The organism is Streptococcus mitis, from assembly GCF_000722705.1.
In the GTDB taxonomy this organism is placed as follows: Bacteria; Bacillota; Bacilli; order Lactobacillales; family Streptococcaceae; genus Streptococcus; species Streptococcus mitis_P.
Genome location: NZ_JPFW01000008.1, coordinates 519,044 through 576,714, shown reverse-complemented (window position 1 = coordinate 576,714; position 57,671 = coordinate 519,044). Strand labels below are relative to the sequence as shown.

Genomic DNA, 57,671 nt, shown 5'->3' with positions numbered 1-57,671 from the left:
GAGCAGGTGGTTACAAATCATGATTTAGCTCAGATTATGGATACCAATGATGAGTGGATTTCAAGTCGAACGGGAATACGACAAAGGCATATTTCAAGAACAGAATCTACTAGTGATTTGGCTACAGAAGTTGCTAAGAAACTGATGACAAAAGCTGGAATCACAGGAGAGGAGTTGGATTTTATCATCCTAGCTACCATTACTCCAGATTCGATGATGCCCTCTACAGCTGCTCGAGTCCAAGCTAATATTGGTGCTAGTAAGGCCTTTGCTTTTGACCTAACAGCTGCTTGTAGTGGATTTGTATTTGCTCTTTCAACTGCTGAAAAGTTTATAGCTTCTGGTCGCTTTCAAAAAGGCTTGGTGATTGGTAGTGAAACCCTCTCTAAGGCAGTCGATTGGTCGGATCGATCAACAGCTGTGTTGTTTGGAGATGGTGCTGGTGGAGTCTTGCTAGAAGCTAGCGAGCAAGAGCATTTCTTGGCTGAGAGTCTCAATAGCGATGGAAGTCGCAGTGAGTGTCTGACTTATGGACATTCAGGCCTACATTCTCCATTTTCAGATCAAAAAAATACAGATTCATTTTTGAAGATGGATGGACGTGCAGTCTTTGATTTTGCTATTCGGGATGTAGCCAAGTCTATCAAACAGACTATTGATGAATCTCCTGTAGAGGCGACAGACTTGGATTATCTGCTACTTCATCAGGCTAATGACCGTATTTTGGATAAGATGGCTAGGAAAATTGGTGTCGACCGAGACAAACTTCCAGCCAATATGATGGAATATGGCAATACCAGTGCAGCAAGTATCCCGATTTTACTTTCAGAGTGTGTAGAACAAGGCCTCATCCATTTAGATGGTAGCCAGACTGTTCTTTTATCAGGCTTCGGTGGAGGCTTGACCTGGGGCACGCTCATTCTTACAATTTAGGTAATCATGTGGTGAACACATTGTTATAAAAAATTATTTATTTTAAAGGAGTCCTATCATGGCAGTATTTGAAAAAGTACAAGAAATTATCGTTGAAGAACTTGGAAAAGACGCATCAGAAGTAACACTTGAATCAACTTTTGATGACTTGGATGCAGATTCATTGGACTTGTTCCAAGTAATCTCAGAAATCGAAGATGCTTTTGATATCCAAATCGAAGCAGAAGATGACTTGAAAACAGTTGGTGACTTGGTTGCCTACGTTGAAGAGCAAACAAAATAATACTCAATGAAAATCAAAGAGCAAACTAGGAAGCTAGCCGCAGGCTGTACTTGAGTACGGCAAGGTGACGCTGACGTGGTTTGAAGAGATTTTTGAAGAGTATAAGCAGAATATAGATAGAAGGAGTAGGGAAACCCGCTCCCTCTTGTTTAGGCAATAGTTTGATTGTCAAATTATGACGATATCGAACTATTACGTAAGCAAGAAACGATGGAGGCACTATGAAAACGCGTATTACAGAATTATTGAACATTGATTATCCTATCTTTCAAGGAGGAATGGCCTGGGTTGCTGATGGTGATTTGGCAGGGGCTGTTTCCAAGGCTGGAGGGCTAGGGATTATCGGTGGGGGGAATGCCCCTAAAGAAGTTGTCAAGGCAAATATTGATAAAATCAAATCATTGACTGATAAACCCTTTGGGGTCAACATCATGCTCTTGTCTCCCTTTGTGGAAGATATTGTAGACCTCGTTATAGAGGAAGGTGTTAAGGTAGTGACAACAGGAGCAGGAAATCCAAGCAAGTACATGGAACGCTTCCATGCTGCTGGGATTACGGTTATTCCAGTTGTGCCTAGTGTTGCTTTAGCTAAACGCATGGAAAAAATCGGTGCGGACGCTGTTATTGCAGAAGGAATGGAAGCTGGGGGTCATATCGGTAAATTAACAACCATGACCTTGGTGCGTCAGGTAGCTGCAGCTGTATCTATTCCTGTTATTGCTGCAGGAGGGATTGCAGATGGTGAAGGTGCTGCGGCTGGCTTTATGCTAGGTGCAGAGGCTGTTCAGGTTGGAACTCGTTTTGTCGTTGCAAAAGAGTCTAATGCCCATCCAAATTATAAGGCGAAAATTTTAAAAGCTCGAGATATTGATACTACGATTTCAGCTCAACACTTTGGACATGCTGTTCGTGCTATTAAAAATCAGTTGACTCGTGATTTTGAACAGGCTGAAAAAGATGCCTTTAAACAAGAAAATCCAGATTTGGAAATTTTTGAGCAAATGGGAGCGGGTGCTCTAGCCAAAGCGGTTGTCCACGGAGATGTGGATGGCGGATCTGTTATGGCAGGTCAAATTGCAGGCCTTGTTTCCAAAGAAGAAACCGTTGAAGAAATCCTAAAAGATTTGTATTACGGAGCAGCTAAGAAAATTCAAGAAGAAGCCTCTCGTTGGGCAGGAGTTGTAAGAAATGACTAAAACAGCCTTTTTATTTGCTGGTCAAGGTGCCCAGTATCTAGGGATGGGACGGGATCTCTATGATCAGTATCCGATTGTCAAAGAAACAATTGATCAAGCGAGTCAGATACTCGGTTATGATTTGCGTCATCTCATCGATACGGAAGAAGACAAACTCAATCAGACTCGCTATACGCAACCAGCCATTTTAGCGACTTCAGTTGCTATTTACCGTTTATTGAAAGAAAAGGGTTATCAGCCTGATATGGTTGCTGGTTTGTCCCTCGGAGAATATTCTGCCTTGGTGGCCAGTGGCGCCTTGGATTTTGAAGATGCGGTATCCTTGGTAGCTAAGCGTGGAGCCTATATGGAAGAAGCAGCTCCTGCTGGTTCTGGCAAGATGGTGGCAGTTCTCAATACGCCAGTAGAGGTTATTGAGGAAGCCTGTCAAAAAGCTTCTGAACTTGGAGTCGTTACTCCAGCAAACTATAATACACCTGCACAAATCGTGATTGGTGGAGAAGTACTTGCGGTTGACCGAGCTGTCGAACTCTTGCAAGAAGCAGGTGCCAAACGCTTGATTCCTCTCAAAGTTTCAGGCCCCTTTCATACCGCTCTCCTTGAGCCTGCTAGCCAGAAACTAGCTGAAACTCTAGCTCAGGTAAGTTTTTCAGATTTCACTTGTCCCCTAGTCGGCAATACAGAAGCTGCTGTCATGCAAAAAGAAGACATTGCTCAACTTTTGACGCGTCAGGTCAAGGAACCAGTTCGTTTCTATGAAAGTATTGCAGTTATGCAAGAAGCAGGCGTAACCAACTTTATCGAGATTGGCCCAGGGAAAGTCTTGTCAGGCTTTGTTAAAAAGATTGATAAGACGGCTAAACTAGCCAATGTTGAAGATCAGGCTAGCCTGGAAGCTCTTCTAGGAAACTAGTAATCCATTCTCCCATAAATACAGGAGGAAACAGGAGAAAAGAATGCAACTAAAAAATAAAAATATCTTTGTTACAGGTTCAAGTCGTGGAATTGGTCTTGCCATCGCCCACAAGTTTGCTCAAGCTGGAGCTAATATCGTATTAAACAGTCGTGGGCCTATCTCTGAAGAATTACTCGCTGAGTTTGCAGACTACGGTGTCAAGGTGGTTCCTATTTCAGGAGACGTATCCGATTTTGCAGACGCTAAGCGTATGGTTGAGCAAGCTATTGCAGAGCTGGGTTCAGTAGATGTTTTGGTCAACAATGCAGGAATTACCCAAGACACCCTCATGCTCAAGATGACAGAAGCAGATTTTGAAAAAGTGCTCAAGGTTAACCTGACTGGTGCCTTTAACATGACACAATCAGTCTTGAAACCGATGATGAAAGACAGAGAAGGTGCTATCATTAATATGTCTAGTGTTGTTGGTTTGATGGGAAATATTGGTCAAGCTAACTATGCAGCTTCTAAGGCTGGTTTGATTGGTTTTACCAAGTCTGTGGCGCGTGAAGTAGCCAATCGCAATATCAGGGTTAATGCTATCGCACCTGGAATGATTGAGTCCGATATGACAGCAGTTCTATCGGACAAGGTAAAAGATGCCATGCTGGCGCAAATTCCTATGAAAGAATTTGGGCAGGCAGAGCAGGTTGCAGATTTGACAGTATTTTTAGCAGGCCAAGATTATCTAACTGGTCAAGTGGTTGCCATTGATGGTGGCTTAAGTATGTAGCAGAAGCTAGAGGTGAAAAAGATGAAACTAAATCGCGTAGTAGTAACAGGTTATGGAGTAACATCTCCAATCGGAAATACACCAGAAGAATTTTGGAATAGTTTGACAACTGGAAAAATCGGAATTGGTCCAATTACAAAATTTGATCACAGTGACTTTGATGTGCATAATGCGGCAGAAGTTCAAGATTTTCCTTTTGATAAATACTTTGTAAAGAAAGATACCAATCGTTTTGATAACTATTCTTTATATGCCTTGTATGCAGCCCAAGAAGCTGTTAATCATGCCAATTTGGATGTAGAGGCTCTTGATAAAGATCGTTTTGGTGTTATCGTTGCCTCTGGTATTGGTGGAATCAAAGAAATTGAAGATCAAGTGCTTCGCCTCCATGATAAAGGACCAAAACGTGTGAAACCATTGACCCTTCCAAAAGCCTTGCCAAATATGGCTTCAGGAAATGTTGCTATGCGTTTTGGAGCAAACGGTGTTTGTAAATCCATCAATACTGCCTGCGCTTCATCAAATGATGCGATTGGGGATGCCTTCCGCTCAATTAAGTTTGGTTTCCAAGATGTTATGTTGGTAGGTGGTTCAGAAGCCTCTATCACACCTTTTGCTATCGCTGGTTTCCAAGCCCTAACTGCTCTATCAACTACAGAGGATCCAAGTCGTGCTTCTATCCCATTTGATAAGGACCGCAATGGTTTTGTTATGGGGGAAGGTTCAGGGATGTTGGTTCTTGAAAGTCTTGAACACGCGGAAAAACGTGGGGCGACGATCCTTGCTGAAGTGGTTGGTTATGGACATACCTGTGATGCCTACCACATGACTTCACCACATCCAGAAGGTCAGGGAGCTATCAAGGCCATCAAATTAGCTTTGGAAGAAGCTGAGATTTCTCCAGAGCAAGTAGCCTATGTCAATGCTCACGGAACGTCAACTCCTGCTAATGAAAAAGGAGAAAGTGGTGCTATCGTAGCTGTTCTTGGTAAGGAAGTGCCCGTATCATCAACTAAGTCTTTCACAGGACATTTGCTGGGGGCTGCAGGTGCAGTAGAAGCTATCGTAACAATCGAGGCTATGCGTCATAACTTTGTTCCAATGACAGCTGGGACAAGTGAAGTATCAGATTATATCGAAGCCAATGTCGTTTATGGACAAGGCTTGGAGCAAGAAATTCCATACGCTATTTCAAATACTTTTGGTTTTGGTGGCCACAATGCAGTTCTTGCTTTCAAACGTTGGGAGAATAAGTAAGTATGAATTTAAACGATATTAAAGACTTGATGGCTCAATTTGACCAATCAAGTTTGAGAGAATTTTCCTATAAGAATGGGACGGATGAGTTGGAGTTTAGCAAGAATGAAGCGAGACTTGTATCTGAAGTTGCACCTCAAGTTGCTCCAGCACCAGTTCTAGCAACACCTAGTCCAGTAGTTCCTACATCTGCTCCAGCAGAGACTGTAGCAGAAGAAGTTTCAGCTCCAGCTGAAACAAGTGTGGCTGCTGAGGGAGATGTTGTAGAGAGCCCACTTGTTGGGGTGGCTTACTTGGCTGCTGGTCCAGATAAACCTGCCTTTGTAACAGTTGGTGATAGTGTTAAAAAAGGTCAAACATTGGTAATTATCGAAGCCATGAAAGTCATGAATGAAATCCCAGCTCCTAAGGATGGTGTGGTAACGGAAATTCTTGTTTCTAACGAAGAAATGGTTGAGTTTGGTAAAGGATTGGTACGTATCAAATGATCGATATTCAAGGAATCAAAGAAGCCCTTCCCCACCGTTATCCTATGCTCCTAGTAGATCGTGTGTTGGAAGTGAGCGAGGACACTATTGTTGCCATCAAAAATGTAACCATCAATGAGCCCTTCTTTAACGGTCATTTCCCTCAATATCCAGTTATGCCAGGTGTTCTGATCATGGAAGCCTTGGCGCAAACAGCTGGTGTCTTGGAGTTGTCTAAGCCTGAAAATAAAGGGAAACTAGTCTTCTACGCTGGTATGGACAAGGTTAAGTTCAAGAAGCAAGTTGTACCAGGCGACCAATTGGTTATGACAGCGACTTTTGTAAAACGTCGTGGCACTATTGCCGTGGTTGAAGCAAAGGCTGAAGTGGATGGCAAGCTTGCAGCCAGTGGTACTCTTACCTTTGCAATAGGGAACTAAGGAGGTTCTCCATGTTTCGAAAAATTTTAATTGCCAATCGCGGTGAAATTGCGGTTCGTATTATTCGTGCGGCGCGTGAATTGGGGATTGCGACGGTAGCGGTCTATTCAACTGCCGATAAGGAAGCCCTTCATACGCTTTTAGCAGATGAGGCGGTTTGTATTGGCCCTGGTAAGGCAACGGAGTCTTATCTTAACATTAATGCGGTTCTATCAGCTGCAGTCTTGACTGAGGCTGAAGCCATTCACCCAGGTTTTGGATTTCTCAGTGAAAATTCCAAATTTGCTACTATGTGTGAAGAAGTTGGTATCAAGTTTATCGGCCCATCTGGTCATGTCATGGATATGATGGGGGATAAGATCAATGCGCGCGCTCAGATGATCAAAGCAGGCGTGCCTGTCATTCCAGGTTCGGATGGAGAAGTGCATGACTCTGAGGAAGCATTGATTGTTGCTGAAAAAATTGGCTATCCTGTTATGCTCAAGGCTTCAGCAGGTGGAGGTGGCAAAGGGATTCGTAAGGTTGAAAAACCAGAAGATCTCGTTTCAGCCTTTGAAACTGCCTCTAGTGAAGCCAAGGCCAATTATGGCAATGGTGCCATGTACATAGAACGGGTCATCTATCCAGCTCGTCATATCGAGGTTCAAATCCTAGGAGATGAACACGGAAATGTGATTCACTTGGGGGAACGGGATTGTTCTCTTCAACGGAATAACCAAAAGGTTTTGGAAGAAAGCCCTTCGATTGCAATTGGAAAAACGCTTCGTCATGAAATTGGTTCAGCTGCTGTTCGAGCTGCAGAGTCTGTTGGCTATGAGAACGCAGGAACCATTGAGTTTCTTCTTGATGAAGCCAGTGGTAAATTCTATTTCATGGAAATGAATACACGTGTTCAGGTGGAACATCCTGTAACAGAGTTTGTTTCAGGTGTTGATATCGTTAAGGAACAGATTCGCATTGCGGCAGGTCAGCCTCTGTCTGTGAAGCAAGAAGATATTGTCCTACGTGGCCATGCTATTGAATGTCGTATCAATGCAGAAAATCCAGCTTTTAACTTTGCTCCAAGTCCAGGTAAGATTACCAATCTCTATCTTCCAAGTGGGGGAGTTGGCTTGCGCGTGGATTCAGCGGTTTATCCAGGTTATACTATTCCGCCTTATTATGATAGTATGATTGCCAAAGTCATCGTTCACGGCGAAAATCGTTTTGATGCCTTGATGAAAATGCAACGTGCCCTCTATGAACTAGAGATAGAGGGAGTACAGACCAATGCAGATTTCCAGCTTGACCTCATTTCAGATCGCAATGTTATTGCTGGGGATTACGATACTTCCTTCTTGATGGAAACCTTCTTACCTAAATATCAAGAAAAAGAATAAAATGACTTCAAGAGTTTAAACCGAAAAGGGGAATCAATGGCTCTATTTAGTAAAAAAGATAAGTATATTCGAATCAATCCCAATCGTTCGGTTAGGGAAAAACCTCAAGCCAAGCCAGAGGTTCCAGATGAATTATTTTCTAAGTGTCCAGGTTGTAAGCATACCATCTATCAGAAGGATCTGGGAAGTGAGCGTATCTGTCCACACTGTAGCTATACTTTTCGTATTTCTGCCCAAGAACGCTTAGCTCTGACGATTGATATGGGAACCTTCAAGGAATTGTTTACAGGGATTGAAAGCAATGATCCCTTGCATTTCCCTGGTTATCAAAAGAAACTAGCAACTATGCGTGAAAAAACAGGTCTGGATGAAGCCGTTGTCACAGGAACTGCTCTTATTAAAGGTCAGACTGTGGCTCTTGGGATTATGGATTCCAACTTTATCATGGCTTCTATGGGTACGGTTGTAGGGGAAAAAATTACTCGCTTGTTTGAGTATGCTACTGTTGAAAAGTTGCCAGTTGTTCTCTTCACAGCCTCTGGTGGAGCCCGTATGCAGGAAGGAATCATGAGTCTCATGCAGATGGCCAAGATTTCTGCAGCGGTTAAACGTCATTCAAATGCTGGCCTCTTTTACCTGACTATTTTGACAGATCCAACGACTGGTGGTGTGACAGCTTCTTTCGCTATGGAAGGCGATATCATTCTGGCTGAACCACAAAGTTTGGTTGGTTTTGCTGGGCGTCGTGTGATTGAAAATACGGTTCGTGAAAGCTTGCCTGAGGGTTTCCAAAAGGCAGAATTCCTATTGGAACATGGCTTTGTGGATGCTATTGTCAAAAGAAGAGACTTGCCAGATACCATTGCTAGCCTAGTCAGATTGCACGGAGGGAGTCCTAGATGAATATTGCAAAAATAGTCAGAGAAGCGCGTGAGCAGAGTCGCTTGACAACCTTGGACTTTGCGACAGGCATTTTTGATGAATTTATCCAGTTACATGGTGACCGTTCTTTCCGAGATGATGGTGCAGTTGTTGGTGGTATCGGCTGGCTTGGAGACCAAGCTGTAACAGTGGTTGGTATCCAAAAAGGCAAGAGTTTACAAGATAACCTCAAACGGAATTTTGGCCAACCGCATCCAGAAGGCTACCGCAAGGCTCTACGTTTGATGAAACAGGCTGAAAAGTTTGGCCGTCCAGTGGTGACTTTTATCAATACAGCAGGTGCCTATCCTGGTGTGGGAGCGGAAGAACGTGGTCAAGGGGAAGCTATCGCTCGCAATCTCATGGAAATGAGTGACCTGAAAGTTCCTATTATCGCCATTATTATCGGTGAAGGTGGTTCAGGTGGAGCTCTGGCTCTGGCAGTCGCAGACCGTGTTTGGATGCTGGAAAATTCTATCTATGCTATTCTCAGTCCAGAAGGCTTTGCTTCTATTCTATGGAAGGACGGCAGTCGTGCCATGGAAGCAGCAGAGCTGATGAAAATCACTTCTCATGAGCTGTTAGAAATGGACGTTGTGGATAAGGTGATCTCTGAAACGGGACTTTCTAGCAAAGAACTAATTAAGAATGTCAAAAAAGAACTTCAAGCTGATCTAGCTCTGCTTTCACAAAAAACGTTAGAAGAGTTGTTGGAAGAGCGCTATCAACGGTTTAGAAAATACTAATACAAAAACTAGAACTGGCAGTCAGTTCTATTTTTTATGTGGTTCTTATACTCAATAAAAATCAAAGAGCAAACTAGGAAGCTAGCCACAGGCTGCTCAAAACACTATTTTGAGATTGTAGATAAGACTGACGAAGTCAGTCACAGATATACGGCAAGGCGAAGCTGACGTGGTTTGAAGAGATTTTTGAAGAGTATTACTCTGTATAAAGGACGAAGAAAAAGGTGCTTGGAAGACCAAACACCTTTTTGATTATTCATTTTCTTCAGTTACAAATTGACTAAGCAGTCCGTTGATAAAGCGGGCTGATTTTTGATCTGAAAAATTTTTGGCAAGTTCAATGGCTTCATTGACTGCTACCAGCTGAGGTGTATCAAATGAAGTAATTTCAAAGATACCCAGGCGTAGTAAGTTTTTTTCGACCAAGGTCAATCGTTCAACTGTCCAGCCTGACTTGAGGTGCTGGTTGATTTGTTTATCCAAATCGTCTTTTTGCGATTGAACACCAGAAACCAAGTTTAGGAGAAAGGCAGGGATTTGCACATCTGCATCTTCACGGTCATGTGTGTAGGCAAAGTGACAAGCTGTTTCCATATCTGTGCCGAATTCAAGGCTCATGAGAGCTTGAAAAGCGCATTTTCGGAGTTCACGTCTAGATTCTAATAATGGACTAGTCATTGAGGAAGTCCTCGTTAAATAGATCTTTCAACTCAGGTTTTGGTGTTTTATCTGGAACGATTCCTGCAACATGGATGTTGACAGCAGAAAGTTCCACATCAGCCATATCAAGGACAGCGTCTTTGACAGCTTTTTGAATAGCAAGAGCTACTTTTGGTACTTTCACACCGTACTCAAGGTAGAGATAGATGTCAGCAGTTAGCTCTTCATTGCTTTCTTTTAAGTAGACGCCACGACCAAGAGAGAGTTTTGATAGGGTATCAGATACGGATTTATTTGAAAATGAGTGGACACCCTCAACTTTTGCAGTTGCGATGGCAATGATTTTTTCAAGTACACGTGGAGCGATAACGATTTCGCCAAATTGTTCTTCAATTCCCATAGAATGACCTCTTTCTAGAGATTAGGCACGAGAAACGTAAGTTCCTTCTGCAGTGTTGATGATCAATTTTTGTCCAGCTTCGATGAAGTCTGGAACATTGACAACAAGTCCAGTTTCCATAGTTGCTGGTTTACCAGAACCTGTAACAGTAGCACCTTTGATAGATGGTTGTGTTTCAGCGACTGTCAATTCAACAGTAGTTGGTACAGTTACACCGATTACTTCAGTTCCGTAGAATTGGATTTTTACATCAGAGTTTTCAAGGATGTAAAGCAATTCATTTTCAACATTTACGACTGGGATTTCGTATTGGTCGTAAGTTTCAGTGTTCATGAAGTAGGCAGTTTCATCCATTTTGTACAAGTATTGAGCTGGAACAGTTTCGATAATAGCTTGTTCGAATTTTTCTTCTGGACGGTAGCTTGTGTCAAATGTAGAACCAGTACGGACATCACGCAATTTCATACGCATGATCGTGTTTCCTTTACCTGGTTTGTGGTGGCTAGCTTCCAAAACGCGGATTAATTTTCCGTCTGCAGTTTCAAATGTCATACCAGCTTTCAATTTGCTTGCTTCAATCATGTTTTTACCTCTTTAATAAATATTATTACTCTTCATTTTACCATAAAATCTTCTGGAAATAAAGCCAAAATAGTTAACGGGATTTGGTAGGAGCGAAAAGGAGCGAAAAAACCAACCTCAGGGCTGGTTTCTTTTACATGTTAATCTTCTTTCAACTTCGCCAATTCTTGGGCAAGGAGTTTAAGGGCAATTTGTGGGTTGGCTTGGCCTTTTGTTGCTTTCATCAGGAATCCTGTAAAGGCCTTATCTGCGTTACGTTTACCTGACTTGAAGTCGGCAACTGCGGCTTCGTTATCGGCAAAGACTTGGTGGATAATTGGAATCAAGACAGCTGGATCTGAGATTTGAACCATACCTGCTTTTTCCACGTATTCACGCGCTCCACCACCATTTTTAGCTAGGTGGACAAAGACTTTCTTGGCAATCTTAGAAGAGATCGTGCCGTCTTCGATGATGGCAATCATTTCAACCAAGTTTTCTGGTGTCAATTTGATTTGTTCCAGTGTCTTGCCTTCAGCGTTCAAGAATTGAGCGACTTCACCTTGGAGCCAGTTAGAGACCTGTTTGGCATCGCCACCGAGGGCAACAGCTTTTTCAAAGAAGTCAGAAGTTACTTTATTAGCAGTCAACTGGCTAGCATCGTAGTCTGACAAGCCGAGGTCAGATACGTAGCGCGCACGGCGTTCTTTTGGAAATTCTGGCAATTCAGTACGCATTTCCTCAATCCACTCATCTGAGATTTCAAAGAGGGGGAGGTCTGGTTCTGGGAAGTAACGGTAGTCAGCAGCGCCTTCCTTGACACGCATGAGGATGGTTGCCTTGTTGGCTTCATCGTAACGGCGTGTTTCTTGGCGAATTTGACCACCTGAACGAAGGATTTCAGCCTGACGTTGGACTTCGTATTCAAGCCCCTTACGAACATTTGAGAAGGAGTTGAGGTTCTTCAACTCAGTCTTGGTACCGAATTTCTCTTGCCCATAAGGACGAAGGGAAATGTTGGCATCCACACGCATCGAACCTTCTTCCATCTTAACGTCAGAAATACCAGCGTACTGGATAACCTCCTTGAGGGCGGTTAGATAAGCGTAGGCTTCTTCTGGCGAGCGCATGTCGGCTTCAGATACAATCTCGATCAAAGGCACCCCTTGACGGTTGAGGTCAACGTAAGAGTAGCCATCTGTACCGTGGGTGTTTTTACCAGCATCTTCTTCTAAATGAGCACGTTCGATACCGATTTTCTTGGTCGTACCGTCTTCTAGCTCCACTTCAATCCAGCCGTTGTAGCCAATTGGCTCATCAAACTGAGAAATTTGGTAGGCTTTTGGATTGTCAGGATAGAAGTAGTTCTTGCGGTCAAAGTGCATCTTTTTGTGGATGTCCATGTTGAGGGCAAGAGCAGCCTTGATACCGGCATCGACAACACCTTTATTGAGAACGGGTAGTACTCCTGGGAAAGACCAGTCAATCACGTTGGTGTTGGCATTTTGGTCATTTCCAAAGTGAGCAGAAGTAGGTGAGAAGATTTTTGAATTGGTGTTGAGCTCTACGTGGACTTCAAGTCCAATGACTGTTTCAAAGTTCATTAGTTGTCACCTCCAAAAATCACGGGTTGTTGTTTGTGGTAGTCTGTTGTTGCTTCAAAGGCAGCAGCAGCTTGGTAAATGGTTTCCTCAGAGTACTTAGGACCAATCAATTGCAGTCCGACAGGTAGACCTTGAGAGAATCCAGCAGGAATCGAAATTCCTGGAAGACCAGCCAAGTTGACTGGGATGGTCAAGAGGTCAGCCAAGTACATGGCAACTGGATCGTGGTTGAGTGAATCCAAGTCATAAGCAACGCTTGGAGCAGTTGGCCCCAAAATCAAATCGTAACCCGCAAAGACTTTTTCGAAATCTTGGATGATAAGGGTACGAACCTGACCAGCTTTCTTGTAGTAAGCATCGTAGTAACCTGATGAAAGGCTGAAAGTACCTAGCATGATACGACGTTTCACTTCTTCACCAAAACCTTGGCTACGGCTGTTTACATAGATTTCATCAAGATTAGTCGCATCCTCTGCACGATAGCCATAACGGATACCGTCAAAACGTTGCAAGTTTGATGAAGCTTCTGATGAAGCGATGATGTAGTAAACGGCAACACCGTATTTAGAGTGAGGAAGGCTAACTTCTTCAACGATAGCACCGAGTTTTTCAAAGTGTTTGGCTGCGTTCAGGATAGTTTCCTTAACCTCTGGGTCAATCCCTTCGCCAAGATATTCTTTAGGCAAAGCGATTTTCATACCCTTGATGTCTTGACCGATTTTTGAAGTAAAGTCAGCGATGCGGACAGGAGCAGAAGTAGAGTCTTTGGCATCTTGGCTGGCAATAGCATTGAGCAAGAGGGCGTTTTCCTTAACAGTTGGTGCAAAAGGTCCAATCTGGTCTAATGAGCTACCGAAGGCAATGAGACCGAAACGAGAAACCGTTCCGTAGGTCGGTTTGAGACCAACGATTCCGTTGAAGGCAGCAGGCTGGCGGATAGAACCACCAGTATCAGAACCAAGTGACAAGCGGACTTGTCCTGAAGCTACAGCTGCAGCAGAACCACTTGATGAACCACCAGGAACCTTGCTATGGTCCCAAGCATTTTTAGTGGCACCGTAGTGGGAAGTCTCACCTGAACCACCCATGGCAAATTCGTCCATGTTGGTTTTTCCGACGACAATCATGCCTTTAGCCTTTGCATTGGCAACGGCTGTCGCATCAAAGATAGGCTCATAATTGTAGAGCATTTTTGAGGCAGCAGTTGTGAGAATGCCGTCTGTAGAGATGTTATCCTTAACTGCAAGTGGAATTCCTGAAAGGACATTGTCAGCGTCAATTCCAGCTTCATCAATAGCTTTAGCTTGAGCAAGGGCTTGCTCCTCAGCGATGGTAACAAAAGCGTTGATAGCTGTCTCTCGAGACTTGATATCTTCAAGCGTTGCTTGGGTCAATTCAGTTGCAGAAATTTCCTTAGAAACAAGGAGATTGTGCAAGTCTTCAATGGTTTTATTGTTGAAAGTCATTAGGCATCTCCTCCATCGTCTAGGATAGCTGGTACCTTGATATAATAGTTGTCTTTTTCAGGTACGTTTTTAAACAAGCGATCGCGGTCTGTTCCTTCTTCGGCTACATCAGGGCGGAGTACAGTCTTGCGGTCAGCCATGGTCGTAGTAGGTGCGACACCAGTTGTGTCAACTTCGCCCAGCAATTCAACCATGTCAACAATCTTAGACAAGGTAGTCGCAAAGGCAGCAGTTTCTTCTTCAGAGAATCTTAATTTTGAAAGATTGGCAACGTGTGTTACCTCTTCTTGCGTAATTTTCATCTTGCATCCTTTCGTGAAATGATGATTTTTAGTCTGTTCTATTTTACCATATTTTCCTATAAATAAGGGAGGGAAAGCTGAAAAAAGACAGGTATAGGATGGAGAACGGTTTTTGATGATGATTTATTTGAAAAGCGGATTTCAAAGGGGAAATTATATGATACAATGGTATAACAGAGAAGTGAAGACGGTGGTTACGAAATCGAAAGGATGGTGATGCTTATGTGCAGAACCTGTAAAATCTTATACTCAATGAAAATCAAAGAGCAAACTAGGAAGCTAGCCGAAGACTGTACTTGAGTACGGCAAGGCGAAGCTGACGTAGTTTGAATTTGATTTTTGAAGAGTATTTAGTAGAAAGTAGTAACCAGATTTGCCCCCCCTTTGAGGCTTTGACGCTCATGTTTGTAGCTGGTAACTTTGTTATCACGCTCCTGAAGTTCATCCTTGAATTGGTAAAAGAGACAAAAAAATAGCCGTCCTAACTTTGGTGAGTTAACGAGCTATTTTTTAGTTATGTAATTACAGCCACCGTCTTAAACGGCTCTGTGGGGTGTTGTTGTCGCAACACCTTTTTCTACATTTATTGTAACATTTATTTAAAAAATTGCAAGGGGAGTAGGATGGTTAGTACCTAAGTGGGGCAATAGTTGAATAGTAGGCATTAAAATTGCTCGCTAGGTTTTGTCTATCGTACATTAGCAAACTAAGATTTTTTTATTTTAATATGCACTTTTTTGGTATTCATTCCATAGAGCCTGAAGTTCATCTGCATTTTCTAAAACATATTGCCTTATCATTCTTAGGTCTTTTGCCTTTAATTTACCATCTCTCAGTTCACCGTTCAGAAACATTGAACCCACTTCTTCTCCGTGGATATAAAAGTGAATATGCGCTTTTTGACCTTTATGGTTATGTTCGTTAGGACGAATTTCAATACCATACTTTAAGAAAGAATATTTAGGCATGTAATAATCCCACGTAGTCCTTCCATGTTTCAAGGTAGTTATCGCGATTTAATTCAATTTGCTTTTGAGCAAAACGAATGTCATAGTCTGCCAAGTCCAAATTTTCCAATACTTCTCCAGTTAGAATACTAAAGGTTCCAATTAATTCATCGTCATCATACATGCGTAAAATAGGGTTGCTTGGATTCTTGTAAATATCATCTTTTGTCACTTCTAAATTAGTTACACCAAATTCCTTGAACATGATTGCTTCTCCTTTTTCTTTTATTATATCATTTTTGCTAGAATTGTCACGGTTTTCGATATATTTGACTATAAGGAATAGCTTTTATTCAAGTATAGTCTGACATAAAATAGAAATTGAAAAAAATGCTAAAATCCGATATAATGGAATGTTGAAAGGAATGGTAAAATCCAATGTAGAAATCATTCTTAGCTATTGAACCAAGAAAAATAGAGAATCAAAGAAAGAGAACTTATGAATATTCAAGAAGAAATTAAGAAACGTCGTACCTTTGCTATCATCTCTCACCCTGACGCGGGGAAAACAACTATTACTGAGCAGTTGCTCTACTTTGGGGGCGAGATTCGTGAGGCTGGTACCGTAAAAGGAAAGAAAACAGGAACTTTTGCCAAGTCTGACTGGATGGATATCGAGAAGCAACGTGGGATTTCGGTTACTTCATCTGTGATGCAGTTTGACTACGATGGTAAGCGCGTGAATATCCTAGATACACCAGGGCACGAGGACTTCTCAGAAGATACCTATCGTACCTTGATGGCGGTGGATGCTGCGGTCATGGTCGTGGACTCTGCCAAGGGTATTGAGGCTCAAACCAAGAAATTGTTTGAGGTTGTGAAACATCGTGGCATTCCAGTTTTTACCTTTATGAACAAGCTGGACCGTGACGGTCGTGAACCTTTGGATCTCTTACAAGAACTAGAAGAAGTCTTGGGAATTGCTAGCTATCCGATGAACTGGCCAATCGGGATGGGGAAAGCCTTTGAAGGATTGTATGACCTCTATAACCAACGCTTGGAACTCTATAAAGGAGATGAGCGTTTTGCCAGTCTAGAAGATGGAGATAAACTCTTTGGTAGCAATCCTTTCTACGAGCAAGTCAAAGATGATATTGAGCTTTTAAATGAAGCTGGAAATGAGTTTTCAGAGGAAGCTATCCTTGCTGGAGAATTGACACCTGTCTTCTTCGGTTCAGCCCTTACTAACTTTGGTGTGCAGACCTTCCTTGAGACATTCCTTAAGTTTGCTCCAGAACCACATGGACACAAGAAAACGGACGGTGAAATTATAGATCCTTATGACAAGGATTTCTCAGGATTTGTCTTTAAAATCCAAGCCAACATGGACCCTCGTCACCGTGACCGTATTGCCTTTGTCCGTATCGTATCAGGTGAATTTGAGCGTGGGATGAGTGTTAATCTGCCTCGTACTGGTAAAGGGGCTAAACTGTCAAATGTGACTCAGTTTATGGCTGAAAGTCGTGAAAATGTGACTAATGCTGTGGCAGGTGATATTATCGGAGTTTACGATACTGGTACTTATCAGGTTGGGGATACCTTGACGGTTGGAAAAAACAAGTTTGAATTTGAACCGCTACCAACCTTTACTCCTGAAATTTTCATGAAAGTTTCTGCTAAGAATGTCATGAAGCAAAAATCCTTCCATAAGGGGATTGAACAATTGGTGCAGGAAGGAGCCGTTCAGCTTTATAAGAATTACCAAACAGGCGAGTACATGCTAGGCGCTGTTGGTCAACTTCAGTTTGAAGTCTTTAAGCACCGTATGGAAGGCGAGTACAATGCGGAAGTAGTCATGAGCCCAATGGGTAAAAAGACTGTTCGTTGGATCAAGCCTGAGGACTTGGATGAACGGATGTCGTCAAGTCGAAATATCTTGGCCAAAGACCGTTTTGACCAGCCAGTTTTCCTCTTTGAAAATGACTTTGCCCTTCGCTGGTTTGCGGACAAGTATCCAGACGTAGAGTTGGAAGAAAAAATGTGATTCAGTAAGCCTACTTGATTGCAAAGCAATCTAAGTAGGCTACGGCAAGTCCTATTAGACTTGCCTAACTGCCTCACTAACTACGTTTTACAAATAGAATCGATTTGTAAAACTCCGTGTCGTAGTGTAACAATTGGCTTACCTAAACGCTTCACTAGGCAAAGTCCACGAATAATATCGATCCGTGGATTTTTCCGTCGTAACTGGTAGGAAGTAGTCTAGCTAACTGCCTTACTAACTCATCGGCGAAAAATAATCGTTTTCGCCTCTTCGTGTCGTGGTGTAACAATTGGCTTACCTAAACGCTTCACTAGGCAAAGTCCACGAATAATATCGATTCGTAAAACTCCCCGTCGTAATTGGTAGTGAGTGGTCTAGCTAACTGCCTCATTAACTCCGTGTCGTAATCTAATAATCGGTAACTGCTATGGCTGTTTACCTAAACGCTTCACTAGGAAAAATCCACGAATATTATCGATCCGTGGATTTTCCCGTCGTAATGGTAAGGAAGCGAACTAGCTAACTGCCTCACTAACTACGTTTGGCAAATGTAATCGATTTGCCAAACTTCGTGTCGTAGTTCAGTAAATTTATTTGATTGTGTAACAATCTAAGTAACTAACGAGGTTGAGAAAAAAGTTTTTGAAATCAAAAGAGCGTATAGTATCAGGTGTTGAACATCCTTGATATTATGCGTTTTATTTTACTTCATTTTATTCTAAAATTGAGTTTTTGAAGACTATTATCGTTGGTTTCTATATGGATAGAATTATTAAACTCTATCTTCTATTAGAAAAAATGTGTTTTTTGATTGGATATGTCGTAGGAGACCTTTTATTAATTAGATAATTAAAAATTTTAAAATTTCAGTTTAATTGAATATATTTGCAAACAAATTTAAAAAATAAGTAATGATTGTAATTTTAAAAAATAGAATCTTAGCTAGTGTAAGTTCTTGGGTTATTTCAATATATATATATATATATATATGTTGAAACGGATGTGTATTTATTCATTATCGATTGGTGGTTGATGTATATATCATATTGACCTTTGTTTACATTTGAAGTATACTAAAGAGTATGATTAAATTTGATGAGAATTTGCGTTTTTGTTTGAAAAAGGAGTAGAAAATGTTTTTTAGACGTCAGAATGGTCGTTATAGAGAGACGGACCGTGTGACACGTTATAAGTTAATTAAATCAGGTAAACATTGGTTGCGAGCTTCAACCTCTCTTTTTGGTTTGTTCAAAGTTATGCGGGGTGGTGTTGATACGACTCAAGTCATGACTGAAGTAGTAGAAGATAAAGATAACCATTCGATTACAGGATTAGATATTATAAAGGGTCTAGCTGCTACAGGAGCTGTCTTGGGTGGGGCTGTTGCGACTGAAACTAAAGTTTTTGCAAATGAAGCAGTAGCTTTAGAAAAAACATTAGAAAATCCAGATTTATTGGTTACAAATGATACAGTAGTTTTAGGGACCACTTCAAAAGTAGATACAAGTAAGGTTGCGAGTGAGAGTTTATCGATTTCCCAATCTTTATTTACTAGTGTCTCAGAAAGTATGAATTCTGTTTCTAGCATTTCAGAGAGTATTTCGATTTCTAGTGCTTCAGAGAGTGCTTCAGCAAGTGCAAGTATGATGGATTCGATGACATTGTTAGGTTCTTCCTCTGTAAATACTAGCCAAACAACGGTACCTATAGGCAATTCAGTTTCAACTACTATGTCTGAAACAGTTAGTGGATTGGAAGTTCAATCTGAAGCGAACTTGGGCAAAAAAGAATTATCTAGCTTATCTCCTATATCTGAATTGAGGCTTACTAAATTGGATAGAGATTCACTTGGGGAGAATGGAGATATCACTAGCCTTGTTGGAGCTACAGCTGCTACATTATTATCTTCAGAGATTTCTACTAAACAACAGGATGAAAATCGTAAGAAGCTCGCAAAACTCTCAACTGAAATGGGTGAGTATCTAGCAAAAGCTGTAGGATTGCCGCATGCGGACTCTGCTATTAGCAAAGTGAATGCTGCTGTGACTGCTATCGAGACAGCCCTTACTAATCCTAAAGCAGATTTGACAGAAACTGTAAAACTAGCGATGTCTGCTCGTAATTCGATTGTTAATGCTGTTCTAGGTGCACATTCAGGTCAACGTGATAGTCGTAACGGACAAGCGATAGAGAGAGGAACGTCTCCTAGGACATCAAATCGTGCAGCAGGTCAGAGCCGTGCAGCCTCTAATCCGCCTACGATTACGATGCCATCTGATGTCACTTTTTATAATGATGATGCCGTCACTAATTTTCAGATACAATTACGTGATGATAGAGGGATGGATAGAATCAGTGCTTCTGCATCCAATGCTATTATTACAGGTATAACTTCCCCAAATTATCCTGCTACTAGTAGAAGAGGGCCAGGGGATTTGTGGACTTATGACTACAGAGGAAATCGAACAGGATTCCAAAAATCATATAACATTGATATAACAGGAACGCTTGGTCGTAATGGCACTGCTTGGGAACCGTATAGACCAGGTACTTATCCTCTTGAATATACCGTTAGAGATATTGATGGTCAGACTGCTAGAGCTGTTACCAATTTCCATATCAAAGGATTCAATGAGCGACAAAATCCTGTGAGTGGCGCGACTGTCGCAGTAAATGATAAAACAAATTTAAGTCCAACAGAAAGAAATCAAGTTTTGGATAATTTTAAAACAGCCAATGCGAGCATTCTTTCAAGTACAGACTACAAAAAAGGAACTGAAGAAGGTTCAATCAGTGTAGCTGATAATGGAGATGTCACTATTACTTATCGTGATAGAACATCGGATACAGTTAGAGATAATGTTAAGTATGGTGTGGAGAAAGCGACTGACACATTCTATGCAGTAAGTGATGAGTCGCTGTCTAATATAAATCTAAGAAGTCTTGTGCGTCCAGTTGGCGGAGCTTCTGACTTCCCTAGTGGAACAAGATTTGCATGGAAACAAGGGCAAGCTCCTACAATGACAGCGATGAGGGACCCAGAGAACCCTAGAACTGCAACCTTAACAGTAACCCACCCAGATAATACTACTACGGATTTAACATACAATTATAGAGTTTATCAAAAGATAGAGACTAAAACCAATAATGGCGTAACTGGTCAATTTTATGCCTTTAAAGCAGTTTCAGGTGGTGCAGCAGTTGGAGGCGGCTATGCCAATAATATAGGTGGATTTTCAAATCTCTATATTAACAACGACTCCCTTCCTTCGGGGACAACATTTGCTTATGAGTATCGTCTGAACAACAATGCAAGTGCACCACTAAGTAGTCGAACTGGGTCACCTAAATTTAGTGATGTCTGGCATACAACTGATTCTGCAGCTACGACACACCGTACAACCTATACTGCAAAAGCAACTTATCCAACAGGACGCTTTGGAACTCCGTCTGCACAAGATCCTGCTTTGACAAGTGAGACAAGCTTTACTTATACAGTAGTGGATCCAGTGGCTAAACAAGAGTATGTTACAACAGTTGGGAACGCAACTCCACTAAATGACATTATTTCAAATCCTAGCAATGCACTAAAAAATTCTAATTCTAGTGTAGTGATTCCGAATGGGACAACTTATGAATGGGTATCCAGACCAGATGCTTCAGCTCCAGGTATCTATAAGAAAGAAGCTAAAGTTACTTTACCACAAGGTTCAACAACTCAATCAAGAAATGCTACAAATGTTCCTGTGACTATCAAAGTTAGACCAAACCCACCACAAATCTCAGCAGATCAGATAACGAATACAGGTGGTCTTCCAAATAAAGGAATCACCGTTACGGATGTTGTTCCAGGTGCGACAGTAACTTTGACAATCGGTGGTAAGACAGTTACTAAGACAGCGGGTGCTAGTGCAACAAGCTTGACTTTCACTCCAGCAGAAGTCGCAGACAGTAACGGCCTCCTTCCAACGAGTTCACTGCAACGGACAGTGCCAGTGACTGTTAAACAAAGTAAGGCGTTTACTAATCCTGTGACGAATTCAAATGAAACTTTGGAATCAGATGCAAGAAGTGTTGAAATCAGCAAGGAAACTGAAAAACCACAAGCTACTGATGCAGTAGTCAAAGTAAAAAATGCAGATAATACGTGGTCGGAAGCTCCTAAAACGATGGTCGATGGCATTCCAGTATATACTTTCTATTCTGGAGATTCATTAGAATTTACAGCTAAGTTCAAAGATAATAGTGGAGTCATCCAAAACACAGAAGTTCGTAATGGAGGGTCTGGTAAACCTGCGGTTAGTCTTCTATATGATAATACATGGGGAAAAGAAACTGTTAATAAGGTAACATCTAAGACTATAGCTACTGATAATCAGCTAGCTACGACAACTGCCACAGCAGAGATTAATACCGACTTGAGCTATGCCCCTGGCAATAAAGTTACACGCTCTATTAATGCAGAGGATTTTTCAGGTAATCGTTCAGACGGAACTATCTTTGGTTTGAAACAGGGCGAGTTGAAGGATAGATTAGGAGAAGAAACAGTTCCTCCGATAACAGTTCGAGATATTGCTAATTTAACCGAGAATGATAGAAATTCTATTAGGGCAGCTGTTGAAAAGGCTTATCCACAGAATAAACATCGTATCAGAACCTATACTCAACAGAGCAATGGAAATGTGCTGATTACCTATAAAGATGGAACGACAAGAACAGTTACTCCAACATTAGAACAAAATTATCAAACAAAATCAGAACGCTTTTACGCGGTTGCTGGAGAAAATGCGAATAGCTTGACAGCTCGTAATTTTATCAAATCTGCTGATGGTACAGAATTACCTGCAAATACAAGAGTAGTTTGGAAAAATGGAGCTCCAGATTTATCTACACCAGGTGATAAAACAGCGACCTTGACGGTTACTGACTTTAAAGGTGTAAGTAAAGATATTACCTATAAGTACACAGTTTATCAAAAGATAGAAACTAATACTAAAGATGGTGTTACTGGTCAATTTTATGGCTTCAAAGGTGGAACTAATGGTCGAACTGCTAGTGGTAGCTGGTCCAACAATATAGGTGGCTATACTAACTTATATACCAACGTTAGAGAGCTCCCTGCAAATACAACTTGGTCCTATGAGTACAAATTAAATAGTACCTTAAATGGTCCAGGTGCACTACAGAAAACACCAGCTGGTGAGAAACCAGAGTTTAGTAGAGTTTGGAATAATACCCAAGCGCATCAAACAGAGTACCGTGTAGTAGCGACTTATCCAACAGGACGCTTTGGAACTCCGTCTACACAGGATCCTGCTTTGAAAAGTGAGACAAGCTTTACATACACAGTAGTGGATCCAGTTGCTAGACAAACTTATGAAACAACAGCAGGCGATATGTCTCCGTTGTCCACTATTAGCACGACTCCAGGTGGAGCCATTACAAACACTGCTAATACCCCAGCAATACCAAGTGGTACAAGCTATGAATGGGAAACCCCAATAAATGAAGCAGCTGTTTCTACTCCAGGTTATATTACTAGAAAAGTTAAAGTAACATTACCACAAGGTTCTACTGATACAGCCCGTAACAGTACACTAGTTCCTGTAACGATTAAGATTAACCTGAAGACCCCACAAATTGCAGATGATCAAGTTAAACAACAAGGTGGTCTTCCAGAACGTAGTATTACAGTCAAAAATGTAAGTCCTGGTGCAACAGTTACCTTGAGACTCAATAATCAGACTTTCGAAAAGGTAGCTACAGGAGATACAGTAACCTTTGAGAAAGAGAAGCTAGCAGCTGCTAATACTCCTCAAGGCCTTCTTCCTGTTGGTACTGTTACTGTAGAACAGACGCTGAACGTTAGAAAACCAGATAATACCATGGAAACATTGCGTTCATCTGGTTCAAACACTATTACAAGGGAAGAAGTGGCTCCTAATGTTACGGTTAAGGTAGAAGTTTATGACACCGTAAACAAAATTTGGGTAGAAGCTGAGAAGGATACTACGACAGGTAAGAGTAAAATCTTTGCTGGGGATACCTTCCGTGTCATGGTTGAAACGACTGATAATAGTGGTAAGGTTACCAACATTGAGGCATGGAATGATAATAGTTCAGGTATCGGAAATCCAACGGGTACTTCCCTTTTAGGTTCGGATGTTCATACTAATGGTGCTGCTGTAGAAGGTGGTACTGGTGGTGATTTCACTGCAAGTGCTGAAAATCCTCAACGTCGCCAAGTAATTACAGATGCTACTTATAAACTAGATAAACAATACAGACCAGATGGGGATGGCAGTCAAGCAAGTGGTAATACTTGGACCCGTTATATTCGTGTGAAAGATTTCTCTGGAAATGAAACACGAGTTTCCTATGGCATTCAGCAAGCACCATTGAGTGAAAAGTATACTCCAGATCAACCTGACACGATTCAGGTAACAAATAAAACGAATCCTTCTCCAAAAGATAGAGAAAAGATTAGTGAAGCAGTAAGAACGAAGAATGCAGGTCTTCCAATTAGTAGAGTTGATGTTGCAGCGGATGGTTCAGTGACGGTTGTGTATACGGATGGTACGAAAGAGCCTCTAAAAGTTGAGTTGTCAAATGAGAAGTATAGTACCTCTCTATCAACAAGTGTTGTATCATCAACATCAGTTTCAACGAGTGTAATTACATCTAGATCGACATCAGAGAGTGTGATCACCTCACGCTCAACTTCTGAGAGTGTTGTAACATCTAGATCAACTTCTGAAAGTATAGTATCTTCACGTTCTACCTCTGCTTCTACATCGACATCAGCAAGTACGTTGACGTCAAGAAGCGTTAGCCAAAGTGCATCGACAAGCGCGTCTAATTCAGTCTCAATGAGTGCAAGTCAAAGTGCATCGACAAGCGTGTCTAAGTCAGTCTCAATGAGTGCAAGTCAATCGGCAAGCACAAGTGCGAGCCAGTCAGCCTCAACAAGTGCAAGTCAGTCAGCCTCTGAGTCAGCCTCAACAAGCGCTTCAACAAGTGCAAGTCAGTCAGCTTCAACAAGTGCGAGTCAATCAGCTTCTGAGTCAGCATCAACCAGCGCATCAACCAGCGCAAGTCAGTCAGCCTCAGAATCTGCTTCAACAAGTGCTTCAACAAGTGCAAGTCAATCAGCTTCAGAATCTGCCTCAACAAGTGCTTCAACCAGCGCAAGTCAATCAGCTTCAGAGTCTGCATCAACAAGTGCATCAACGAGCGCATCAACCAGCGCAAGTCAATCGGCATCTGAGTCAGCATCGACAAGTGCCTCAACAAGTGCTTCAACGAGCGCAAGTCAATCAGCTTCTGAATCTGCATCAACAAGCGCCTCAACAAGCGCAAGTCAATCAGCTTCTGAGTCAGCTTCAACAAGTGCTTCAACGAGCGCAAGTCAATCAGCATCTGAGTCAGCATCAACAAGTGCCTCAACGAGCGCAAGTCAATCAGCATCTGAGTCAGCATCAACAAGCGCTTCAACAAGCGCAAGTCAATCAGCATCTGAGTCAGCATCGACAAGTGCCTCAACAAGTGCAAGTCAATCAGCTTCAGAGTCAGCTTCAACAAGTGCAAGTCAATCAGCATCAGAATCTGCATCAACAAGCGCATCAACAAGTGCGAGTCAATCAGCGTCTGAATCCGCATCGACAAGTGCATCAACCAGCGCAAGTCAATCAGCGTCTGAGTCAGCATCGACAAGTGCCTCAACAAGTGCAAGTCAATCAGCGTCAGAATCAGCATCGACAAGTGCTTCAACAAGCGCAAGTCAATCAGCTTCAGAGTCAGCATCAACAAGTGCTTCAACGAGCGCAAGTCAATCAGCTTCTGAATCTGCCTCAACAAGTGCAAGTCAATCGGCGTCTGAGTCGGCTTCAACAAGTGCGAGTCAATCAGCCTCAGAATCCGCATCGACAAGCGCATCAACGAGCGCAAGTCAATCAACGTCTGAATCTGCCTCAACAAGCGCTTCAACAAGCGCAAGTCAATCAGCATCTGAGTCAGCATCGACAAGTGCCTCAACGAGCGCAAGTCAATCAGCGTCTGAGTCAGCCTCAACAAGCGCTTCAACAAGCGCAAGTCAATCAGCATCTGAGTCAGCCTCAACAAGTGCCTCAACGAGCGCAAGTCAATCAGCATCTGAATCCGCATCGACAAGTGCCTCAACAAGCGCAAGTCAGTCAGCTTCTGAATCTGCCTCAACCAGCGCTTCAACAAGTGCAAGTCAATCAGCATCTGAGTCAGCATCGACAAGTGCTTCAACCAGCGCAAGTCAATCAGCGTCTGAATCAGCATCGACAAGTGCCTCAACGAGCGCAAGTCAGTCAGCATCAGAATCTGCTTCAACAAGTGCGAGTCAATCAGCTTCTGAGTCTGCATCAACAAGTGCTTCAATCAGCGCAAGTCAATCAGTTTCTGAATCAGCATCGACAAGTGCATCAACAAGCGCAAGTCAATCAGCTTCAGAGTCAGCATCAGAATCTGCTTCAACAAGTGCAAGTCAATCAGCTTCTGAATCTGCCTCAACAAGTGCATCAACAAGCGCAAGTCAATCAGCTTCTGAATCAGCATCGACAAGTGCAAGTCAATCAGCTTCAGAGTCAGCATCGACAAGTGCTTCAACGAGCGCAAGTCAGTCAGCTTCTGAATCCGCATCGACAAGTGCATCAACGAGCGCAAGTCAGTCAGCCTCTGAGTCAGCCTCAACAAGTGCATCAATGAGCGCAAGTCAATCAGCTTCTGAATCTGCTTCAACAAGTGCTTCAACAAGTGCAAGTCAATCAGCGTCTGAATCCGCATCGACAAGTGCCTCAACGAGCGCAAGTCAGTCAGCTTCTGAATCTGCCTCAACCAGCGCTTCAACAAGTGCAAGTCAATCAGCTTCTGAATCAGCATCGACAAGTGCTTCAACGAGCGCAAGTCAATCAGCTTCTGAATCCGCATCGACAAGTGCTTCAACGAGCGCAAGCCAGTCAGCTTCAGAGTCCGCATCGACAAGTGCCTCAACAAGTGCGAGTCAATCGGCTTCAGAGTCAGCGTCGACAAGTGCTTCAACGAGCGCAAGTCAATCAGCGTCTGAATCTGCATCAACAAGCGCAAGTCAATCAGCCTCTGAGTCAGCATCAACAAGTGCCTCAACAAGTGCTTCAACAAGCGCAAGTCAATCAGCATCTGAGTCTGCTTCAACAAGCGCAAGTCAGTCAACTTCAGAGTCAGCTTCAACAAGTGCAAGTCAATCAGCATCAGAATCTGCATCAACAAGCGCATCAACAAGTGCGAGTCAATCAGCGTCAGAGTCAGCATCAACAAGTGCTTCAACAAGCGCAAGTCAATCAGCTTCTGAATCCGCATCGACAAGTGCTTCAACAAGTGCAAGTCAATCAGCATCTGAGTCTGCCTCAACAAGTGCCTCAACGAGCGCAAGTCAATCAGCGTCTGAGTCAGCCTCAACAAGTGCCTCAACGAGCGCAAGTCAATCAGCATCTGAGTCAGCATCAACAAGTGCTTCAACAAGCGCAAGTCAATCAGCTTCAGAGTCAGCCTCAACAAGTGCTTCAACGAGCGCAAGTCAATCAGCTTCAGAGTCAGCATCAACAAGTGCCTCAACGAGCGCAAGTCAATCAGCTTCTGAGTCAGCCTCAACAAGTGCTTCAACAAGCGCAAGTCAGTCAGCGTCAGAGTCAGCATCGACAAGTGCCTCAACAAGTGCGAGTCAATCGGCATCTGAGTCAGCTTCAACAAGTGCATCAACGAGCGCAAGTCAATCGGCATCTGAGTCTGCGTCAACAAGTGCGAGTCAATCAGCCTCTGAGTCAGCATCGACAAGTGCTTCAACAAGCGCAAGTCAGTCAGCATCTGAGTCTGCATCAACAAGCGCAAGTCAATCAGCATCTGAGTCAGCCTCAACAAGCGCAAGTCAATCAGCGTCTGAGTCTGCCTCAACGAGCGCAAGTCAATCAGCATCAGAATCTGCATCAACAAGTGCAAGTCAATCAGCATCAGAATCTGCTTCAACAAGCGCAAGTCAATCAGCGTCTGAGTCTGCTTCAACAAGCGCAAGTCAATCAGCATCAGAATCTGCCTCAACGAGCGCAAGTCAATCAGCATCTGAGTCAGCCTCAACAAGTGCATCAACAAGCGCAAGTCAATCAGCATCTGAGTCAGCCTCAACAAGTGCGAGTCAGTCAGCTTCAGAATCTGCCTCAACAAGTGCTTCAACGAGCGCAAGTCAATCAGCATCTGAGTCTGCATCAACAAGCGCAAGTCAATCAGCATCTGAGTCAGCCTCAACAAGCGCAAGTCAATCAGCGTCTGAGTCTGCCTCAACGAGCGCAAGTCAATCAGCATCAGAATCTGCGTCGACAAGTGCTTCAACGAGCGCAAGTCAATCAGCTTCTGAATCCGCATCGACAAGTGCCTCAACAAGTGCAAGTCAATCAGCCTCTGAGTCTGCTTCAACAAGTGCAAGTCAATCAGCCTCTGAGTCTGCTTCAACGAGCGCAAGTCAATCAGCTTCTGAGTCAGCATCAACAAGCACTTCTGTCTCAGTAAGTATCTCAATGTCAGTATCTGAATCAACAAGTATGGGTGACCCAGAAAGTAATTACAGACCAGATGTGAGCTTGAGTGAAAGCATATCAGAGTCACAAAGTGTTAATGTTTCCTTATCTGAATCTATCTCAGCATCAGTTGTAACGTCTACTTCAGTAAGTCAATCAACTTCTATGAGTACAAATGTTACAAATTCAGAAAATGTATCAACACCAACAAGTACGACAAGTCAAGAACAATCAACAGCTCAGCCTGTTTCACAAAACACAGTTGCTAGCTCGAAACAGCTATTACCAAATACTGGTACAGAAGCATCTAAATCATCTGCACTTTTAGGAGCTTTGGCTGCTGTAACTGGTCTAGGTTTGTTTGCGAAACGTCGTAAACGTGATGATGAAGAATAATTGAGTTAAAAATACATAGAGAGTATTTTTACCCCGATTTATAAAACTCCCTTAGATGATCTTTCATCCAAGGGAGTTTTTTCATTATGTGACTATTGCTTCGTTCCATATTGTTGAATCTAGAACAGGACAGCACAATGCAACTTCTATAGTAGGTTGAAGCTAGGATAGTACGAAACGATTCCTAAAACACTTCTAGAAATTAATCTGATTTTCTCAATCGATTTATTTTCATCTTAATTCAAGCTACTATACACCAAAAAACTTCAAACGCCATACAATAAAGGTATTGAAGTCGATTGTAAAGTGGAAGGAGAAAATAGGACACAAAGGCTTATAGTCTATTGCATGGAGATTTCACCAAGGTTTTTAAATGCTTTTAGAAGGAATCTATATTGCAAAATAGTGCTATTTTTGGTATGATTATGTATTAGATAATAGAATGTTTTTATTAAATTTAATAGTATGAAATGGTAGGTATTATGAGTAAGAAAGTAATTGTTCTTGCAGCAAATCAAGCGTATGTGAGCTATTTAGAAACAACAATTAAATCGATATGTAGCCATATGAAGCAGATTAAGTTTTATATCCTAAATGAAGATATTCCAACTGATTGGTTCCAGTTAGTAGAGAATCATCTTGAAAAAATAGATTCAGAGATTGTAAATGTTAGATGTTCTTCAGCTATGTTTCAGGATTATAAACTTCCAACAGCGCATTTAAACTATGCTACTTATTTTCGTTATTTAATTCCGAATCATGTCGTAGAAGATAGAGCCTTGTACTTGGATAGTGATATGATTGTGACACAGGATTTATCAGATCTATTTGAACTGGATATGCAAGGTTATCCTGTTGCTGCAGTTGAGGACTTACCGACAACTTCGGATAAGTTTAATACGGGTTTATTATTGATAGATAACAAAAAATGGAGAGAGGAAGATGTTGTGAAACAGTTATTTGATTTGACTGCTCAACATCATCATGAGGTCTATGGGGATCAAGGAATCTTGAATCTCGCTTTTCAGGATAATTGGTATCGTCTTCCTCTGACCTACAATCTTCAAGTGGGGTCAGATAGTCAGCAATTTACACTAGGGGATATGGCTTGGTATGATCTTTTTAAAGGAAAACCAGCAGTTATTCACTATACTACAGGCTTGAAGCCATGGCATCAACATCATTTTAATCGATTCAGAGAAGAATGGTGGTTTTATTATGGATTGTCATGGGAGGATATTCTTCTTAGAAAATATCCTGCAAAAGAAGGATGGAGCGCTCTTGTTTCAAAACCACCTTATCAAACAGCTATTTACACGAATACCGTAAATTTGCATGAAGCAGAGAATCTGATTAAAGCTCTTCCACAAGTGAATTTTAATATTTTGGCCCACTGCTATTTTGCACCAGAAATTTTAATGTTGGAAAAGTATAAAAATGTAACCCTTTTTCCATGCTTTGATCCTTTGACGCATGAAAAAGTCTTCAATCAGTTAGATTTTTATCTAGATATTAACTATGAGGGCGAAATTTATAACATTATCCAAAAAGTAGTAGATAAGGGAATTCCTTTCTATTCTTTCCAAGCAACAAATCATGCACAAGAAATCTCTCACTATGTTTTTGAAAATCAGGATGTTCAAGGGATGATTCAGCATATCAAAAACTATTTGGATACCCTAGACAATAAGGAGAAGGAATGCAAACAGAGCCATTAATCAGTGTTATCGTACCAGTCTATAATGTAGCACCTTATCTAGAACTAGCCTTGGATAGTATAAGATACCAATCTTATCAAAATTTAGAAATTATTTTAATTAATGATGGTTCAACGGATGATTCAGAAAGTATCTGTAAAGATATTGCATCTCAAGATGAAAGATTTAGATACATTTATCAAGAGAATGCGGGAGCATCAGTTGCACGTAATAGGGGACTTGATCTAGCAAGTGGAGAATATATTATCTTTGTAGATTCAGACGATTGGTTAGAAAGAAATGCTATCGAGTTTCTTTATCAGAATCTTATAAAGTATGATACAGACATAGCATCGGGAAACTATAATATGTATCATGATGTAAATCAACAATTTCATATTAAGGTTTTTGATGGCGATTATAGAGAAACGCTCTATGATAACAGAGAAGATATTGTTAAACAGATAGCTGAACAAGAAATGAGAGATATGGCTTGGTCAGGCCCTGTTATGAAACTTTTTAAAAGAGAGTTATTTGATGGACTACGTTTTCCTGTTGGAAAAAGTGTTGAGGATACTTTTATTATGTATAAGGTCTTTATCAAGGCTAAAAGAGTTATACATATAGAAAAGGCAATCTACTGGTATCGTATTGGTCAGGAAAGTAGTTTAAATAGTCTTTGGAGTGAAAAAAGAGTTATCGACGAAATGATGGCCTGGGATGAAAGGCTAGCTCTTATAGGTATGTTAGGATATGATATATCAGGTCATAGTTTTTTGTATCATTGTAGAGCGACTCGTGCGCTTGAAAAATTAGAAGAAGCAGGTTTACAGAAGAGTGAAACCTATCGAAGAGTAAAAGAGAAACTCTACATCCTTTCAAGAGAATGGGAAAAGTAAAAAATGTTTGTAATTGCAAAGAAAACAGATGAAAAAGTACCGAAAATTAAGGAAATTTTTCAAAAATTAGAGAAGCCGTTAACCGTATTCTATGTTGATTGTTTTGATAATCTAGATCGTCTTGAACAAGGGGAGTTAACCGCGCTAACATACTTTCTAATGAAAGAAGAGGGGCAACCTCTCTTTTTTAACAATTTACCTCTGCCCCCTTACTGGGAGATAACGACAGATGGTTTAGAAGGATATGTATATGATCAAGGTAAAAAGAAAGCGGGAATCCAGTTTCGTCAACCACAATCAGAACGTACTGTTGCGAGAGTCTACTGGTATGATGAAGAAGAAAAATGTATCTGGATAGACTATTACAGCGCTTATGGTTGGAAAGTTTGTCGTGAGCTTTTAGATGAAGAAGAAAAGAGTGTACTGAGAACTATTTACAACTCAGAAGGGAGAGAACTTCTGGTAGAATGGTTACAACAAGATAAAATAGCTTACTTTGATTCGCAGAAGAATCCAACTATCTATCCGAATCGTCATTCTTTTCTCCTTAAAGTATTAGAAGAGATAGTAGAGAGAGAAGATACCTTAATTTTGGGAGAAGAGATTCTCTCGCTTCTTCCATCAAGCAAGAAAGACAATTACTATTATTTGGCAGATGATATAACAGAGGCTGATAAGATTGCAGACCGAGTGAATCAGGTTCTGGTAATGTCTCCTAGAGTTTCGGATGTTTCTCCTTACACTCATTTATATGGTTTTGCCCTAGATAAACCAGTTCCAGTTAGACCACAAGCTATAATTGTTACGAATTCTGAATGGATAGAAGGTTTAGAACAACTATTGATTCAGTTCCCAGAGATTGATTTCCATGTGGGAGCAGTTACTGAGATGGGGAGTCGTATTACTAATTTATCTATTTACCCTAATATCCATATCTATCCTGGGATGACTTATCAACTTTTTCAAGAATTACTTGATAGAAGCAGTTTTTACTTCGATATTCAGTATGATATTGAAATTTTTGCCTCTTCTTTACGTGCAGTAGAAAAAGGTGTATTACTTTATACATTGAATCATCTAACTCATCACGAAGAATATAAACAATTAGAAACTTGCTACGATACAATAGAGTCTCTCATTCAAAATGTACGCCAAGTTTTAGAAAATTCTGATAAGTATCATCAACTAGCTAGAAATCAAGCTCAAATATTAGGAGTAGCTAGTATAGAAGATTATCGTAGTTTATTTGACAGATGGGAGAGAAAAAATGACGGTTTATAATTTTAATCTACTCTTAGGCTTTGAAGCAAATGGTGTAGATGTTGCCCAAGCCCATCGTTTGCAATTGTTTCGTAGTTTAGATTTAGATACTCGTTTTGTTTTTACTCGGTGGCCTAATTCTGATCAGTTAGATTATTTTTTATCAAAGGGCTATGATTATGAAGAACTGTTATTTGCCCAACTGCTTTTTACGGATCAACAAAGTGCAGCACCAACTCTTTCTCCACATGAACTAGAAGAGCAGCTAGGTTTAAAAACTTCGCAAATTATTCATGAAACACCTTCAGGAAGAACTTATCAGTTGAACGAAGGAGAGCTACTTGTTTTCGTATATGACAAGAAAGACTTCTCTAAAGTGCAGTTTATTGAATATTTTTCAGGGGGATATTTACTCAAAAGAGAAACCTATGCCGCAACAAAATTAGTAACAGATTATTTCATTTTAAATTATCAAAATGGTCACGTTTTAGCTGAGTTAGGAAGACGAGTCTATCACAATTTAGATGGAAGTGTCGGACTAGAAGAAATTTTAGTCAATGGGAAACAGCGTTATTTGCTTCATAATGAAAAATTAATAACACATGCAGAATTGATGGAAATCTTTGTTAAAAAACTTCAATTGAAGGCAAATGATATTGTGATTATGGATAGAGCTTCAAATATGGATTTTGCGCGTCCTTTATTGGAGCAAGAGTCAGGAGCTCGGTTGGGATTGGTATTCCATTCGGAACATACTTTTGGAAATCAACCTTTTAGCTATGAATATTATTACCCTGTAAAATATGCTCATCGTTTTGATTTTATGATTGTTTCGACTGACCTACAGGCGAAAGTTTTGAAAGAATCTTTTGAGAAAGAGGGTAAGGAAGCTCCTAGGATTTATGTGATTCCTGTAGGGAGCCTGAAACAGTTACACTATTCTGAGCAAGATAGAAAAACTACCAAAGTGATGACGGCGTCTCGATTGATCTATTCTAAGCGCGTGGATTTAGCCATTCGGGCAGTCGCATTGGCTCATGAAAAAGGTGGAGATATTGAGTTTTCTATTTTTGGACGTGGCATAGAGTATGACAGCTTGGAAAATCTTATCCAAGAATTAGGGGCACAGGAGTATGTTCATTTAATGGGCTATGCAGATTTGACAGCTCAATATTTGAATCATAGCATTTATCTGACAACTTCTTTATCTGAGACATTTGGTTTAACCTTGATGGAAGCGACTGGAGCAGGATTAGCTATGGTTGGTTTTGACTTGAGATATGGAAATCCATCCTTTATAAAAGATGGTTTTAATGGTTATCTAGTTTCTTTTGAGGATAAAAGTGATCAAGAAAGAGTAGAGGAAATTGCTCATATTCTCTTGAAAATGACTTCGCAAGACTTATCTAGCTATCAAGAAGCTTCCTATCATCTAGCAAGCTCATATTTAGAAGAAAATATTCTAGATTTGTGGAGAGAATTTTTTAGCAATGAGTCATCAATTTCTTTTCAAGAATAAAAAGGAGATGGAATCGTGACAGAATTAATAAGTATCATTGTACCTATTTATAACGTTGAGGAATATCTTAAAGAGTGTCTAGATAGTATCCAGAAACAGACCTACCAAAATTATGATTGTATCATGATTAACGATGGATCAACAGATAGTTCTAGAGAAATAGCAGAAACCTATTTAGTAGATAGCCGTTTTCGACTAATTAATCAAGATAATCAAGGCTTGAGTGCTGCAAGAAATACAGGTCTTAGGTACCTTAAGGAAGAGTCTTCTTTTGTGGCTTTTGTTGATAGTGATGATTATCTTAACCCCTTATTTTTAGAAAAATTAGCAGAACAAATCTCAGAAGATGTTGATATTATAGAAGGAACAATTCAAAGCTATAAAGAAGGTATCTACTATAATCTTCTTCAAATTCATCAAGATAAGTTGGTTTTGACTACTGTAGAAGAAAAGTTAGAACAGCTTGTGTCCCAGGGATTGAGGGGCAGTGTATTTCCTAAATTGTATAGAAAAAGTTTGTTAAACGACAACTTTTTTCCTCAAGGATTCATCTTTGAAGATTTAGCAGTTATTCCAGAGCTAGTCACTCTTTCAAAAAAATGGGTTAAGATACAGGATGTTCTTTATTACTATAGAATCCGTGACAATTCAATTACAACGAAATCATTCTCTGAGAAAAATTTAGATATTTTTAAAATTCTTGAGAAATTTGATTTATTCTTTGTAGATGCAGATCTCAATGTAAAGCTTTGGGCTGAAAGATTAAAATATGCACAATTAAATCATCAATATAAAACAACAGTATTAGAAGATAATCCTTATGCTTCGAAATACCAAGAAAAACTTGAAAAGTTGATGCTTAAAATAAAAAATATGAGAAGAGAGAAGTGACAGGAGAGTTGATTAGTATCATTATTTCTGTCTCTGATACCGATTCTTATTTACGTCAGTGTTTAGATAGTCTTCTTAATCAAACTTATATTAGTTTTGAGGTTATTTTGTTAAATGATGGCTCGAAAGATTCTTCGGCTGCTATCTGTCAAGAATATGCTGAGAAGGATAGCCGCTTTAAGTATTTTGAAACAGAACAGGATAGTATCTCTTCTTCTTATAATTTAGGAATTGAAGCTTCAAAGGGAACTTACATTACCTTTATAAAATCGGATGATTGGGTAGATTCAGATTATCTAGAACTACTTTATACTACTATGATTGAGGAGAAAGCAGACATAGTAGTTTCAACTTATAAAACTTTTAATACGAACACAGGTTTATTAGAGTATCATGCTTATCAGAAAGACTGTACAGAATCTGTATTCAATCAGAAGGACCTGCTTCTTACACTACCGAGGTTAGATAGAGATTCTTCCTTTAGCTATGTTTTTGGAAAATTAGTATCTCGTCTTGCCTTAGGAAAGATTCGATTTAACGAAAGTACCCAGTTGGGAGAGGATATGGAATTCTGGTATAAGCTTTATCTTGTTTCTGAAAAAGTGGTCTATCTAAATAGAGATACCTATACTCTCAGAAAATATAGTGATGTTCAGAACTATCTAAATCCAGCAATCGTTTGTAGTGATATTCAACAACGTCTACAGTTTATATCAATTCTTGCAGCAAAACATATAGATGTAAAAGATTATATTGAAAATCTCATATTGCTTTTAAACTATAGAATTGGTTTTTTAGAAGGCAATTTATCTACATCTAAAGAGATGAGATGGTTAAAAGAAACCTTATTTCTACTAGGGGGGAAATAGTTAATGATACCAGATTTGATTAGCGTAATTGTTCCGATTTATAATGTTGAGGACTATATACGACAATGTTTTGATAGTTTACTTCATCAAACTTATCAAAATTTTGAAGTTTTGATGATTAATGATGGTTCTCCAGATAATTCAGCTTCCATCTGTCAGGAGTATGCAGCTAGAGACTCTCGTTTTCGCTATTTCGAAAAGGAGAATGGTGGCATTTCAACAGCAGTAAATTTAGGAATTGAACATTCACAAGGAGAATATGTTACTCTAATGGACCCAGATGATTGGGCAGATAACGACTATCTTGAAGTTCTGTACAATGCTATTGTTCAAGAAGGAGCCGATGTATCGATTTCAAGTTATAAACGCTTTGATATGAGTAATAATAGCTTCTATTTTCATGCCTTTACTAAAGAATATGATAAAAAAGTTTTTACGAACAAGGAGTTTTTAGAAAGTTTACCAAATTTGGTAGCTTCGGATTATTCGTTTTTTATTACATTTAGTAAATTAGTACGAAAAGAAATGATTGGTCTCATTCGCTTTAATGCTGATACTAAACTGGCTATGGACATGGAATTCTGGTATAAAGTATATCTTAAAGTAAATAAAGTAGTATTTGTGAATAGAGATACTTATACTTATAGAATACATAGTACGTCAGCTGCAAATAATTTAACTGTTGAAAAACTTAAAAGTAGTATGCAACATCGTTTAGCTTTCATAGCTATCCTTGCTGCTCGAGGAATAAATATAGAGTCCTATGTTCAAGATTATATAAGACATTTATATGATGTAATGGCAGTTATTGAGAATCAAGGTTTAGAAGCAGATGAAACTTTAAGATGGATTAGGGAGATGATGTATCTTTTGACTTTCAAGAATGAAGAATAGTGGCTAAAACTATCACTATATAACTATTTGCTGGATTGCTAGCATAAGAGAAATGGATAAATAGGAGATGAGAAGTGCCTCAGGAGCTTATTAGTATTATCGTTCCAATTTTTAATACAGAAAAACATTTACATCAATGTTTAGATAGTATATCGAGTCAATCTTATGAAAACTTTGAATGTTTGTTAATAAATGATGGTTCAACAGATACTTCTGCTAGCATTTGTAGAGAATATGTTGCTAAAGATGCTCGTTTTCGTTATTTTGAAAAGGAGAATGGTGGTGTTTCCTCAGCACGTAATTTAGGAATCGAACGTTCGGGGGGGGCGTACATTACCTTTATTGATTCGGATGATTGGGTAGAGTTTGATTATCTAGAAGTTCTGTATTCTGCCATTATTCAAGATTCTGCTGATATATCTGTGTCTTCTTATAGGACGTATGAAATGTCTAAAAATCAGTGGCTTTTTCATGCTTTTAAACGAGTGGAACATCAAAAGGTGTTCAGCAAACAAGAATTGATTAGTAAATTAATATTTTTAAATGGTCATGATTGTTCTTTTGGATTTGCAAGTTGTAAATTAGTCCGTAAAAGTATCTTAACTGGGATATGGTTTAATGAATCTACTCATTTAGGTGAGGATATGGAATTTTGGTTTAAATTATACCTAATTGCTGAAAAGGTAGTTTTTTCGAATAGAGATACCTATGTTTATCGTAGAGATCTAACTGATTCAAAATATGCTTCTTTGAAACATACTCAATCTGATGTGCAGCACCGCTTGAATTTTATTGCTTTTCTTAGAGCTAGAGGGATGGATACAGATATTTTTGTAAATGAACTTCTGAATAGGTTATATGACATGAAGACGAACTTGGAACTTGATCAATTTGAACATAGGGAAGTGATAGGGTACATTGAAGAGGTTCTGTTGTTACTAGAAGTGAATATAAATCCTTAATTCCATAAGATTGTTAAGAAAATTGAGGAGCAGGGATAAATGATAGAATTTTCATTTACCTAAGACGATATTTTATCATAAAATAGATACACTGCTGACTCAGTTTTTCATACAATAGAGGAGATAGAAGTATATTTTCTGAATGGAAGAAATGAGTTAATTCCTGAAAGATAATGTTTGAAAAATGAGAAATTAAAGTCTATGTACTCGGTGGATAAGACCTAGGGGAGAGTAGAAAAATTAGTAGTTATGAGCAGATTTTTTCTGCTTTTTTTGATATAATTATTATATTTGGGGATTAATACTCAATGAAAATCAAAGAGCAAACTAGGAAGCTAGCCGCAGGTTGCTCAAAATACTGTTTTGAGGTTGTGGATAAGACTGACAAAGTCAGGAACACATATCTAGGGCAAGGCGAAGCTGACCTGGTTTGAAGAGATTTTCGAAGAGTATAAATAGAGTGATTTTAAAGGTTCTATTCCTTTATTCAACTATTGTTTGAGCTTGTATTTTTTAGTTAAGTTATTTAGTTTTAAAACAAGGATTACAAAAATAAAAATGCATAAAATATAGGGTAGCTAAGTTGGTTGATAAAGGTTGTTTTTGTTTTCATAGATATCTAGGCAAGTATCCCTACATACTAATGAGGGGTAAAGAGTAACATTGTAATCATGTGTAGAAAGGGTCAATTATGAAAAATATATTTTCATCCATCATTTTAAAAAAACTGAGTATTAGTTTTTTTCTATTATTTATATATGTAGTGGGTAGTAGAATTAGTTTACCTTTTGTTGATTTGAATAGTAGAGATTTTCTAGGAGGAACGACCGCTTATTTAGCATTCTCAACTGCTCTTACAGGTGGGAATTTAAGAAGTCTCTCCCTTTTTTCTATTGGTCTTTCACCATGGATGTCTGCTATGATATTATGGACTATGCTCTCCCTTTTTAAGGGACTTGCTGGAAGTGGGAAGGAATCACAAGATAGACGACAGATGTACTTAACTTTAGTGATTGCTCTTATTCAGTCAGCAGCTGTAGTTCTAAGTTTACCTATCCAATCATCCTATTCAACTGTTCTAGTTTATATCTTAAATATCAGCCTGTTATGTGCAGGTAGTTTTTTCTTGATATGGCTGTCAGATATTAATGCTAGTAATGGTGTTGGAGGAGCGATGTTAATTTTGCTTACCTCTATGATTATTAATATGCCCCAAGATATTATTAATTCTATTCAGATATTAACTCCTCCTGCCTGGGTTGTCATTTTAATGGTTTTATTTGCACTTGTTTCTACCTACGTCAATGTCATTTTATATCGTGCTCGTTACCGTGTAGCAGTAAATAAAATTGGCTTACACAGTCGTTTTAAACGTTATTCTTATTTTGAGATGGCCTTAACTCCCGCTGGAGGAATGCCTTATATGTATGTTATGACCTTTATGACTCTGCCAATTTATTTTTTGATGTTACTTAGAATGTTTGATTCTCATAATCCACTCTATGCAACATTGATAGGGGAATTTACAATGGGGAAACCTTTGTGGATTTATACTTATCTTTTGATGTTGTTTGTATTTAACCTTATATTTGCTTTTATTAGTATGAGTGGAGAGCAGATAGCTGACTCTATGAAAAAATCAGGTGAGTATATCTATGGGATTTATCCTGGGGAGGACACGAGCCGTTTTATTAATCGATTAATTTTTCGATTTGCCTTTATAGGAGCCGTGTATAGTATTATTATTGCAGGGCTTCCCATGCTTTTTGTTTTATATGATGAGCGTTTTTTACGCTTGACAATGATTCCAGGTCTTTTATTTATGTTGCTTGGAATGATTTTTATGGTTAGAGAAGAACTGATAGCTCTGAGACTAAATGAGACTTATAAACCATTAATTTAGGAGGACAGTATGTATTATTTTATTCCATCTTGGTATGGTTCAGGGCGACAGTGGCATGCGGATATTACACCGTGGTATTTTAGCTTCTTCAAACTAGAATTTGACGATACTTTCAATCAGATTCGTTTATTTCAGAGACAAGAAATTACCTCCCACCTAATGATATTAGCTTATCATCCTCATCTACGCTATTTTTTACATCGTCATGGTGTTTTAGAGGCATCTGTTTATTCTGTGTTTGATGACATGCAGGATTTGCACGATCCACATGTACAAGTGTTGAATATGTGGGATATTGAATGGGATAAAGAGTGTGAATTTCTATATAGTCCCTTTGCAATCACTGTTTACAAACAAGGTAAACGGTATGCTCAAGTGGAGCATGGAACGGAAGGTTTCATAAGTGATATTCAATATTTTCATGAAAATGGTCAGTTACTTGAACATTATATAATGGATGATCGTGGCTTTGTGTCGAGTGTGATTTATTTTAAAGATGGGGCTCCATCTTATCAAGACTATTTGAATTTGAAAGGAATTTGGCAATTTAGAGAGTATCTACAAGAAGATGGCAGAGTTGAAGTAAATCCTATTTTTTCTTATCAATATAAAAATACCAGTTATAAAAACATAGGAGAATTGATTGCGGAATTCTTTGAAAAAAGACTCTTACAACAATATAAGGAGGATGATATTTATATCCTGCCTTCTCACGAGAAACATAATGAATTTGTCTTATCTCGTTTGTCGGAGAATAGTACTAAAATTTTGAGTCTTTTTATTGGCCGTAATCCTCAGGAAAGTTTAAGCGAATTGGGTGCTTTTTGTAAAAAAGTTGATTTAGTTTTAGTGGATAGAGAGGATAGTCTTCAACAGTTGCAGAGTCTCTATCCTGAAAAAATTGCTAAATTTCAACATCTGTCTCCTTTCGATACTCGTTTAAGACTTGGAAAAAGTCAAAGAAAGAAAGAATCGATTATTTATTTCCATCTTAATTTTGAAGAGGGACTGGATGAAGAAGGGATTTATGAAGTTCTATCATTTGTTGCTAAGACAGACGATACAGAATTAGTTTTTGGTACTTTTGCAGCAAATCAAGAACAAATGAGTCAAGTTGAAGAGTTGGTACAAGAAATTATTTCCGAACGTATCCATGTAGCCAATTTTGAAAAAGAATCAGATTATGGAGAAGCTGAGAATCCATTGGAAGAAAATGAGAATCAGAATTTACGTTATCAATTTATAAATATGCATGATGAGTCGGATTTGATTAAAAATTTAGAATATGTACGTTTGATTATTGATCTCAGCATTCAGCCTCATCTTTATACACAGATAGCTGCCATAAGTGCGGGGATTCCTCAAATTAATAGAGTTAAGACAGTTTATGTAGAGCATTTAAAGAATGGCTATCTTCTTTCGGAAGTATCAGAACTTCACAAGGCTATGTCTCATTATCTAGATACACTCAAGGAATGGAATCAGTCGCTAATTTATACAATTGACAAAATTAAAGAGCATACAGGAAAACGTTTCTTAGAAAAATTGCATTATTGGATTGGAGAAGTAACAAATGGTGAGGGAACATAAAATTTTACAAATAGGAATTGATAACTGGAAACACCATTATGATATTCCTGAAAATATGGATTGGTACTACTTCTGTCCAGATTCTCCTCGTGCTATTCGCAAAATGATGGAGATAGATAAGATTTCAAGTTTTCATGCTGTTTTGATAGAAGATGGGCGTTATTTGAGTGATTTGTTGCCTTTTTCTAAAAACTTAGATCCTTATACAGTTTTTTATCCTCAAGATTTTCAATCAAATGATTCAGATATTTTAGATTTACTGAAAAAACGTTGTGCAAGAGCTATTGATTTCTCCGAACCAGAAAAATTACTAAAAGATTTATCGACTTCTCTATTTGGAGGAGGATATGGCGATAAAATGAAACCTTCTACAATACAAGTTCACCATTCATTTCAAGGAAATGTATCTTATCAAGGGCATGAATATTTAGAGTTAGAGGGAGATTTTGGTGAGGAGTTTTCTCAGGTAGCATATTGGAGCTATAATATTGCTGTAACACGTAGTTTACCGATTGAATTATGGCTTGAATATGAAAAAAATTCAGGAGTTGAGTTTCGATTTCGTGTCAAAAAGATTTTTGAAGGATCGGTTGCTGATATTACAGAGGATCTTGTTTTTGAAGAGTCGGATTTAGCTTCTACTATTTTGATTGAGCAGACATATAATGCCTATTTGTCGCTTTCTATTGAAGCAAGAGGAAAGGGAAAACTAAAAATTGGAAATCTTCATCAACGTTGGAGTAGAAAACAATTCGGTAAATTCGTTTTAGGTGGAAATACTCTTCATGATCAAAAAAGAGATGAAATTAACTATTTCTTCCATCCAGGAGATTTTAAACCGCCTTTGGCTATTTATTTTGCAGGATATCGACCTGCGGAAGGTTTTGAAGGTTATTGGATGATGAAAAATCTGGGATGTCCTTTCCTTCTGTTTTCAGATCCTCGTATAGAAGGTGGTGCTTTCTATATAGGAAGTGAAGAGTTAGAAAGTAAGGTTAGAAAAACCATCCAGTATTACCTTGATTATTTAGGTTTAACATCTAGTGATTTAATTTTATCGGGGCTCTCTATGGGAACCTTTCCAGCACTTTATTATGGATCTTTTTTTGAGCCATATGCTGTTGTTGTCGGAAAACCTTTGACGAATATTGGAACTGTTGCTAGACGCGGTCGCTTGGATGCTCCTTGGATATTTAATACAGGATTTGATGTATTGAGCCATCAAACAGGTGGTATGACTTCTGGGCATGCGAATGAATTGGATCAGTATTTTTGGAAATCTTTCAAAAAAGCAGATTTTTCAAACACAACCTTTGGTCTGTCCTATATGAAGGATGAAGATATGGATCCTCAGGCATACGAAGAGTTAGTGGAACATTTATGTAATACAGGAGCTAAGATACTATCCAGAGGTACTTCTGGTCGACATAATGATGATACTGGGGAAAATGTTGCCTGGTTTTTGCATTTCTATCATATGGTTTTAAAAACAGGATTTGGACGAGGTGAGGTATGATTATCAGACAGAGACCAGATATCAAATGGGGAGACAGACTAAATATGTATATTTACGGTACGAAGGTGACCTATCATTCTGACTCTCATGTGAGCATATATAATCCATTAGTTCCTTCAGGGACTAAAATTCAAGGTTGGGTTTCGCATACGAATTATCAGGCCGCTCGAAAACAACCAAGCCTTCCATTGTTGAAAAGAAAACAAGAATATCAATTAATAATGAAATTTGACTGCCAACCTAAAAAAGGGGTGTACACATCAATTACATTTTTTGACCGATATGGTGATGTCATTGAAGAAAAAATTGAAAAACATAAAAGTTTTACGTTTACTTACCCTGAGGATGCCCACACCTATCAAGTCCATCTCTTAAGTGCTGGCTTTGAATCTTTGGATTTTTATTCTTTTTCTATTGAGGAGATTAATCGTGATTAAAGAGGTTTATCAGAGCTTTCAACTTAGAAGAGTTAAAAAAATTCTAAAAAAATCAATGCCCTAAAGCATAAGATGGAATCTTTGTCGGACCAAGAACTGTCTGCAAAAACAGTGGAGTTTCGCCGACGTCTGGCTAAAGGAGAAACTTTGGACGATCTCTTAGTAGAGGCTTTTGCAGTTGTTCGTGAGGCAGATCGTCGGATTTTGGGGATGTTTCCTTATGATGTTCAGGTAATGGGGGGGATTGTTATTCATGAGGGTAACGTCGCTGAAATGAGTACTGGAGAAGGAAAAACTTTGACAGCAACGATGCCTGTTTACCTTAATGCTTTAACAGGAAAAGGGACAATGGTGATTACCCCGAATGCATATCTTGCCAAGCGGGATGCCGAGGAGATGGGAGAGGTTTATCGTTTTCTAGGTTTAACAATAGGAGTTCCTTTTGTAGAGAGTGGTAAAGATTTCTCTGTTGAAGAAAAGAGGGAGATGTATAACTCTGATATTATATATACAACAAATGGTAACTTGGGTTTTGATTATTTAAATGATAATTTAGCATCGAATAAGGAAGGCAAATTTTTGCGTCCCTTTGATTATGCGATTATTGATGAGATAGATGATATTTTGTTAGATAGCGCCCAAACTCCTTTAATTATCGCTGGAGCTCCTAGAGTTCAGTCTAATCATTATGGTATTGTTAATACTCTTATGACTACGCTAGTAGAAGGTGAAGATTTTATTTACAAAGAGGAGAAGGGAGAAGTTTGGTTAACGAAACAGGGAGCCAAGGAAGCGGAAAGTTTCTTTGGAATTGACCATCTATATAATGAAAAAAATGCAGTTTTTGCTCGCCATATAGCATACGCAATGAGGGCTCATAAGCTCTATACAAAAGATAAAGATTATGTTATTAGGGGCAATGAGATGGTTCTTGTAGATAGAGGTTCTGGACGTTTATTAGAACAAACTAAACTACAGGGAGGACTTCATCAGGCAATCGAGGCCAAAGAGCATGTCAAACTTTCTCCAGAGACGCGTGCTATGGCTTCTATTACTTATCAGAGTCTATTTAAAATGTTCAATAAGCTTTCTGGTATGACAGGTACAGGTAAAGTTGCAGAAAAAGAATTTCGAGAGACTTATAATATGGCTGTTGTACGGATTCCTACTAACCGCCCTAAACAACGAATTGACTATCCAGACAATCTATACGTTACTTTACCTGAAAAAGTATATGCTTCCTTGGAATACATTAAAGAATACCATGCTAAGGGGAACCCCTTATTGGTCTTTGTTGGCTCGGTAGAGATGTCTCACTTGTATTCATCGCTTTTGTTACGAGAAGGGATTGCTCATAATGTTCTGAATGCTCACAATGTGGCGCGTGAAGCACAAATTATCTCAGAGTCAGGTCAGATGGGAGCTGTGACAGTTGCTACTTCCATGGCAGGACGAGGTACGGATATCAAACTTGGTAAGGGAGTTGCAGAACTGGGCGGTTTAATTGTTATCGGAACAGAGCGGATGGAAAGCCAGCGTGTTGATCTTCAAATCCGTGGACGTTCTGGTCGTCAAGGAGATCCTGGCATGAGTAAATTCTTTGTATCTTTGGAAGATGATGTTATTAAGAAATTTGGTCCATCTTGGGTACATAAGAAGTATAAAGATTATCAAGTTCAAGATATGACACAACCAGAAGTTTTAAAAGGACGTAAGTATCGTAATCTTGTGGCTAAAGCACAATATTCTAGCGATAGTGCTGGACGTGCGGCACGTATTCATACATTGGAATATGCTGAGAGTATGAATATTCAAAGAGAAATGATGTATAAAGAGAGAAATCGATTAATAGATGGTTCTCGTGATTTAGAGGATGTTGTGGGAGAAATTATTGATACTTATATAGATCAAGTAGCTTCTTCAAACTACGAGAGTCGCGAATTGTTGTTTCACTTTATCGTAACTAATATTAGTTTTCATGTTAAAGAGCTTCCAGAAGATATTGATGTAACAAATAAAACTGCAGTTCGTTCTTTCATTAAACAGATTATTGATAAAGAACTTTCTGAAAAAAGAGCCTTACTTGAACAGCATGATTTATATGAACAGTTTTTACGACTTTCCTTGCTTAAGGCTATTGACTATAATTGGGTAGAGCAAGTGGATTATCTTCAGCAATTATCTATGGCTATTAGCGGTCAGTCTGCTGCCCAGAAAAATCCTATTGTAGAGTACTATCAAGAAGCCTATGCAGGCTTTGAAACCATGAAGGAACAAATTCGTGTGGATATGGTGCGTAATCTCCTAATGGGCTTGGTTGAAGTCACTCCTAAGGGTGAGATTATTACTCATTTCCCATAACAAAGAGGAATATATGACAATTTACAATATAAATTTAGGAATTGGCTGGGCTAGCAGTGGTGTTGAATATGCCCAAGCCTATCGTGCTGGTATTTTTAGAAGTCTAAATCTGTCTTCTAAGTTTATCTTTACAGATATGATTTTAGCCGATAATATTCAGCATTTAACAGCCAATATTGGTTTTGATGACGATCAAGTTATTTGGCTATATAATCACTTTACAGATATTAAGATTGCGCCAACAAGTGTAACGGTAGATGATGTCTTGGCTTACTTTGGTGGTGCTGAAAGTCGTAGAGAAAAGAATGGCAAGGTTTTGCGTGTTTTCTTTTCTGATCAGGATAAGTTTGTGAGCTGTTACTTGGTTGATGAAAATAAAGACTTGGTTCAGTATGTAGAGTATGTTTTTAAAGGAAATTTGATTCGTAAGGATTACTTTTCTTACACTCGTTATTGTACCGAATACTTTGCTCCCAAGGACAATGTTGCAGTGCTATATCAAAGGACTTTTTACAATGAAGATGGGACTCCAGCCTATGATATCTTGATGGATCAAGGGAAAGAAGAAGTTTACCGTTTCAAGGATAAGATTTTCTATGGGAAGCAATCCTTTATGCGTGCTTTTATGAAATCCTTGAATTTGAACAAGTCTGATTTGGTCATTCTTGATAGGGAGACAGGCATTGGGCAGGTTGTTTTTGAGGAAGCGCAGGTAGCGCATCTAGCGGTAGTTGTTCATGCGGAGCATTATAGTGAAAATGCTACAAATGAGGATTACATTCTTTGGAATAATTACTATGACTATCAGTTTACAAATGCAGATAAGGTTGACTTCTTTATCGTATCAACTGATAAGCAGAGAGAAGTTCTGCAAGAGCAATTTGCTAAATACACCCAGCACCAACCAAAGATTGTTACCATTCCTGTAGGAAGTATTGATTGCTTGACTGAGTCGAGTCAAGGACGTAAGCCATTTTCATTGATTACGGCTTCACGTCTTGCCAAAGAAAAACACATTGATTGGTTGGTCAAGGCGGTCATTGAGGCGCGTAAGGAAATCCCTGAATTGACCTTTGATATTTATGGTAGTGGTGGAGAAGATTCTCTTCTTCGAGAGATTATTGCTAGCCATAAGGCAGAAGACTATATCCAGCTCAAGGGACATGCGGAACTTTCGCAGATTTATAGCCAGTATGAGGTTTACTTGACGGCTTCTACCAGCGAAGGCTTTGGTTTGACCTTGATGGAAGCTATTGGTTCAGGTCTACCTCTAATTGGTTTTGACGTACCTTATGGTAATCAGACCTTTATAGAAGATGGGCAAAATGGATATTTGATTCCAAGTTCATCTGACCATGTAGAAGACCAAATCAAGCAAGCTTTTTCAACTAAGATTTGTCAATTGTATCAAGAAAATCGTCTAGAGGGTATGCGTGCCCATTCTTATCAGATTGCAGAAGGCTTCTTAACCGAAGAAATTTTAGAAAAGTGGAAGAAAACAGTAGAGGAGGTGCTCCATGATTGAACTTTATGATCGTTATAGTCAGGAAAGTCGAGATTTACATGAAAGTTTAGTAGCTACTGGTCTTTCTCAATTTGGAGTGGTCATCGATGCAGATGGTTTTCTACCTGATGGTCTGGTATCTCCATTCACCTATTATCTAGGCTATGAAAAGGGAAAACCTCTCTATTTCAACCAAGTTCCTGTTCCAGCTTTTTGGGAGATTTTAGGAGATAATCAGTCTGCTCGTATTGAAGACGTGACGCAGGAGAGGGCTGTTATTCATTATGCAGATGGCTTACAGGCTCGTCTAGTCAAGCAGGTGGACTGGAAAGATTTAGAAGGTAGAGTACGTCAGGTTGACCATTACAATCGCTTTGGTGCTTGCTTTGCCACAACAACCTATAGCGCAGATAGTGAACCGATTATGACGGTTTACCAAGATGTCAATGGTCAGGAAGTCTTGCTGGAAAACCATGTGACGGGTGATATCTTATTGACTTTACCTGATCAATCTATGCGTTGCTTTGCAAATAAGGTTGAATTTATCATCTTCTTTTTGCAAGATTTAGGATTCGATAGCCATCAGCTTATCTTTAATACCTTAGCGACTCCTTTCTTGGTTTCCTTCCATCACCCAGATAAGTCTGGATCAGATATCTTGGTTTGGCAGGAGCCTCTCTATGATGCCATTCCAGGCAATATGCAGTTAATTTTGGAAAGCGATGATGTGCGTACTAAGAAGATTATCATTCCAAACAAGGCGACTTATGAACGTGCTTTAGAGTTGACTGACGAGAAATACCATGATCAGTTTGTGCATTTGGGTTACCATTATCAGTTCAAACGTGATAATTTCCTTCGACGAGATGCCTTAATCTTGACAAATTCCGATCAGATTGAGCAAGTAGAAGCAATCATAGAAGCCTTGCCCGATGTCACTTTCCGAATTGCAGCGGTGACAGAAATGTCTTCTAAGTTACTAGATTTGCTTCGCTATCCTAATGTGGTGCTTTATCAGAACGCTAGTCTACAAAAAATTCAAGAACTGTATCAACTGTCAGATATTTACTTGGATATAAACCACCATAATGAATTATTGCAGGCAGTTCGTCAGGCCTTTGAGCATAATGTGTTGATTCTTGGTTTTAATCAGACAGTACATAATCGGTTCTATATTGCTCCAGACAATCTATTTGAAAGTAGTGATGTTCCTGCTTTGGTTGATGCGATTAAACTAGCTCTTTCGGATATTTCACAAATGAGTCAGGCACTTGGGAAGCAAGGCCAACAAGCAAACTATATTGATTTAGTTCGATATCAGGAAACCATGCAAGCTGTTTTAGGAGGCTAACATGTCAGATGAAGATTTATTTTATAAAGATGTTGAAGGTCGTATGGAAGAGTTGAAACAAAAACCAATCAAGAAAGGGAAAGCAACTCGAGGGGAAAAGATTAGTCAGACCTTTTCACTCTTATTAGCGTTAATGATTTTAATTGGTTTGATTTCTACTTTGATAGGAATTTTGAGGTAGGGCTATGATTGAAATTCTCATTATTTTAGCTATTCTTTTATCCCTTGCTTTGATTGTATTGGTGATCATACAACCTCGTCAAAATCAGTTGTTTTCAACGGATGCAACTAGTAATATTGGTAAGCCGAGCTACTGGCAGAGTAACACCTTGGTAAAGGTTCTCACCTTGTTGGTGAGTTTGGCTTTATTTGTCTTATTATTGACCTTTATGGTGATGACTTATAAATAGAAGGGAACTTCGGAGATTTTAGGAGATTCTCAAAGTAGTCAATGAGATAATAAGTGATCATGTAACAAGCTTGTTTTCCCATTAAGAGTTACAAACTTGTCGTTGTATTCCTGAAACTACCCTTTATTGTAAGTGATTAATAAGGACTGATATTCAAAAGTCTCCAGATTAGTGAACTCAAAAGTAGTTTCTAAACTGGAGATTTTATTTTTTGTACTCATTCTGTATAACTTCATAGCTCTACAAAATATTTTTATTGTCTTTGTAAAGATATGTTAGAAGATTCGTTTCATAATTATTATACTCAATGAAAATCAAAGAGCAAACTAGGAAACTAGCTGCAGGTTGCTCAAGGCACAGCTTTGAGGTTGCAGATAAAACTGACGAAGTCAGCTCAAAACACTGTTTTGAGGTTGTGGATAGAACTGACGAAGTCAGCTCAAAACACTGCTTTGAGGTTGTGGATAGAACTGACGAAGTCAGTAACATATATACAGCAAGGCGACGTTGACGTGGTTTGAAGAGATTTTCGAAGAGTATTAGCTTTTAATAAACTGATAACAATAATAGTTGCTGGAGTTCCTTCGCAATTCTGGAAAATATCATTCCAGTCTTTTTTATCTATCTGTATCTTATAAACTGTAGATTATGAAGCTATTTACTAACTGATCTGACCATATATCTCAAACAAAAAAGGTAATAAATGTTATTGTTTTTATTAAGAAAGTGATATAATGTATAAAGGAATATATGTTTACTTACAGTGCATATATATATATATAAGGTGGAAAGCTATGTTTAAATTATCTAGACAGCAAAAAGATCATCGTTATTTTTGCGGGAATAAATATGAGAAATATTCTATCAAAAAGTTAAAAGTTGGTGCAGCAAGTGTATTGGTTGGTACAGGATTTTTATTTGGTTACAATTTGGATCAGGTAAATGCTGATGAGCAAAAGACTGAAACGGCTACGGTAATGTCAAATGTTGGAGATACTCCTCAATCTGCGAATAAGGTAGAGATTGCGACTGGACCAAAACAAGAAAAAGCTCCAGAAGTAGGTACAGAAACACCAAAATCTGGAACGAAAGAAGAAAACGTTCCAGCAACAAACCCTCAAGTGGCCGAAACTAAGGAAATTCCTGCAATTAAGGAAACTCCTGCAACTAAGGAAGTACCAGAAAATAAGGTCAACAAAGTAGACAAAGAAATTGTCAACTCATCTACGTTGAGAGAGAAATTAGCAGATTTGGAAGCTCAAATCGAGCGTATCCGAGGGAATAAAAACCAAGCCTCTCAAATCCAAAATGCTGAAAAACTTGTTGCGGAAGCTAGACAATATTTAGAAGCTTTAGATACTACTCAAACAGAAGTAGATGCGAAAGCTAAAGAAATTAGTTCATTAACAAATATCCTAAAATCAATTAAAGCAGAAGAAACGCCTAAAATAAATAAAAACCAAGACCGCCGTAATGGTAAAATGCTGAGAAATGGAACTGGTTTTAGAATAGGTACTGAATCAACAAGGGGGGCTACAACTCCAATAACGACAGGGGTTGGAGCAGATGTAAAAGATGCGACAGAAACACCTGCAGTTAAAAGACCTCCTTATACAGATAGAAAAGTAGCAGAAGGATTCGCGAAGCAAATTGCATGGTTAGACTTTTCAGACGTGGACCACTGGAAAAATGTGGAGGTGAAAAATGGAACCGTAGTTCTAAAAGAAGGTTCGGAATATGAAAAAGAAATCATGCCTGATTACCGCATTAAGTTGAAGGTTAAATCATTAAAACCATTCCAAGCTACAGAAATCTATAGAAAGCGTATGGAAGCCCAAAATGCAACGCCTGAAGAAAAGGCAACATTTAACCCGAATGCAACTAATGGAATTTGGAACAGTAATAATCCAGCGGAAATTACAGCTACAGCTCAGGATCAGTGGTCTGAAATTAAAAACAATGGGATTGATACATTAGGGAAAAAGACCTCTATTGGGTCAGGCGATGGAGCTAATATTGGAATTCAATTCGAGATAAGTGGTACTTATAAAGGAAACACCGTTCGTCCTGCTGTTGTAATGGCTGATGCAGAAAGTGCAAACCCGGGAGAAAATATCGTTTTCACTACAAATGGTAAAGGTTGGGAACAGGTTATTGACTTAGAAAAAAATGGATCAAATGGTCATAGATACAAACCTGTAAATTTATATACAAAAAATTATAAAACATTCCCAGATGTAATTACTGGTAATGCTGATAAATTAGATGGTGCTTCTATCCAAAATGTAGGGAATGGAAATAAAATAGCCTATAAATATTTTACGAATCCAGACCAAGAAACAGGTGGCCTAGGTAGTGGCGTATTTGGACCTGGTGTAACAGCAGGTAAATATAGTGTCCCAGTTGTTATGACAAAAGGTGCTACTGAAGTTGGCATGTATGTTTTTTCTACTGGTGCACAAAAAGCTATGATTGGGGTTGCACCAATCGATGAAGGTGATGCGCCAGCAAGCTATGGAGAAGCAGTTCACACCATGAATACTAGAGATGGAATTACTGGTAATGATGTAAAACAACCGTATTTAGGTAGTGAAAGACCAGATATGGATACGAATAATGTAAAAGACTGGAATGGCGACGATAATACTGGTACTAGAGATGAAGGAATTAACCAATTACTTCCTGAAAGTTTAAAAGGACGTGAAGGGGATATTATTAAGGCGAATGTATCTTCTAAAGGGTATTATACCTTGAATATTCAGGCGCACACAGGTGGCGCTGAAAAGGCATATATTCGTTCATGGATTGATTTTAATGGCAATGGAAAGTTTGATACAGATGAAGCTTCAGATATTGCAGAAATTACACAAGATGGTGATGTAAAATTACACTTTAAAAATAAAACACAAAAGGACGCTGAAGGTTTACTTGAAGCTGGTACTAGGGTTCGTATTGCAACAAATAAAGTTGAAATTGAAAATCCAACGGGACTAGCATTCTCAGGGGAAGCGGAAGATTTTAAGGCGAAGGTTACTCATCCACCTAGAGGAGAAAGAAAAACTTCTGAAGGTGAAATAAAACAAACACAAAGTACAACAGTTCGTTTCACAGCACGAGGTAAAAATGTATATGAAAAAGGTAATGTAGATGCGAAAATTGATACTACTGTACCACCAGTATATATTGATAACAAAACTCGAGAAGAGATCACTTTATCTGCTGAAGGAACGTATACTGTAAAAGGACAAGGTACGTATAAGTTTATTACTAATGGAGCAGATGTAAATGTGGAATTTACTCCAGCTGATGGTTTTGTAGGAGAAGCACACGGGATAACAATTCGTCGTCAAGATACGAACAAAACAACGACAGAATGGGGAGCAAATGATTCTGACTCTACATCAAATGTAAATGATGTAACAAACACAATGGATGGATTGTATATTCCAAAAGTAAGAATTCCAACAGTTACTCCAACTCCAAATAATGCTGAAAGTCGTAATATACAAGGACTCCCACAAAAAGGTAAACCTACCTTTACTGTTGTAACTTCGGATACTCCAGTTACTGCATCTGCTAAACATCAGGCAAAGCTGATTGATCCTACAACAAATGCAGTTACAGACTCTACCAGTGTAGATGCTTTAGACCCAAAAAATCATAAAATTGGTACTTATAAGATAGCTCCGGAAACAGGGGAAGTGACATTTACTCCAACAGATATAACTTATACAGGAGAAGTGAAACCTGCTAGGGTTTCTGTGCCAGTTCTTATAGCTCATGATAAAGATGATAATGATTTTACAGTTGATAAAGAAGCAACGTATACTCCTAGAATTACTCCGGTAGCTCCAACTGCAGAAGCGGCAACAACTAGTGATGTTCAAGGGAAACCGCAAGTTTCAAGAATTGTATTAAATACAACAGAAGAGAATGTTGATAGAGCAAAAACTGTTAACTTTGATAGAGGGTCACAAACAAGTAATACTGGAGAACACGTTGAATTAGATAATGAATCATTAACATTACTAGATGGAGAAAGAGAAGTAACAACTCTTATAACAAATGATGGTGAGTATGTATTAGATAAAGTAAGCAAAACTATTACATTTACGCCGAAGAAAACATTTGTTGGACAAGCAACACCAGTAAGAGTACAAATCAAAGATGCCAATGGAACAAAAGTTGAAACAACGTATACACCAACAGTGATTGAAGTAACACCAACAGGTAAAGACTCAGCAACTTCAGGGCCTCAAGGACTTACACAAAAATCACCAATTGTCTTCAATCAAAGAGATGAGGAGGATGGAAAAACTCTAAACTTTGATACAGGTCATGAAAGAGTAGCATTAAAACCAGAAACTCTTACATTACTAAATGGTACAGATAAAGTGAAGTCTATTACTGTACCGAATGTCGGAACTTACGAATTAGTGGACAATGCGATTACATTTACACCTGCTCCAGCCTACCATGGAACAGCAGAAGGAGTAAATGTTCAAGTTGAAGACGAAAATGGAAAAGTTGTTACGAAAAAATATGTACCAACAGTAACTGAATTAGCAGTAACTCCAGGAGATAAGACAACGAAAAATATCCAAGGGGAAACTCAAGAAGGAACACCAACATTCACGATTCCAGCTGAATCAACGAATGTAACTGTGACAAGTCGTAAACTAGTGGATCCAGCTGATCAAACAGAAAAAGATAGTGTAACTGTAGCAGGAAAAGGAACATTCACAATTGATGGAAATGGTAAAGTAACATTCGTACCAGTTCCAACTTATAAAGAAGATGTCCCACCAATTACGGTAAAAGCAACTGTAACAGTTACAAACGCTAAAAACGAAAGTACAACTATTACATCAACAGCTTCTTACAAACCAATTATCGTAGCAGCTGAGATTGATAAAGCCCCAGCGACATCAACAAACTTACAAGGTTTAGTACAAACAGGAACACCAACATTTACACCGAAGACAATTGAAGTAGATGGAGTGCAAAAAACAATTAGTGTTCAAGCAAATAGCTACAAACTAGTAAAAGATGGAGCAGAAAGCGAATCACTTCCAGCCTATAAAGCAGGAACATCTGAACAAATTGGTACCTATACAATCAATCCAGCGACAGGACAAGTAACATTTACACCAACAGATAAGACTTATACAGGAGCAGTAGCACCAGTAGATGTACAAGCAACTGGATCAAATGGGGTAAAAGTACAAACAACGTATACACCAAGTATCACTCCAGTAACACCAACAAAAGAACCATCAGCAACAACAGACGTTCAAGGTAAGAAACAAGTATCAAGAATTGTGTTGGATACAGTAGAAACAGATACTGATAAAGATAAAACTGTGAACTTCAACAAAGGAAGCGAAACAGGGACTAATGGAGAACAAGTTAACCTTAACCCTGATACATTAACTTTATTGAATGATGCAGGAGCTGAAGTACCTACTCTTACAACAAACGATGGTAAATATGAGTTAGATAAAACAAATAGAACTATTACGTTTACTCCAAATAAAACCTTTGTAGGACCAGCTACACCTGTAAAAGTTCAAATTAAAGATGCGAATGGTACCAAAGTTGAAACGACTTATACGCCAACAGTAACTGACGTTACAATGACAAGTGTGGATAAAGAGTCTTCTGCACCACAAGGGAAAACACAAACAGGGAAACCTGAATTTACTGTTTCAACTCCAGAAGTGCGTATTACAGGATATAAATTGTTAAATCCAACTGGGAACACACCAGTAGAAGGAAATGAAATTGAAGTTCCAGACCAAGGGACTTATCGTATCGATCAAACAAAAGGTCTAGTAACTTTCATTCCAAAACCAGGATTCACAGGACCAGCAACTGGAATCACAGTGCAGGCTACTGATGAAAATGGAGAAACAAAAGATGCGAAATATAAACCAACAGTAACTGCATTAACAATAACTCCACAACCTGTAACAACAACAAATATCCAAGGGGAAACTCAAGAAGGAACACCAACATTCCCAGTTCCAGCTGAATCGAATAATGTTACAGTTACAAGTCGTAAATTAGTTGATCCAACAGATCAAACAGAAAAAGACAGTGTAACAGTAGCAGGAAAAGGAACATTCACTATCGATGGAAATGGAAAAGTAACATTTACACCACTTCCAACATACAAAGGTGATGTAGATCCAATTACAGTAAAAGCAACTGTAACTATTACAAATGATAAAAATGAAAGTACGACAATTCCTTCAACTACGACATACAAACCAATTATTGTATCAGCTGAGATTGATAAAGAACCAGCAACATCAACAAACTTACAAGGTTTAGTACAAACAGGAACACCAGCGTTCAAATCGAAAACTGTAGATGTAGATGGAACACCAAAAACAATTACGGTTCAACCAAATAGCTACAAACTTGTAAAAGATGGAACTGAAACTAATACACTTCCAGCATATAAAGCTGGAACAACTGACCAAATTGTTGGTACTTACACAATTGATTCAGCGACAGGACAAGTGACCTTCACACCATCGGATAAAACATATTCAGGTGAAGTAGCACCAGTATCTGTACAAGCAACTGGATCAAATGGAGTAAAAGTACAAACAACGTATACACCAGTCATTACACCAGTCACACCAACAGCAGAAAAATCTGCCACAAGTGATGTACAAGGTAAAAAACAAACTTCTTCAATCCTATTAGATACACCAGAAAACAGTGTCGATAAAGATAAAACTGTGAACTTCAATAAAGGAAGTCAAGTAGGGGCTAATGGAGAACGTGTTGAATTAGATGCCAATACCTTAACATTGTTAGACGGAACTACTGAAGTAACATCTCTTACAACGAATGATGGGGAATATGTTTTAGATAAAGCAAGTAAAACTATTACATTTACACCGAAGAAAACATTTGTTGGAACGGCAACACCAGTTAAAGTTCAAATTAAAGATGCGAATGGTACAAAAGTTGAAACAACTTACACACCAACAGTAACTGATATTACAATGAAAGGTGCCCCTGCAACTACATCAGCACCGCAAGGACAAACACAAACAGGAACACCAACGTTTACTATTTCAAGTCCAGAAGTGCGTATTACAGGATACAAATTGTTAAATCCAAATGGCAATACACCAGTAGAAGGTAATGAAATTGAAGTTCCAGACCAAGGAACATATCGTATTAATCCAGCAAATGGTCAAGTAACATTTATTCCAAAACCAGGATTTACAGGACCAGCAACTGGAATTTCTGTACAAGCAACAGATGAAAATGGAGAAACAGCAGAAGCGAAATATACTCCAACAGTAACTGCTGTAACAGTAACTCCAGGAGATAAAACAACAACAAATATCCAAGGTGTAACTCAAGAAGGAACACCAACATTCACGATTCCTACTGAATCAACGAATGTAACTGTGACAAGTCGTAAACTTGTTGATCCATCAGATAATGGGGAAAAAGAAAGTGTAACAGTAGCAGGAAAAGGAACATTTACAATTGATGGAAATGGAAAAGTAACATTCGTACCAGTTCCAACCTATAAAGAAGATGTTCCTCCAATTACAGTAAAAGCAACTGTAACAGTTACAAACGCCAAAAACGAAAGTACAACTATTACATCAACAGCTTCTTACAAACCAATTATTGTAGCAGCTGAGATTGATAAAGTACCAGCAACATCAAGAAACTTACAAGGATTAACACAAACAGGAACGCCAACATTTACACCAAAAACGGTTGAAGTAAATGGAGTGCAAAAGACAATTAGTGTTGAACCAAATAGCTACAAACTTGTAAAAGATGGAGTAGAAAGCGAATCACTTCCAGCTTATAAAGCAGGTACAACAGATCAAATTGGTACGTATACAATTAATCCACAAAATGGAACAGTGACATTTACACCAACAGATAAAACTTATACAGGAGCAGTAGCACCAGTAGATGTACAAGCAACTGGATCAAATGGCGTAAAAGTACAAACAACGTATACACCAACAATTACTCCAGTAACACCAACAAAAGAACCATCAGCAACAACAGACGTTCAAGGTAAGAAACAAGTATCAAGAATTGTGTTGGATACAGTAGAAACAGATGCTGATAAAGATAAAACTGTGAACTTCAACAAAGGAAGCGAAACAGGTGCAAATGGTGAACGAGTTGAGTTAGATGCAAGTACATTAACATTGTTGAATGATGCAGGCGTTGAAGTACCTACTCTAACAACGGATGATGGTGAGTATGTTCTAGACAAAACAAACAGAACAATTACATTCACACCTAAGAAAACATTTACAGGACCAGCAAAAGCTGTAAAAGTACAAATCAAAGATGTGAATGGAACAAAAGTTGAAACAACTTACACACCAACAGTAACTGAAGTAACACCAACAGGTAAAGATTCAGCAACTACTGGATTACAAGGTTTTGCTCAAAAATCTCCAATTGTCTTCAATCAAAAAGATGAAGAAGATGGAAAAACAGTAAACTTTGACACAGGTAATGAAAAAGTTGCCTTAAAACCAGATACATTAACATTATTGAATGGTAATGAAAAAGTTAAGACAATTACTGTACCTGATGTCGGAACGTATGAATTAAAAGACAATGCGATTACATTTACGCCACTTCCAAGTTATCATGGAACTCCTGAAGGGGTAACTGTTCAAATAGAAGACGAAAATGGAAAAATTGTTACGAAAAAATATGTACCAACAGTAACTCCAGTAACACCATCAGGGACAAATGCTACTTCAAGCGGATTACAAGGAAAAGTTCAAACTGGTAAACCTGTATTCAATGGTGGAGTACCTGAAGTTCCAATGAATGATGAAGTACCAGCAACTTTAGAAGGTGCTGATCAAGACGGAAAAGTTGTTATAGCAGGAAAAGGTACTTATACAGTAGCAAAAGACGGAACAGTAACATTTACGCCAGATAAAAACTTTGTTGGAGATGCTCCAGCAGTAACTGTAAAACGTGTTGATAAAAACGGAACAGTAGCGACAGCAACTTACACACCAACAGTAACTGACGTTACAATGACGAGTGTGGATAAAACTTCAGAAGCACCACAAGGGAAAACACAAACTGGAACACCAGAATTCTCAATTTCTACTCCAAGTGTTCGTATTACAGAATACAAATTAGTTGATCCAACGAATAATAAACCTGTAGAGGAAGTTGAAGTAGAAAATCAAGGAACATATACTATTGATGCAACTGGAGAAGTGACATTTGTTCCAAAACCAGGATTTACAGGACCAACAACTGGAATTACAGTTCGTGCTACAGACGAAAATGGTGAAACAAAAGATGCGACTTAT

At 39.0% G+C, this 57,671-nt stretch carries 39 protein-coding genes and 1 pseudogene (2 of these 40 running past the window's edge); 32 read left to right on the top strand and 8 right to left on the bottom strand.

What is annotated here, in order from left to right; genetic code table 11:
- The 11 genes from SK642_RS07730 to SK642_RS07680 all read left to right on the top strand — a co-directional run.
- Positions 1-933, top strand: the 3' portion of a protein-coding gene (locus SK642_RS07730; RefSeq protein WP_033684215.1) for a beta-ketoacyl-ACP synthase III. It extends 42 nt beyond the left edge of the window; only the last 933 of its 975 coding nucleotides appear in the window; its start codon lies off the left edge, out of view; the stop codon is at positions 931-933.
- Positions 934-991: 58 nt separating this feature from the next.
- Positions 992-1,216, top strand: a complete 225-nt coding sequence (locus SK642_RS07725) for an acyl carrier protein (RefSeq protein WP_000257838.1) — start codon at positions 992-994, stop codon at positions 1,214-1,216.
- 221 nt (positions 1,217-1,437) lie between these two features.
- On the top strand, positions 1,438-2,412 hold the full coding sequence (gene fabK / locus SK642_RS07720; protein ID WP_033684213.1) for an enoyl-[acyl-carrier-protein] reductase FabK: 975 nt from the start codon (positions 1,438-1,440) through the stop codon (positions 2,410-2,412).
- A complete protein-coding gene (fabD, locus tag SK642_RS07715; RefSeq protein ID WP_033684211.1) occupies positions 2,405-3,325 on the top strand; it encodes an ACP S-malonyltransferase in 921 nt (306 codons plus the stop codon). Before fabK ends, fabD begins: the two co-directional genes overlap by 8 nt.
- Before the next feature lie 43 nt (positions 3,326-3,368).
- Complete coding sequence (gene fabG, locus SK642_RS07710; RefSeq protein ID WP_033684209.1) at positions 3,369-4,100, top strand: 3-oxoacyl-[acyl-carrier-protein] reductase; 732 nt, start codon at positions 3,369-3,371, stop codon at positions 4,098-4,100.
- A gap of 21 nt (positions 4,101-4,121) precedes the next feature.
- On the top strand, positions 4,122-5,357 hold the full coding sequence (gene fabF, locus SK642_RS07705) for a beta-ketoacyl-ACP synthase II (protein WP_033684207.1): 1,236 nt from the start codon (positions 4,122-4,124) through the stop codon (positions 5,355-5,357).
- 2 nt (positions 5,358-5,359) lie between these two features.
- The gene (gene accB / locus SK642_RS07700; RefSeq protein ID WP_033684206.1) at positions 5,360-5,845 is read left to right on the top strand and encodes an acetyl-CoA carboxylase biotin carboxyl carrier protein; all 486 of its coding nucleotides are present in this window, start codon (positions 5,360-5,362) and stop codon (positions 5,843-5,845) included.
- A complete protein-coding gene (fabZ, locus tag SK642_RS07695; RefSeq protein ID WP_000565515.1) occupies positions 5,842-6,264 on the top strand; it encodes a 3-hydroxyacyl-ACP dehydratase FabZ in 423 nt (140 codons plus the stop codon). Before accB ends, fabZ begins: the two co-directional genes overlap by 4 nt.
- Positions 6,265-6,275: 11 nt before the next feature.
- On the top strand, positions 6,276-7,643 hold the full coding sequence (gene accC, locus SK642_RS07690; RefSeq protein WP_033684204.1) for an acetyl-CoA carboxylase biotin carboxylase subunit: 1,368 nt from the start codon (positions 6,276-6,278) through the stop codon (positions 7,641-7,643).
- A gap of 36 nt (positions 7,644-7,679) precedes the next feature.
- Complete coding sequence (gene accD / locus SK642_RS07685) at positions 7,680-8,546, top strand: acetyl-CoA carboxylase, carboxyltransferase subunit beta (RefSeq protein ID WP_033684203.1); 867 nt, start codon at positions 7,680-7,682, stop codon at positions 8,544-8,546.
- The gene (locus tag SK642_RS07680) at positions 8,543-9,310 is read left to right on the top strand and encodes an acetyl-CoA carboxylase carboxyl transferase subunit alpha (RefSeq protein WP_033684202.1); all 768 of its coding nucleotides are present in this window, start codon (positions 8,543-8,545) and stop codon (positions 9,308-9,310) included. The genes accD and SK642_RS07680 overlap by 4 nt, the downstream gene beginning before the upstream one ends.
- Before the next feature lie 252 nt (positions 9,311-9,562).
- Here the strand turns inward: SK642_RS07680 and nusB are convergent, their stop codons facing one another.
- From nusB to gatC, 6 genes are all read right to left on the bottom strand, one after another.
- Entirely contained in the window at positions 9,563-9,988 is a 426-nt protein-coding gene (nusB, locus tag SK642_RS07675) for a transcription antitermination factor NusB (protein WP_033684201.1), read from the bottom strand.
- Positions 9,981-10,370, bottom strand: a complete 390-nt coding sequence (locus tag SK642_RS07670) for an Asp23/Gls24 family envelope stress response protein (protein ID WP_033684200.1) — start codon at positions 10,368-10,370, stop codon at positions 9,981-9,983. Before SK642_RS07670 ends, nusB begins: the two co-directional genes overlap by 8 nt.
- 21 nt (positions 10,371-10,391) lie before the next feature.
- Positions 10,392-10,952 carry an elongation factor P gene (gene efp / locus SK642_RS07665; protein ID WP_000568643.1) on the bottom strand — a complete coding sequence of 187 codons (561 nt, stop codon included), beginning with the start codon at positions 10,950-10,952 and terminating at the stop codon, positions 10,392-10,394.
- A 140-nt stretch (positions 10,953-11,092) separates the two neighbouring features.
- Positions 11,093-12,535 (bottom strand): Asp-tRNA(Asn)/Glu-tRNA(Gln) amidotransferase subunit GatB, encoded by a 1,443-nt coding sequence (gatB, locus tag SK642_RS07660; RefSeq protein WP_033684199.1) that lies wholly within the window; start codon positions 12,533-12,535, stop codon positions 11,093-11,095.
- Positions 12,535-14,001 carry an Asp-tRNA(Asn)/Glu-tRNA(Gln) amidotransferase subunit GatA gene (gene gatA / locus SK642_RS07655; RefSeq protein WP_033684198.1) on the bottom strand — a complete coding sequence of 489 codons (1,467 nt, stop codon included), beginning with the start codon at positions 13,999-14,001 and terminating at the stop codon, positions 12,535-12,537. The genes gatB and gatA overlap by 1 nt, the downstream gene beginning before the upstream one ends.
- On the bottom strand, positions 14,001-14,303 hold the full coding sequence (gene gatC / locus SK642_RS07650) for an Asp-tRNA(Asn)/Glu-tRNA(Gln) amidotransferase subunit GatC (protein ID WP_000705419.1): 303 nt from the start codon (positions 14,301-14,303) through the stop codon (positions 14,001-14,003). Before gatC ends, gatA begins: the two co-directional genes overlap by 1 nt.
- 401 nt (positions 14,304-14,704) lie before the next feature.
- On the opposite strand from gatC, the gene SK642_RS10995 reads away from it, so the two are divergent.
- On the top strand, positions 14,705-14,779 hold the full coding sequence (locus SK642_RS10995) for a hypothetical protein (RefSeq protein WP_232610068.1): 75 nt from the start codon (positions 14,705-14,707) through the stop codon (positions 14,777-14,779).
- Positions 14,780-15,025: 246 nt separating this feature from the next.
- Here the strand turns inward: SK642_RS10995 and SK642_RS07645 are convergent, their stop codons facing one another.
- Positions 15,026-15,271, bottom strand: a complete 246-nt coding sequence (locus SK642_RS07645; RefSeq protein WP_033684197.1) for a DUF4160 domain-containing protein — start codon at positions 15,269-15,271, stop codon at positions 15,026-15,028.
- Positions 15,264-15,515, bottom strand: coding sequence for a hypothetical protein (locus SK642_RS07640; protein ID WP_000471833.1), 252 nt, complete (start codon positions 15,513-15,515; stop codon positions 15,264-15,266). The genes SK642_RS07645 and SK642_RS07640 overlap by 8 nt, the downstream gene beginning before the upstream one ends.
- 234 nt (positions 15,516-15,749) lie before the next feature.
- Here SK642_RS07640 and SK642_RS07635 point away from each other — a divergent pair, with 234 nt between their 5' ends.
- The 20 genes and pseudogenes from SK642_RS07635 to SK642_RS10600 form a co-directional block, all read left to right on the top strand.
- Entirely contained in the window at positions 15,750-17,294 is a 1,545-nt protein-coding gene (locus SK642_RS07635) for a peptide chain release factor 3 (RefSeq protein WP_033684195.1), read from the top strand.
- 1,133 nt (positions 17,295-18,427) lie between these two features.
- The gene (locus SK642_RS07630) at positions 18,428-28,261 is read left to right on the top strand and encodes an accessory Sec-dependent serine-rich glycoprotein adhesin (protein ID WP_033684194.1); all 9,834 of its coding nucleotides are present in this window, start codon (positions 18,428-18,430) and stop codon (positions 28,259-28,261) included.
- Positions 28,262-28,743: 482 nt separating this feature from the next.
- A complete protein-coding gene (locus tag SK642_RS07625) occupies positions 28,744-29,979 on the top strand; it encodes a glycosyltransferase family 8 protein (RefSeq protein WP_033684193.1) in 1,236 nt (411 codons plus the stop codon).
- Positions 29,961-30,857, top strand: coding sequence for a glycosyltransferase family 2 protein (locus SK642_RS07620; RefSeq protein WP_033684192.1), 897 nt, complete (start codon positions 29,961-29,963; stop codon positions 30,855-30,857). Before SK642_RS07625 ends, SK642_RS07620 begins: the two co-directional genes overlap by 19 nt.
- 3 nt (positions 30,858-30,860) lie before the next feature.
- Entirely contained in the window at positions 30,861-32,138 is a 1,278-nt protein-coding gene (locus SK642_RS07615; protein WP_033684191.1) for a hypothetical protein, read from the top strand.
- Positions 32,139-32,202: 64 nt separating this feature from the next.
- Positions 32,203-33,636 (top strand): glycosyltransferase, encoded by a 1,434-nt coding sequence (locus tag SK642_RS07610; RefSeq protein WP_235230866.1) that lies wholly within the window; start codon positions 32,203-32,205, stop codon positions 33,634-33,636.
- Positions 33,637-33,651: 15 nt separating this feature from the next.
- The gene (locus SK642_RS07605; RefSeq protein WP_033684190.1) at positions 33,652-34,527 is read left to right on the top strand and encodes a glycosyltransferase family 2 protein; all 876 of its coding nucleotides are present in this window, start codon (positions 33,652-33,654) and stop codon (positions 34,525-34,527) included.
- Positions 34,528-34,535: 8 nt separating this feature from the next.
- The gene (locus tag SK642_RS07600) at positions 34,536-35,396 is read left to right on the top strand and encodes a glycosyltransferase family 2 protein (protein ID WP_235230865.1); all 861 of its coding nucleotides are present in this window, start codon (positions 34,536-34,538) and stop codon (positions 35,394-35,396) included.
- 3 nt (positions 35,397-35,399) lie between these two features.
- A complete protein-coding gene (locus SK642_RS07595) occupies positions 35,400-36,290 on the top strand; it encodes a glycosyltransferase family 2 protein (protein ID WP_033684188.1) in 891 nt (296 codons plus the stop codon).
- 74 nt (positions 36,291-36,364) lie between these two features.
- Positions 36,365-37,252: a glycosyltransferase family 2 protein gene (locus tag SK642_RS07590; protein ID WP_033684187.1), complete on the top strand. Its 888-nt coding sequence runs from the start codon at positions 36,365-36,367 to the stop codon at positions 37,250-37,252.
- A gap of 691 nt (positions 37,253-37,943) precedes the next feature.
- Positions 37,944-39,155 (top strand): accessory Sec system protein translocase subunit SecY2, encoded by a 1,212-nt coding sequence (gene secY2, locus SK642_RS07585; protein ID WP_033684186.1) that lies wholly within the window; start codon positions 37,944-37,946, stop codon positions 39,153-39,155.
- Positions 39,156-39,164: 9 nt separating this feature from the next.
- The gene (asp1, locus tag SK642_RS07580; protein WP_033684185.1) at positions 39,165-40,745 is read left to right on the top strand and encodes an accessory Sec system protein Asp1; all 1,581 of its coding nucleotides are present in this window, start codon (positions 39,165-39,167) and stop codon (positions 40,743-40,745) included.
- Positions 40,729-42,261, top strand: coding sequence for an accessory Sec system protein Asp2 (gene asp2 / locus SK642_RS07575; RefSeq protein WP_033684184.1), 1,533 nt, complete (start codon positions 40,729-40,731; stop codon positions 42,259-42,261). The genes asp1 and asp2 overlap by 17 nt, the downstream gene beginning before the upstream one ends.
- Positions 42,258-42,698, top strand: coding sequence for an accessory Sec system protein Asp3 (gene asp3, locus SK642_RS07570; RefSeq protein WP_033684183.1), 441 nt, complete (start codon positions 42,258-42,260; stop codon positions 42,696-42,698). Before asp2 ends, asp3 begins: the two co-directional genes overlap by 4 nt.
- A pseudogene (gene secA2, locus SK642_RS07565) lies at positions 42,691-45,059 on the top strand (accessory Sec system translocase SecA2). Before asp3 ends, secA2 begins: the two are co-directional and overlap by 8 nt.
- Positions 45,060-45,072: 13 nt before the next feature.
- The gene (gtfA, locus tag SK642_RS07560; RefSeq protein WP_033684181.1) at positions 45,073-46,584 is read left to right on the top strand and encodes an accessory Sec system glycosyltransferase GtfA; all 1,512 of its coding nucleotides are present in this window, start codon (positions 45,073-45,075) and stop codon (positions 46,582-46,584) included.
- The gene (gene gtfB, locus SK642_RS07555) at positions 46,577-47,914 is read left to right on the top strand and encodes an accessory Sec system glycosylation chaperone GtfB (protein WP_033684180.1); all 1,338 of its coding nucleotides are present in this window, start codon (positions 46,577-46,579) and stop codon (positions 47,912-47,914) included. Before gtfA ends, gtfB begins: the two co-directional genes overlap by 8 nt.
- 1 nt (position 47,915) lies before the next feature.
- Complete coding sequence (gene asp4 / locus SK642_RS07550) at positions 47,916-48,095, top strand: accessory Sec system protein Asp4 (RefSeq protein ID WP_033684179.1); 180 nt, start codon at positions 47,916-47,918, stop codon at positions 48,093-48,095.
- A gap of 4 nt (positions 48,096-48,099) precedes the next feature.
- Positions 48,100-48,324 carry an accessory Sec system protein Asp5 gene (asp5, locus tag SK642_RS07545; protein WP_033684178.1) on the top strand — a complete coding sequence of 75 codons (225 nt, stop codon included), beginning with the start codon at positions 48,100-48,102 and terminating at the stop codon, positions 48,322-48,324.
- 794 nt (positions 48,325-49,118) lie between these two features.
- Positions 49,119-57,671 carry the 5' portion of an Ig-like domain-containing protein gene (locus SK642_RS10600; RefSeq protein WP_033684175.1) on the top strand. It continues 7,416 nt past the right edge of the window, so only the first 8,553 of its 15,969 coding nucleotides appear in the window; the start codon lies at positions 49,119-49,121; the stop codon falls past the right edge of the window.

Bases quoted from the DNA above. Each gene is read 5' to 3' on its own strand.
- SK642_RS07725 (WP_000257838.1), top strand. From the start codon at position 992: ATGGCAGTATTTGAAAAAGTACAAGAAATTATCGTTGAAGAACTTGGA.
- fabK (WP_033684213.1), top strand. From the start codon at position 1,438: ATGAAAACGCGTATTACAGAATTATTGAACATTGATTATCCTATCTTT.
- fabD (WP_033684211.1), top strand. From the start codon at position 2,405: ATGACTAAAACAGCCTTTTTATTTGCTGGTCAAGGTGCCCAGTATCTA.
- fabG (WP_033684209.1), top strand. From the start codon at position 3,369: ATGCAACTAAAAAATAAAAATATCTTTGTTACAGGTTCAAGTCGTGGA.
- fabF (WP_033684207.1), top strand. From the start codon at position 4,122: ATGAAACTAAATCGCGTAGTAGTAACAGGTTATGGAGTAACATCTCCA.
- accB (WP_033684206.1), top strand. From the start codon at position 5,360: ATGAATTTAAACGATATTAAAGACTTGATGGCTCAATTTGACCAATCA.
- fabZ (WP_000565515.1), top strand. From the start codon at position 5,842: ATGATCGATATTCAAGGAATCAAAGAAGCCCTTCCCCACCGTTATCCT.
- accC (WP_033684204.1), top strand. From the start codon at position 6,276: ATGTTTCGAAAAATTTTAATTGCCAATCGCGGTGAAATTGCGGTTCGT.
- accD (WP_033684203.1), top strand. From the start codon at position 7,680: ATGGCTCTATTTAGTAAAAAAGATAAGTATATTCGAATCAATCCCAAT.
- SK642_RS07680 (WP_033684202.1), top strand. From the start codon at position 8,543: ATGAATATTGCAAAAATAGTCAGAGAAGCGCGTGAGCAGAGTCGCTTG.
- nusB (WP_033684201.1), bottom strand. From the start codon at position 9,988: ATGACTAGTCCATTATTAGAATCTAGACGTGAACTCCGAAAATGCGCT.
- SK642_RS07670 (WP_033684200.1), bottom strand. From the start codon at position 10,370: ATGGGAATTGAAGAACAATTTGGCGAAATCGTTATCGCTCCACGTGTA.
- efp (WP_000568643.1), bottom strand. From the start codon at position 10,952: ATGATTGAAGCAAGCAAATTGAAAGCTGGTATGACATTTGAAACTGCA.
- gatB (WP_033684199.1), bottom strand. From the start codon at position 12,535: ATGAACTTTGAAACAGTCATTGGACTTGAAGTCCACGTAGAGCTCAAC.
- gatA (WP_033684198.1), bottom strand. From the start codon at position 14,001: ATGACTTTCAACAATAAAACCATTGAAGACTTGCACAATCTCCTTGTT.
- gatC (WP_000705419.1), bottom strand. From the start codon at position 14,303: ATGAAAATTACGCAAGAAGAGGTAACACACGTTGCCAATCTTTCAAAA.
- SK642_RS07645 (WP_033684197.1), bottom strand. From the start codon at position 15,271: ATGCCTAAATATTCTTTCTTAAAGTATGGTATTGAAATTCGTCCTAAC.
- SK642_RS07640 (WP_000471833.1), bottom strand. From the start codon at position 15,515: ATGTTCAAGGAATTTGGTGTAACTAATTTAGAAGTGACAAAAGATGAT.
- SK642_RS07635 (WP_033684195.1), top strand. From the start codon at position 15,750: ATGAATATTCAAGAAGAAATTAAGAAACGTCGTACCTTTGCTATCATC.
- SK642_RS07630 (WP_033684194.1), top strand. From the start codon at position 18,428: ATGTTTTTTAGACGTCAGAATGGTCGTTATAGAGAGACGGACCGTGTG.
- SK642_RS07625 (WP_033684193.1), top strand. From the start codon at position 28,744: ATGAGTAAGAAAGTAATTGTTCTTGCAGCAAATCAAGCGTATGTGAGC.
- SK642_RS07620 (WP_033684192.1), top strand. From the start codon at position 29,961: ATGCAAACAGAGCCATTAATCAGTGTTATCGTACCAGTCTATAATGTA.
- SK642_RS07615 (WP_033684191.1), top strand. From the start codon at position 30,861: ATGTTTGTAATTGCAAAGAAAACAGATGAAAAAGTACCGAAAATTAAG.
- SK642_RS07595 (WP_033684188.1), top strand. From the start codon at position 35,400: ATGATACCAGATTTGATTAGCGTAATTGTTCCGATTTATAATGTTGAG.
- secY2 (WP_033684186.1), top strand. From the start codon at position 37,944: ATGAAAAATATATTTTCATCCATCATTTTAAAAAAACTGAGTATTAGT.
- asp1 (WP_033684185.1), top strand. From the start codon at position 39,165: ATGTATTATTTTATTCCATCTTGGTATGGTTCAGGGCGACAGTGGCAT.
- asp2 (WP_033684184.1), top strand. From the start codon at position 40,729: ATGGTGAGGGAACATAAAATTTTACAAATAGGAATTGATAACTGGAAA.
- asp3 (WP_033684183.1), top strand. From the start codon at position 42,258: ATGATTATCAGACAGAGACCAGATATCAAATGGGGAGACAGACTAAAT.
- gtfA (WP_033684181.1), top strand. From the start codon at position 45,073: ATGACAATTTACAATATAAATTTAGGAATTGGCTGGGCTAGCAGTGGT.
- gtfB (WP_033684180.1), top strand. From the start codon at position 46,577: ATGATTGAACTTTATGATCGTTATAGTCAGGAAAGTCGAGATTTACAT.
- asp4 (WP_033684179.1), top strand. From the start codon at position 47,916: ATGTCAGATGAAGATTTATTTTATAAAGATGTTGAAGGTCGTATGGAA.
- asp5 (WP_033684178.1), top strand. From the start codon at position 48,100: ATGATTGAAATTCTCATTATTTTAGCTATTCTTTTATCCCTTGCTTTG.